Source organism: uncultured Massilia sp., assembly GCF_913773735.1.
In the GTDB taxonomy this organism is placed as follows: domain Bacteria; phylum Pseudomonadota; class Gammaproteobacteria; order Burkholderiales; family Burkholderiaceae_D; genus Telluria.
The window spans coordinates 113777-171447 of the sequence record NZ_CAJYEB010000010.1 but is presented as its reverse complement, the minus strand read 5'-3'; the positions used below and the strand labels follow the sequence as shown (position 1 = coordinate 171447).

General features: G+C 68.8%; 41 protein-coding genes (2 of these 41 running past the window's edge). 7 read left to right on the top strand and 34 right to left on the bottom strand.

Going from position 1 to position 57671, the window contains the following annotated elements; all coding sequences use genetic code 11:
* The 9 genes from QZ749_RS04175 to QZ749_RS04135 all read right to left on the bottom strand — a co-directional run.
* A protein-coding gene (locus tag QZ749_RS04175; protein WP_296943603.1) for an EAL domain-containing protein crosses the window boundary here: on the bottom strand, nt 1-2114 show its 5' portion. It extends 751 nt beyond the left edge of the window; only the first 2114 of its 2865 coding nucleotides appear in the window; the start codon lies at nt 2112-2114; the stop codon falls past the left edge of the window.
* A gap of 109 nt (nt 2115-2223) precedes the next feature.
* Nucleotides 2224-3411: a 2-methylaconitate cis-trans isomerase PrpF gene (prpF, locus tag QZ749_RS04170; RefSeq protein WP_296943600.1), complete on the bottom strand. Its 1188-nt coding sequence runs from the start codon at nt 3409-3411 to the stop codon at nt 2224-2226.
* Nucleotides 3412-3548: 137 nt separating this feature from the next.
* The gene (acnD, locus tag QZ749_RS04165; protein ID WP_296943597.1) at nt 3549-6149 is read right to left on the bottom strand and encodes a Fe/S-dependent 2-methylisocitrate dehydratase AcnD; all 2601 of its coding nucleotides are present in this window, start codon (nt 6147-6149) and stop codon (nt 3549-3551) included.
* Between the two features lie 124 nt (nt 6150-6273).
* On the bottom strand, nt 6274-7446 hold the full coding sequence (prpC, locus tag QZ749_RS04160; protein WP_296943595.1) for a 2-methylcitrate synthase: 1173 nt from the start codon (nt 7444-7446) through the stop codon (nt 6274-6276).
* 19 nt (nt 7447-7465) lie between these two features.
* Nucleotides 7466-8356, bottom strand: a complete 891-nt coding sequence (gene prpB / locus QZ749_RS04155) for a methylisocitrate lyase (RefSeq protein WP_296943592.1) — start codon at nt 8354-8356, stop codon at nt 7466-7468.
* 211 nt (nt 8357-8567) lie between these two features.
* Complete coding sequence (locus QZ749_RS04150) at nt 8568-16010, bottom strand: Ig-like domain-containing protein (RefSeq protein ID WP_296943590.1); 7443 nt, start codon at nt 16008-16010, stop codon at nt 8568-8570.
* Nucleotides 16011-16114: 104 nt separating this feature from the next.
* A complete protein-coding gene (locus QZ749_RS04145; protein WP_296943587.1) occupies nt 16115-16771 on the bottom strand; it encodes a phage tail protein in 657 nt (218 codons plus the stop codon).
* Between the two features lie 215 nt (nt 16772-16986).
* The gene (locus QZ749_RS04140; protein ID WP_296943585.1) at nt 16987-18648 is read right to left on the bottom strand and encodes a cation acetate symporter; all 1662 of its coding nucleotides are present in this window, start codon (nt 18646-18648) and stop codon (nt 16987-16989) included.
* Nucleotides 18645-18995, bottom strand: a complete 351-nt coding sequence (locus QZ749_RS04135; protein WP_296943583.1) for a DUF485 domain-containing protein — start codon at nt 18993-18995, stop codon at nt 18645-18647. Before QZ749_RS04135 ends, QZ749_RS04140 begins: the two co-directional genes overlap by 4 nt.
* 169 nt (nt 18996-19164) lie before the next feature.
* On the opposite strand from QZ749_RS04135, the gene prpR reads away from it, so the two are divergent.
* The 3 genes from prpR (at nt 19165) to QZ749_RS04120 (ending at nt 23568) form a co-directional block, all read left to right on the top strand.
* The gene (gene prpR, locus QZ749_RS04130; RefSeq protein WP_296943581.1) at nt 19165-20805 is read left to right on the top strand and encodes a propionate catabolism operon regulatory protein PrpR; all 1641 of its coding nucleotides are present in this window, start codon (nt 19165-19167) and stop codon (nt 20803-20805) included.
* Between the two features lie 199 nt (nt 20806-21004).
* Nucleotides 21005-22381, top strand: a complete 1377-nt coding sequence (locus tag QZ749_RS04125) for a cystathionine beta-synthase (RefSeq protein WP_296943579.1) — start codon at nt 21005-21007, stop codon at nt 22379-22381.
* Nucleotides 22378-23568 carry a PLP-dependent aspartate aminotransferase family protein gene (locus tag QZ749_RS04120; protein WP_296943576.1) on the top strand — a complete coding sequence of 397 codons (1191 nt, stop codon included), beginning with the start codon at nt 22378-22380 and terminating at the stop codon, nt 23566-23568. Before QZ749_RS04125 ends, QZ749_RS04120 begins: the two co-directional genes overlap by 4 nt.
* A gap of 40 nt (nt 23569-23608) precedes the next feature.
* Here QZ749_RS04120 and QZ749_RS04115 read toward each other — a convergent pair whose 3' ends face one another.
* The 3 genes from QZ749_RS04115 to clpS form a co-directional block, all read right to left on the bottom strand.
* On the bottom strand, nt 23609-25255 hold the full coding sequence (locus QZ749_RS04115) for a methyl-accepting chemotaxis protein (protein ID WP_296943574.1): 1647 nt from the start codon (nt 25253-25255) through the stop codon (nt 23609-23611).
* Between the two features lie 179 nt (nt 25256-25434).
* On the bottom strand, nt 25435-27735 hold the full coding sequence (gene clpA, locus QZ749_RS04110) for an ATP-dependent Clp protease ATP-binding subunit ClpA (RefSeq protein ID WP_296943572.1): 2301 nt from the start codon (nt 27733-27735) through the stop codon (nt 25435-25437).
* A complete protein-coding gene (gene clpS, locus QZ749_RS04105) occupies nt 27732-28034 on the bottom strand; it encodes an ATP-dependent Clp protease adapter ClpS (protein WP_027864722.1) in 303 nt (100 codons plus the stop codon). The genes clpA and clpS overlap by 4 nt, the downstream gene beginning before the upstream one ends.
* A gap of 357 nt (nt 28035-28391) precedes the next feature.
* Here clpS and QZ749_RS04100 point away from each other — a divergent pair, with 357 nt between their 5' ends.
* Nucleotides 28392-28595 carry a cold-shock protein gene (locus QZ749_RS04100; RefSeq protein ID WP_135191704.1) on the top strand — a complete coding sequence of 68 codons (204 nt, stop codon included), beginning with the start codon at nt 28392-28394 and terminating at the stop codon, nt 28593-28595.
* A 79-nt stretch (nt 28596-28674) separates the two neighbouring features.
* Here the strand turns inward: QZ749_RS04100 and QZ749_RS04095 are convergent, their stop codons facing one another.
* Complete coding sequence (locus tag QZ749_RS04095; RefSeq protein WP_296943559.1) at nt 28675-28935, bottom strand: hypothetical protein; 261 nt, start codon at nt 28933-28935, stop codon at nt 28675-28677.
* A gap of 23 nt (nt 28936-28958) precedes the next feature.
* Entirely contained in the window at nt 28959-30212 is a 1254-nt protein-coding gene (gene icd, locus QZ749_RS04090; RefSeq protein ID WP_296943859.1) for an NADP-dependent isocitrate dehydrogenase, read from the bottom strand.
* 205 nt (nt 30213-30417) lie between these two features.
* Between icd and QZ749_RS04085 the strand changes: the two genes are divergently transcribed.
* On the top strand, nt 30418-30990 hold the full coding sequence (locus QZ749_RS04085; RefSeq protein WP_296943555.1) for a pseudouridine synthase: 573 nt from the start codon (nt 30418-30420) through the stop codon (nt 30988-30990).
* 150 nt (nt 30991-31140) lie between these two features.
* On the opposite strand, the gene rpsT is transcribed toward QZ749_RS04085, so the two are convergent.
* Nucleotides 31141-31407, bottom strand: coding sequence for a 30S ribosomal protein S20 (rpsT, locus tag QZ749_RS04080; protein ID WP_296943552.1), 267 nt, complete (start codon nt 31405-31407; stop codon nt 31141-31143).
* A 268-nt stretch (nt 31408-31675) separates the two neighbouring features.
* On the opposite strand from rpsT, the gene murJ reads away from it, so the two are divergent.
* Nucleotides 31676-33226 (top strand): murein biosynthesis integral membrane protein MurJ, encoded by a 1551-nt coding sequence (murJ, locus tag QZ749_RS04075; RefSeq protein WP_296943549.1) that lies wholly within the window; start codon nt 31676-31678, stop codon nt 33224-33226.
* Between the two features lie 355 nt (nt 33227-33581).
* A complete protein-coding gene (locus QZ749_RS04070) occupies nt 33582-33833 on the top strand; it encodes a hypothetical protein (RefSeq protein WP_296943548.1) in 252 nt (83 codons plus the stop codon).
* 42 nt (nt 33834-33875) lie between these two features.
* Here QZ749_RS04070 and QZ749_RS04065 read toward each other — a convergent pair whose 3' ends face one another.
* The 19 genes from QZ749_RS04065 to xrtB all read right to left on the bottom strand — a co-directional run.
* The gene (locus QZ749_RS04065; protein WP_307726648.1) at nt 33876-34913 is read right to left on the bottom strand and encodes a TIGR03790 family protein; all 1038 of its coding nucleotides are present in this window, start codon (nt 34911-34913) and stop codon (nt 33876-33878) included.
* A gap of 89 nt (nt 34914-35002) precedes the next feature.
* Complete coding sequence (locus QZ749_RS04060; protein ID WP_296943546.1) at nt 35003-35716, bottom strand: PEP_CTERM-anchored TLD domain-containing protein; 714 nt, start codon at nt 35714-35716, stop codon at nt 35003-35005.
* 149 nt (nt 35717-35865) lie between these two features.
* A complete protein-coding gene (locus tag QZ749_RS04055; RefSeq protein ID WP_296943544.1) occupies nt 35866-37284 on the bottom strand; it encodes a mannose-1-phosphate guanylyltransferase/mannose-6-phosphate isomerase in 1419 nt (472 codons plus the stop codon).
* Nucleotides 37281-38447, bottom strand: a complete 1167-nt coding sequence (locus QZ749_RS04050; protein WP_296943543.1) for an NDP-sugar synthase — start codon at nt 38445-38447, stop codon at nt 37281-37283. Before QZ749_RS04050 ends, QZ749_RS04055 begins: the two co-directional genes overlap by 4 nt.
* 14 nt (nt 38448-38461) lie before the next feature.
* A complete protein-coding gene (gene galE / locus QZ749_RS04045) occupies nt 38462-39460 on the bottom strand; it encodes a UDP-glucose 4-epimerase GalE (protein ID WP_296943539.1) in 999 nt (332 codons plus the stop codon).
* A 123-nt stretch (nt 39461-39583) separates the two neighbouring features.
* Nucleotides 39584-40348 carry a WecB/TagA/CpsF family glycosyltransferase gene (locus QZ749_RS04040; protein WP_296943536.1) on the bottom strand — a complete coding sequence of 255 codons (765 nt, stop codon included), beginning with the start codon at nt 40346-40348 and terminating at the stop codon, nt 39584-39586.
* The gene (gene wecB / locus QZ749_RS04035; protein WP_296943533.1) at nt 40345-41451 is read right to left on the bottom strand and encodes a non-hydrolyzing UDP-N-acetylglucosamine 2-epimerase; all 1107 of its coding nucleotides are present in this window, start codon (nt 41449-41451) and stop codon (nt 40345-40347) included. The genes QZ749_RS04040 and wecB overlap by 4 nt, the downstream gene beginning before the upstream one ends.
* A 120-nt stretch (nt 41452-41571) precedes the next feature.
* Entirely contained in the window at nt 41572-43533 is a 1962-nt protein-coding gene (locus tag QZ749_RS04030) for an alginate lyase family protein (protein WP_296943531.1), read from the bottom strand.
* A complete protein-coding gene (locus tag QZ749_RS04025) occupies nt 43530-44651 on the bottom strand; it encodes a glycosyltransferase family 4 protein (protein ID WP_296943529.1) in 1122 nt (373 codons plus the stop codon). Before QZ749_RS04025 ends, QZ749_RS04030 begins: the two co-directional genes overlap by 4 nt.
* 79 nt (nt 44652-44730) lie before the next feature.
* Nucleotides 44731-46047 carry a phenylacetate--CoA ligase family protein gene (locus tag QZ749_RS04020; RefSeq protein WP_296943527.1) on the bottom strand — a complete coding sequence of 439 codons (1317 nt, stop codon included), beginning with the start codon at nt 46045-46047 and terminating at the stop codon, nt 44731-44733.
* An 8-nt stretch (nt 46048-46055) separates the two neighbouring features.
* A complete protein-coding gene (locus QZ749_RS04015; protein ID WP_296943525.1) occupies nt 46056-47306 on the bottom strand; it encodes a glycosyltransferase in 1251 nt (416 codons plus the stop codon).
* Nucleotides 47307-47488: 182 nt separating this feature from the next.
* The gene (locus QZ749_RS04010; protein WP_296943523.1) at nt 47489-48364 is read right to left on the bottom strand and encodes a beta-1,6-N-acetylglucosaminyltransferase; all 876 of its coding nucleotides are present in this window, start codon (nt 48362-48364) and stop codon (nt 47489-47491) included.
* A 131-nt stretch (nt 48365-48495) separates the two neighbouring features.
* The gene (locus QZ749_RS04005; RefSeq protein ID WP_296943521.1) at nt 48496-50688 is read right to left on the bottom strand and encodes a heparinase II/III family protein; all 2193 of its coding nucleotides are present in this window, start codon (nt 50686-50688) and stop codon (nt 48496-48498) included.
* 446 nt (nt 50689-51134) lie between these two features.
* Nucleotides 51135-51923: a glycosyltransferase family 2 protein gene (locus QZ749_RS04000; RefSeq protein ID WP_296943519.1), complete on the bottom strand. Its 789-nt coding sequence runs from the start codon at nt 51921-51923 to the stop codon at nt 51135-51137.
* Nucleotides 51913-53112 (bottom strand): glycosyltransferase family 4 protein, encoded by a 1200-nt coding sequence (locus QZ749_RS03995; RefSeq protein ID WP_296943517.1) that lies wholly within the window; start codon nt 53110-53112, stop codon nt 51913-51915. Before QZ749_RS03995 ends, QZ749_RS04000 begins: the two co-directional genes overlap by 11 nt.
* An 8-nt stretch (nt 53113-53120) precedes the next feature.
* Nucleotides 53121-54638, bottom strand: a complete 1518-nt coding sequence (locus QZ749_RS03990) for an oligosaccharide flippase family protein (protein ID WP_296943514.1) — start codon at nt 54636-54638, stop codon at nt 53121-53123.
* A gap of 10 nt (nt 54639-54648) precedes the next feature.
* A complete protein-coding gene (locus QZ749_RS03985) occupies nt 54649-56127 on the bottom strand; it encodes an O-antigen ligase (protein ID WP_296943511.1) in 1479 nt (492 codons plus the stop codon).
* 27 nt (nt 56128-56154) lie between these two features.
* Nucleotides 56155-56847, bottom strand: coding sequence for an exosortase-associated protein EpsI, B-type (epsI, locus tag QZ749_RS03980; RefSeq protein ID WP_296943506.1), 693 nt, complete (start codon nt 56845-56847; stop codon nt 56155-56157).
* On the bottom strand, nt 56844-57671 hold the 3' portion of the coding sequence (gene xrtB / locus QZ749_RS03975) for an exosortase B (RefSeq protein WP_296943503.1). 129 nt of this gene lie beyond the right edge of the window; the window shows 828 of its 957 coding nt (coding positions 130-957); its start codon lies beyond the right edge, outside the window; the stop codon is at nt 56844-56846. Before xrtB ends, epsI begins: the two co-directional genes overlap by 4 nt.

The following is a 57671-nucleotide window of genomic DNA, read 5'->3' as shown; positions in this document are numbered from 1 at the left end:
TCCAGTTCGAAATGGCGCGCCGCCGCGACCTCGGTGCGTTCGGCGTGGAACTGGTAGTTGTTGCGGCCCGCCGCCTTGGCCTGGTACATCGCGGCGTCGGCCTTGCGCATCAGGCCCGCCACGTCGGCGCCGTCGTCCGGGTACAGGCAGATGCCGATCGACGGCGAGATGTGCAGTCCTCGCCCCTCGAACTGCACCGGCTCGGCCAGCGCCGCGATGATCTTCTCGGCCACGGCGCCGCATTCCTCGCGCGTGTGCACGCCGGGGGCCAGCACCACGAACTCGTCGCCGCCCAGGCGCGCCACGGTGTCGCCGGCGCGCACCACGCGGCACAGGCGCTGCGCCACCTCGCGCAGCAGGTGGTCGCCGGCCAGGTGGCCGAGCGAATCGTTGATGGTCTTGAAGCGGTCCAGGTCGATGAACAGCAGCGCCAGCTTGCGCGCGTCGCGGCGCGCGCCGTGCAGCGCGCGGTCGAGGCGCTCGGCCAGCAGCGCGCGGTTGGGCAGGCCGGTCAGGGCGTCGTGGTAGGCCATGTGGTGCACGCGCGCCTCGGCCTGGCGCCGCTCGACGATCTCGGCCTGCAGCTCGGCGGTGCGTTCCTGCACGCGCACCTCGAGTTCGTCGCGCGCGCGGCGCAGCGCGTCGGCGGCTTCGCGCTGGGCGGTGACGTCGTCGATCAGCCAGACGCTGCGCCCGCCCTGCCGCTCCATCTCGAACGGCCGGCCCGACAGGCGCGCCCAGAAGCGCGTGCCGTCGCGCCGCACCAGCTGGTGCTCGGCCATGTGCACGCGTCCCGCCTCGAAGTCGCAGCGGGTCTGGGCGCGCGCGGCCTCCCAGCCGGCGGCGTCCGGATACAGGTCGCGCACGGCGATGCCCTCGATGCTGCCGCCCAGGTGGCCGAACAGCTCCTCCATCTTGCGGTTGCAGTGCAGCGTGCGCCCGTGCTCGACCACGGCGATGCCCAGCACCGCGTTGTCGAGGATGGCGCAGTTCTCCAGCAGCGCGTTGCGCAGCGATTCCTCGGCGCGCTTGTGCGCCGTGCGGTCCTCGACCATCCAGACCGTGCTGCCGCGGCCGCGGTCGCAGGGATTGACCGCGTAGCCGATCAGGCTGATCCACATCGGCGTGCCGTCGCTGCGCACCATCGTGGTCTCGGTCTTGAACGAACGCCCCTCCCCCAGCACGCCGTAGGCCTGCGCGCCGATGGCCTCGAAGGCGGCCGCGTCGGGATACAGCACGCGCGTGGACATGCCCTCGACCGCGCCGGGATCGTAGCCGAACATCTCGCCGAAGCAGCGGTTGTGGCGGCCGATGGTGCGCTCGCGCGTGAAGAAGATGGCGATCGAGGCATTGGTCATGATGGCCTGGATCTCGATCGTCGCCTGGCGCGCCTCGGTGACGTCTTCCAGGATCCACACGATGCCGGCGGTGCGCGCATCGACGTCGACCGCCTTGGCGCGGATGCGGCACCAGATCGTGCTGCCGTCGCGGCGGCGCAGCTGGACCTCGGCCTTCTCGTACAGCCGGCCCTCCGCCAGCACGGGCAGCGCCTCGGCCTTGAAGGCCTCGTAGTCGGCGCGCGAGGCGAACACCTCGCCCGGGCTGCGGCCGTTCATCTCGCCGGGCGCCAGGCCCAGCATCTCGGCCATGCGCGGATTGAAGGACTTGACCAGGTCCGGCAGCGTGACGACGATGCCGACCGGCGCATGTTCCAGCACGGCGGCATGCTCGCGCATCGTCGCGCGCTCGAAGCCGCGCAGCGGCGCCGGCCCCGGGCCGATCTCGTGGAGCACGAAGGTCGCCCCCGGGCCGCTCGCCGGCGGCAGCGGCTGGGCGCGCACCTCGACCTGCTGGCGCTCGTCGCCCCGGCGCAGCAGCGCATGCCAGCGGCGCCGGCCCGACATGGCGAGCCGGATCTCGGCGGCCGAGCCTTCGGCGCTGCGTCCGCAGAACAGCGCCAGCAACGGCAACCCCTCGACCGGGCCGCCGGCCAGCTCGACCAGAGCGGCATTCGCCGCCCATACCACGCCCTGCGCATCGCAGGCGCAGGCGGGCGCCGCGATCAGCGCCAGTGCCTCGGCCGCCTGGGCCGCCTTGCTCGTTACCCGATCCATCCCTCGTTCCATCCCCGGACTGTGCGCAGCCCTTATCGTAGGAGCCGATCATAGCTTACATTGGGTTAAATTTACCAAATGAAACGAGGATCGTGGCGGCGCCGCCCTCCTAGAAGGCGTCGCCGGGGACGCGCACCCAGCCTTCCATCAGCACGCGCGCGCTGCGGCTCATCGACGCCTTGGTGACGACCCAGTCGCCGTCGCGCTGGCACGCCTCGGCGCCCACGCGCAGGGTGCCGGACGGATGGCCGAAGCGCACGGACGCGCGCGCCTGCCCGCCGGCGGCCAGGTTGACGAGGGTGCCGGGAATCGCGGCGGCCGTGCCGATCGCCACCGCCGCCGTGCCCATCATCGCGTGGTGCAGCTTGCCCATCGACAGCGCCCGCACCAGCAGGTCGATGTCGCCGGCCTCGACCCGCTTGCCGCTGGACGCCGTGTAGCCGGCCGGCGGCGCCACGAAGGCGACTTTCGGCGTGTGCTGGCGCAGGGCCGCCTCCTCCACGCTGGCGATCAGGCCCATGCGCACGGCGCCGTGGGCGCGGATGGCCTCGAAGCGCGCCAGCGCCTGCGGGTCGCCGTTGATGGCGTCCTGCAGCTCGGTGCCGCTATAACCGATATCGGCCGCGTTCACGAAGATGGTCGGGATGCCGGCATCGATCAGCGTGGCCCGCAAGGTGCCCACGCCCGGGACCGCGAGCACGTCGACCAGGTTCCCGGTCGGGAACATGGCGCCACCCTCGCCCTCCTCGGCCGCCGGATCCATGAATTCCAGCGGCACCTCGGCCGCCGGGAAGGTCACGCCGTCCAGCGCGAAATCGCCGGTCTCCTGCACCTGGCCGTCCACGATGGGCACGTGGGCGACGATGGTCTTGCCGATGTTCGCCTGCCAGATGCGGATGACGGCGACGCCGTCGCGCGGGATGCGGGCCGGATCGATGAAGCCGGCGCCGATGGCGAACGGGCCGACCGCGGCCGACAGGTTGCCGCAGTTGCCGCTCCAGTCGACGAAGGGCTTGTCGATGGCGACCTGGCCGAACAGGTAGTCGACGTCGTGGCCGGGACGCGTGGCGGGCGCCACGATCACGGCCTTGCTGGTGCTGGAGGTGGCGCCGCCCATGCCGTCGATCTGCTTGGCGTAGGGGTCGGGGCTGCCGATCACGCGCAGCAGCAGGCGGTCGCGCGCGGCGCCGGGCACTTGCGCGGCCGGCGGCAGGTCCTGCAGGCGGAAGAACACGCCCTTGCTTGTGCCGCCGCGCATGTAGGTGGCGGGGATCCTGATTTGTGATTGATGCGTCATTTTCCTTATCCCTTGGACGTCGCCCCCGCGCAGGCCGGGGGCCCAGTGTGCACGCGCCACGGCGGCGCACAGGCATTGGGTCCCGGCCTGCGCCGGGACGACGGATCGAATGTTATCGGTGCATGCGTGCGGCGTCTTCAGGCCGCGACCTTGGTCGACGCGAGGAAATCCTGCGCGAAGCGCTGCAGCACCCCGCCGGCCTCGTAGATCGACACTTCCTCGGCGGTGTCGAGGCGGCAGGTCACCGGTACCTCGACGCGCGCGCCGTCGCGCCGGTGCATCACCAGCGTGAGCGTCGCGCCCGGCGTGCGCTCGCCGAGCACGTCGAAGGTCTCGCTGCCGTCGATGCCCAGCGTCAGGCGCGTGGTGCCGGGCTGGAATTCCAGCGGCAGCACGCCCATGCCGACCAGGTTGGTGCGGTGGATGCGCTCGAAGCCCTCGGCCACGATCGCTTCCACGCCCGCCAGGCGCACGCCCTTCGCCGCCCAGTCGCGCGAGGAGCCCTGGCCGTAGTCGGCGCCGGCGACCACGATCAGCGGCTGCTTGCGCGCCATGTAGGTCTCGATCGCCTCCCACATGCGCGTCACCCGGCCCTCCGGCTCGATGCGCGCCAGCGAACCGGCCTTCACCTTGCCCTCGTGGTCGCGCACCATCTCGTTCTTCAGCGTCGGGTTGGCGAACGTCGCGCGCTGCGCCGTCAGGTGGTCGCCGCGGTGCGTGGCGTAGGAATTGAAGTCCTCTTCCGGCAGGCCCATCTTCGCCAGGTATTCGCCCGCCGCGCTGTCCCGCAGGATGGCGTTGGACGGCGACAGGTGGTCGGTCGTGATGTTGTCGCCCAGGACCGCCAGCGGGCGCATGCCGGCAAGCGTGCGCGCACCCGCCAGCGCGCCTTCCCAGTACGGCGGACGGCGGATGTAGGTGCTGGCCGGGCGCCAGTCGTACAGCGGCGCGGCGGCGGCTTCTGCGGTCTCGCGGCGCGCGAACATGATGTCGTAGACCTTGCGGAACTGTTCCGGCTTGACGGCACGCTCGACCACGGCGTCGATCTCGGCGTCGCTCGGCCAGATGTCGGCGAGAACCACCGGGCGGCCGTCGCGGTCCACGCCCAGCACGTCCTTCTCGATGTCGAAGCGGATCGTGCCGGCGATCGCATAGGCGACCACCAGCGCCGGCGAGGCCAGGAACGCCTGCCTGGCGTACGGGTGGATGCGGCCGTCGAAGTTGCGGTTGCCGGACAGGACGGCCGTCGCGTACAGGTCGCGCTCGACGATCTCGCGCTGGATGACGGGGTCGAGCGCGCCCGACATGCCGTTGCAGGTGGTGCAGGCGAAGGCGACGATGCCGAAGCCCAGCCGCTCCAGTTCGGCCAGCAGGCCCGCCTCTTCCATGTACAGCGCCACCGCCTTCGAGCCGGGCGCCAGCGAACTCTTGACCCAGGGCTTGCGCAGCAGGCCGCGTTCGTTGGCCTTCTGTGCCAGCAGGCCCGCCGCGACCATGTTGCGCGGATTGTTGGTATTGGTGCAGCTGGTGATGGCCGCGATGATGACGGCGCCGTCCGGCATCAGCCCCGGCGCGTTTTCCACCGTGCCGGCGATGCCCTGCTGCGCCAGCTCCGAGGTGGGCACGCGCCTGTGCGGATTCGACGGCCCGGCGATGTTGCGCACCACGGTCGACAGGTCGAAGCGCAGCACGCGCTCGTACTCGACGGCGGCGAGCGTGTCGGCCCACAGCCCGGTTTCCTTCGCATACAGCTCGACCAGCCTGACCAGGTCGTCGTCGCGCCCGGTCAGGCGCAGGTACTTGATGGTCTGCTCGTCGATGGCGAACATCGCCGCGGTGGCGCCGTATTCCGGCGCCATGTTGGAGATGGTCGCGCGGTCGCCCAGCGTCAGGCTGGCGGCGCCGGCGCCGTGGAATTCCAGGTAGCTCGACACGACCTTCGACTTGCGCAGGAATTCGGTCAGCGCCAGCACGATGTCGGTGGCGGTGATGCCCTCGGCCGGACGGCCCGACAGTTCCACGCCGACGATGTCCGGCAGGCGCATGTAGGAGGCGCGGCCCAGCATCACGCTCTCGGCCTCCAGGCCGCCGACGCCGATCGCGATCACGCCCAGCGCGTCGACCATCGGCGTGTGCGAATCGGTGCCGACCAGGGTGTCCGGGAAGGCGACGCCGTCGCGCACCTGCACGACGGGGCTCATGCGTTCCAGGTTGATCTGGTGCAGGATGCCGTTCCCCGGCGGGATCACGTCGACGTTCTGGAAGGCCGTGCGGGTCCACTCGATGAAGTCGAAGCGGTCCTCGTTGCGGCGGTCCTCGATGGCGCGGTTCTTGGCGAACGCGTCCGGGTCGAAGCCGCCGCACTCGACGGCCAGCGAGTGGTCGACCACGAGCTGCGTGGGCACCACCGGATTGACCAGGCGCGGGTCGCCGCCCTGGGCCGCGATGGCGTCGCGCAGGCCGGCCAGGTCGACCAGCGCGGTCTGGCCGAGGATGTCGTGGCAGACGACGCGCGCCGGGAACCAGGGGAAGTCGAGGTCGCGCCGGCGCTCGACGAGCTGGCGCAGCGACGGCACCAGCGCGGCCGGCTCGCAGCGGCGCACCAGGTTCTCGGCCAGCACGCGCGAGGTGTAGGGAAGCCTGTCCCAGGCGCCGGCCTGGAGCTCCTCGACCGCCGCGCGGGCGTCGAAGTAGTGCAGGTTGGTGCCGTGCAGGGGTTTGCGGTATGCGTTGTTCATGATGTCGACGATAAGGTACTGCTTGAACCGTCGCCCCCGCGAAGGCGGGGGGCCAATCTGCGCGCATTGCGACGGCGCATGCGAAATTGGGTCCCCGCCTGCGCGGGGACGACGGCGGGGTGGTTTATTTGCGTTCCGCCAGCGGCACGAACGCCAGGTCTTCCGGCCCCACGTAGTTGGCGCTCGGACGGATGATCTTGTTGTCGATGCGCTGCTCGATGACGTGCGCGGCCCAGCCCGAGGTGCGCGCGATCACGAACAGCGGCGTGAACATGGCGGTCGGCACGCCCATCATGTGGTACGACACGGCCGAGAACCAGTCCAGGTTCGGGAACATCTTCTTGACTTCCCACATCACCGATTCCAGGCGCTCGGCGATGTCGAACATCTTCATCGAACCGGCTTCCTGCGAGAGCTGGCGCGCCACTTCCTTGATCACCTTGTTGCGCGGGTCGGAGATCGTGTAGACCGGGTGGCCGAAGCCGATCACGACTTCCTTGTTGGCCACGCGGTTGCGGATGTCGGCCTCGGCCTCGTCGGCGTTCTCGTAGCGCTGCTGGATGTCCAGCGCGACTTCGTTGGCGCCGCCGTGCTTCGGGCCGCGCAGCGCGCCGATCGCGCCGGTGATGGCCGAGTGGATGTCGGAGCCGGTGCCGGCGATCACGCGCGCGGTGAAGGTCGAGGCGTTGAACTCGTGCTCGGCGTACAGGATCAGCGAGGTGTGCATCGCCTTGACCCAGGCGTCCGCCGGCCTGCTGCCATGCAGAAGGTGCAGGAAGTGGCCGCCGATCGAGTCGTCGTCCGTTTCCACCTCGATGCGCCGGCCGTTGTGGCTGAAGTGGTACCAGTACAGCAGCATCGAGCCGAACGAGGCCATCAGGCGGTCGGCGATGTCGCGCGCGCCGGCGATGTTGTGGTCGTCCTTTTCCGGCAGCGCGCAGCCCAGCGCCGAGACGCCGGTACGCATCACGTCCATCGGGTGGGCGCCGGCCGGCAGCGCCTCGAGCGCCGCCTTCACCGCGTGCGGCAGGCCGCGCAGCGAGCGCAGCTTGGCCTTGTAGCCTTTCAGCTCGGCGACGTTGGGCAGCTTGCCGTGCACCAGCAGGTAGGCGATCTCCTCGAACTCGCAGGCGTCGGCCACGTCCAGGATGTCGTAGCCGCGGTAGTGCAGGTCGTTGCCGGAACGGCCTACCGAGCACAGCGCGGTATTGCCGGCGGCGACGCCGGACAGGGCGACGGATTTCTTCGGCTTGAAGGTGGCGCCTTCGGTCTTGTTGTCGGTCCTGGTATCGCTCATCGTGATGTCTCCTCGTGGGTCATTTGGCCTTGTTCTGGGCGAACAGGGCGTCGAGCTTGCGCTCGTAGCTGTGGTAGTCGATGCGCTCGTACAGCTCGTTGCGCGTCTGCATGGTATCGAGCACGTTCTGCTGGGTGCCGTCGCGGCGGATCGCCTGGTAGACGTTCTCGGCGGCCTTGTTCATCGCGCGGAACGCCGACAGCGGGTACAGCACGATGTCGACGTCGGCGCCGCGCAATTCCTCCACGGTGAACAGCGGGGTGGCGCCGAATTCCGTGATGTTGGCCAGGATCGGCACCTTGACCGCCTCCTTGAAGCGCTTGTACATCTCCAGCGTCGTGATGGCTTCCGGGAAGATCATGTCGGCGCCCGCCTCGACGCAGGCGACGGCGCGCTCGACGGCCCGGTCCAGGCCCTCGACGGCCAGCGCGTCGGTGCGCGCCATGATCACGAAGTCCTCGTCGGTACGCGCGTCCGCCGCCGCCTTGACGCGGTCGACCATCTCGTCCTGGCTGACGATTTCCTTGCCCGGACGATGGCCGCAGCGCTTGGCGCCGACCTGGTCCTCGATGTGGCAGGCGCCGGCGCCGGCCTTGATCAGCGAGCGCACGGTGCGCGCGACGTTGAAGGCGGAGGCGCCGAAGCCGGTGTCGACGTCGACGAGCAGCGGCAGCGGGCACACGTCGGTGATGCGGCGCACGTCGACCAGCACGTCTTCCAGTCCCGAGATGCCCAGGTCCGGCAGGCCCAGCGAACCGGCGGCCACGCCGCCGCCCGACAGGTAGATGGCGCGGTAGCCGGCGCGCTGCGCCAGCAGCGCATGGTTGGCGTTGATGGCGCCCACCACCTGCAACGGGGATTCTTCCTGGACCGCCTTGCGGAACGCGGCGCCCGCGGAGTATTGGCTCATGCTTGTACCTTTCGATAAATGCGGATGGATGACCAGGCATCCTAAGCAAGGGGCGTGCCACCACGGCAGGCGACACGTCCGGACGCGCGTGGCGCCCGTGGGGACGGGAGATCGGGGAGAACGACCCGGACGCCGCCGTACTGGCGTCCGGAATCGGGTGTTTCAGAATTGTTTCACAATGAAACGCTGCGATACAGCATGGAACGCCGCGTTACACCAGCCACAGCCCCTGTGTGCCGAACTGGGCCTGCTGCACGGCGTCCTGCGCGATCCAGCTGCCCACCAGTTCGGCGCGGGTATGCTCGTGCAGCATGGCGACCCAGGCGGCGCTGCCGCCGGCCGCGTTCGCGTCCAGGCCGGAATTGGCGTACAGCGTGGCGACGAAGTCGGCATCGGACAGGCTGCCGTAGCGCGCCGCGAACTCCGCCGAGCCGGTGAAGGCCGCGACCAGGGCGCCGGCATCCAGGTACAGGCCCGACCACCAGCCGAAGCCGCCGGCGTCGCCGGTGCGGTCCAGCACGGCCTGGTACAGCAGGCCCAGCGTCGTGAGCGTGGCGGTACCGACCTCGGTGAACGCCAGGTCGACGGTGCCGTCGCTGAACTCGCCCAGCTCGATGCCGGACAGCGTGTCGACGTCCGCGTTCGCCTTGTCGGCCACCCGCACCATGCCATCCGCGCCGAGCACCAGGCGGTAGTCGGCCAGCCTGCCGGCGTAGACGACCGTGTCGACGCCGTCGCCGCCCACCAGCAGGTCGCTGCCCGCCCCGCCCTCCAGGCGGTCGTCGCCGCTGCCGGCGATCCAGCCGTTCTCGCGCTCCACGGTCGTGGCGGCGACCACGATGCCGTCCGCGTAGTGCCCGCGGTGCTCGTCGCTCAGCGCCAGCGCCAGCAGCACGTCGGCGCGCGACACGGCGCCCTCGCCCAGCTTGCCGGTCCAGAACGCCATGCCGGCGCTGTCGCCGGCACGGTCCAGCACGTCGCCGTACAGCCGTTGCACGAAGTCGGCATCGGACAGCGTGCCCAGGCCGGCGGCGGACCACTCGGCGGAGGCCGCGAACGCGCGCGCCAGGTCGGCGGCGCCCACGCCATGCGCAAGGAAGTCATTCAGGCCGCCGACGTCGGGCGCGCGTCCGAACGCGGCCTGGTACAGCAGGGCGATGTCGGTCAGCGCGCCCTGCCCCGCGGCCAGGAAGGCCAGTTCGGCGGCGCTGCCGTCCAGCGCCGTCGCCGCCAGCGTCTCGTGCGCATCGGGCGCGAAGGTGGCGGTCTGGTGCACCGCCTGCAGCACGCCGGCCCCGAGCACGAACTGCCAGTCACCGGTGGCGCTGCGGCCGCCCTGCAGCACGTCGTTGCCGGCGCCGCCGTGCAGGTCGTCGTTGCCGATGCCGCCGGCCAGCGTGTCGTTGCCGTCGTCGCCGTACAGGCTGTCGTTGCCGCCGGTGCTGCCGATCACGTCGTCGCCGCCGCCGCCGTACAGGGTGTCGTCGCCCTCGCCCAGCAGGATGTTCTGGCTGGCGCCGTCGCCGGTCACGAAGTTGTCGCCGGCGCCGCCGCGCAGCGTGACCGCGCCCGCGACCGCGGCGAGCTGCACGTCGTTCAATTGCAGCGTGGTGCCCGCCGGCAGGCCGCCGGCATCGATCACCAGGGCCAGTGCAACGCTGGCGCCGGCATCGGTGCCGCCGGTGATGGCGATGTCCGGCCTGGCGGGTGCGGCGGCCGCCGCGACGCGGGCCAATGCGGCGCCGGTCAGTTCCGGCGCGATCGTCAGCGTATGCACCAGCACGTCCGGCCCCAGCGCCCGCAGGAAGTCGGCGCCGTGCTGCGCCATGGCGCGGCCGTCGGCGTCGCTCGCGGTGTTCGAACCGATGCGGTTGGCCAGGTCCTGCTGCGCCATGGCATTGTCCAGCAGGGACGCCGGGCCGCTGGCCTGCAGGCCTGCGCCGCCGGGCAGGCCGATCGTCAGCGTGGAGGTCACGCCGTTGGCGCTCGCCGCCAGCGGGATGTTCGCCAGCCCTTCGTGCGTGGCGGGCACGGTCGGCACCGCGAGCGTGTTGTTGACCAGGCCCGTCAGCGGATCGACCAGCGTGCCGGTCAGGACCGGGATGCCGTCGACGGTGCCGTTGCCCGGGCCGTCGTCCGGAGGCAGCGTGTCCACCGTGTACGGATTCGACTGCACCGTGCCGCTGCCCGCGTTGCCGGCCGCGTTGCGCACGCCGGCCAGGTCGAGGCGTACCGTGCTGGCGCCGGCGAACACGTTCGCGGCCGGGGTCAGGGTGGCCGTCCAGGTGATGCCGTCCAGGCTCGCCAGGTCCGACAGCGTGCCGTTGGCCAGCGCCAGGTCGGCCGTGGTGAAGCCGCTGACGGCTTCCGAGAACACGATCGTCACCTTGGCCTTGTCGCCGGCCGTCAGCACGGTATCGTCGATGGCCACCGTCGCCGTCGGCCTGACCGTGTTCACGGTGTACGCGGGACCGCTGGCCGTGCCGCTGCCGGCCAGGCCGCCGGCGTCGCGCACGCCGCCCAGGTCCAGCACGACCTGCTGCGGCCCCTGGACCAGGTCGGCGCCCGGGGTGAAGGTCGCGCTCCAGGTGCGGCCGCCGTCGCTGCTGGCCAGCGTGCCCAGCGTGCCGCCCGGCAGCGTCAGCGCACCCGCGCCCAGGCCGGTGACGGCCTCGCTGAAGGTCACCGTGAGCACGGCCGTCTCGCCCGCCGCCAGTGCCGTATCGGACAGGGCGATCGTCGCCGTGGGCGCCACCGGCGCCGTCGTCACGACCGTCGCGTCGTTGCTGGCCGAGGCGCTGCCGTCGCTCGCGGCCAGCGTGAACACGGTGGCGACGGTGCCGGTGGCGACCTGGTTCGCGGTCGGGACGAACACCAGCGCGCGCAGCGCCGCCTGCACCTCGGCCGCGCTGCCGCTCAGCGTGTAGCTGCCGGCGGCGCCTGCAAGGCCGGCGCCGGACAGCGTGCCGTTCGCGGCCGGGTAGCCGATCGTCAGCGTGACGCTATCGCCGTCGGCATCCGCGACCGTGACGCCGGCGAACGGCGTGGCGCTCGCATCGTCGGCGATCCGTGGCGTCGCGAACGTGCCGGCCAGCACCGGCGCGCTGTTGACGCCGACCGTGAAGGCATGGGCGGCGGCGTTCGCCGCCACCGTGTTGCCCGCCAGGTCCTTCACCGAGGCGTTGATGGCGATCGTGTAGCTGCCGGCGTCGAGCGGATCCCAGCCGCCGCCGGGCGCCGCGACCGTGTAGGTGACGGTATTGCCCGCCGCCGCGGCGCCGATGACCGCCAGGGCGCCGCCCGGCCCCGTGACGCCGACGTTGCCGGTGCCGATGGTGGCCGGGTCGATGCCGGCCCCGCCGTCCGCGTAGGTGACGGTGAACGTGAAGCTGGCGCCGGCCGGATCGAGCAGGTCGGCGCGCACCGGCGTGCCGGCCGTCGGCGCCGTGGTGTCGAGCAGGTAGGCGTGCTGCCACGGCGTGCCCTGGTTGCCGGCGGCGTCCGCCACGCGCACCTGCAGCGTGCCGCTGCCGGACAGCGTGATGCCGGCCAGCGACCAGTCGCTGCCGCTGGCCGACGCCTCGGTCCAGTGGGCGCCGCCGTCGATCGACACCTCGACGAATTCGCCCGCGCCCAGCGGCGCCCCCAGCTTGCCGCCCAGCGCCTGCGCGGCGACGTTGGTGACGAAGTCGCCGTCCGCGCCGCTGTCCACCGAGAACGCCACGTCCGTGATGGCCTGCGCGGGCGCGGCCGTGTCAAGCGTATAGGCATGGCTGGCCGTCGTGCCCACGATGCCATTGGCGCCGGTCACCTTGATGACGATGGTGCCGCTGCCGGACAGGGTGACGCCGTCCCAGGCCACGGTCGTGCCGGCGACCTTGTCGGTGATGACGGTCCAGCTGCCGCCATTGTCGAGCGAGCCTTCGACGACGTCGCCGGCGGCCAGCGGCTTCGACAGCGTCGCGTGCACCGTCTGCGCGGCGACACGGGTCAGGAAGTCGGTGTCGCTGCCGCCCGTGTCGGCGGACAGCGCCAGGCCGGCAACGCCCGGCGCCGGCGTGAACGCCACGTCGAACGCGTGCGCGGCGGCGTTCGCCGCCACCGTGTTGCCGGCCAGGTCCTTCACCGAGGCGTTGATGGCGATCGTGTAGCTGCCGGCATCCAGCGGATCCCAGCCGCCGCCCGGCGCGGCGACCGTGTACGTCACCGTATTGCCCGCCAGGACGGCGCCGATGACGGCGAGGCCGCCGACGCTGATATTGTCCGTGCCGACCGTGGCCGGATCGATGCCGGCACCATCGTCGTCGTAGGTCACCGTCAGGGTGAAGCTGGCGCCGGCCGGATCGAGCAGGTCGGCGCGTACCGGCGTGCCGGCCGTCGGCGCCGTGGTGTCGAGCAGGTAGGCGTGCTGCCACGGCGTGCCCTGGTTGCCGGCGGCGTCCGCCACGCGCACCTGCAGCGTGCCGCTGCCGGCCAGCGTGATGCCGGCCAGCGACCAGTCGCTGCCGCTGGCCGATGCCTCGGTCCAGTGGGCGCCGCCGTCGATCGACACCTCGACGAATTCGCCGGCGCCCAGCGGCGCGCCCAGCTTGCCGCCCAGCGCCTGCGCGGCGACGTTGGTGACGAAGTCGCCGGCCGCGCCGCTGTCCACCGAGAACGCCACGTCCGTGATGGCCTGGGTGGGCGCCGAGGTGTCGAGCGTGTACGCATGGCTGGCCGCCGTGCCCGGCAGGCCGTTGCCGTCGGTGACCCGGAGCAGGATGGTGCCGCTGCCGGACAGCGCCACGTCCCAGGCCAGCGTGGTGCCGTCGACGCTGGCGTTGAGGATGGTCCAGCTGCCGCCGTTGTCGAGCGAGCCTTCGACGACGTCGCCGGCGGCCAGCGGCTTCGACAGCGTCGCGTGGATCGTCTGCGCGGCGACCCGGGTCAGGAAGTCGGTGTCGCTGCTGCCCGTGTCGGCGGACAGCGCCAGGCCGCCGACGTCGGGGGCGGTGCTGAACAGCACGTCGATCGTGCCCGCCGCGCCGTTCGCCGCCACCGCGTTGCCGGCCCCGTCGCGCACGCCATTGGCCTTGATGGCGACCGTGTACGTGCCCGCGTCCAGCGGATCCCAGCTGCCGCCCGGCGCCTGCACCGTGTAGGTCACCTCGTTGCCGTTGGCCACGAAGCCGGTCACCTGCAGGCTGGCGCCGCCCGGCGCGGTGACGCCGATGTTGCCGGTGCCGAACCGGCTCGCGTCGATGCCCGAGCCGGCATCGGCATAGGTGACGACGACGGTGAAACTGTCTCCGCCAGGCGCCGCCAGTTGCGCGCTGGCCGCCACCGACGCCGTCGGCGCGACCTGGTCGAGGACGTAGGCCTGGCGGAACTCGGTGCCGTGATTGCCAGCCTTGTCGGCCACGCGCGCCACCAGGGTGCCGCTGCCCGCCAGCTCGGTGATGTCGAGCGTCCAGTCGGTGCCATTCACGAAGGCGGTGGTCCACGAGTTGCCGTCGTTCAGCGACACCTCGACGAATTCGTCGGCGCCGAGCGACTGGGTCAGGCGGCCGGCCACGATCTGCCAGGGATCGTTCACGACATGGTTGCCGTCGCCGTCGCCGGAGAATGCCGCGAACGCGACCCCGGCGACGGGCGCCGTCAGGTCGAGCGTGTACGCGCGCGCCGTGGCGTCGCCCGCGTTGCCGTGCTGGTCCAGCACGCGCAGCAGGATCGTGCCGCCGGCCACCAGCGTGGCGCCGGTCCAGGTCAGCGCCGTGCCCTGGACCATCGCCGTGATGTCGTCCCAGTGCGCGCCGTTGTCGACCGAGCCCTGCACGCGGTCTCCGGCCTGCAGCGCGGCGGACAGCGTGGCGCTGATCGTCTGCGCCGCGACGTTGGTGGTGAAGTCGGCGGCGCCGGTCGCGGGGACGTTCGACAGCGCGAAGGCGGCGAACGTCGTGGACGGCGGCGTGTGGTCGATCTCGATGCGCAGCGGGGCGCTCAGGCTGCTGCTCTGCGCGCCGATGGCCGAGGTGACGTAGGCATACACGTCGTAGACGCCGTTCAGGCCGACCGTGGAAAGATTTTCCACGACCCAGGTGCCGTCGGCGCGGACGATCGCCTCCACGTAGTTCTCGCCGGCGTTGTAGCTGCCGTTGCCGTTCTGGTCGATGAACACCCTGACCTTGCTGGTGCTGTCGCCGACGCCGCTGGTGCCGCCGAGCTTCAGGCCGTCGGCGGCGGTGATGCCGTCGGTCTGGGAAGTGCCGGTATCGGAACCGGCGTCCAGCACCGGCTTGCCGGGCTGGACCGGGTCGACGTAGATGGTGATCGTCTTGGCGATGAACGTCGTGCCGTCGTACACTTGGACGGTGATGCTGTCGGTGCCGGCATAGCCCGGGTCGGGCCGGTAGGTGAGCGTGCCCGGCTTGACCGGGTAGCCGGCGCCCGCCGCCGCCGTGGCGCCGGCGAGCGTGTAGTCGCCGTGCTCCGGTTCGCCGATCACGGTCCACGTCAGGGTCTCGCCGACGTCCGGGTCGTTGACGAGGAACTGGTCGGCCAGGCTGCCGGCCGGGGCGTTCTGCGTGGTGCCGTAATAACCGGACGGGGCGTCGAACTCGGGCGGCGTGCTGGAGTGGATGTTGGACATCGCGATGTCGTCGAGTCCGAGCATCAGCGGGTCGCCGTCCGGGTCCGACAGTTCGACCCAGGTCACGCCCTTGGCCTTCGGCTCGAACGACAGGTCGACGCGCTGCCCCACGTTCACCGTGTCGATGTTGACCTGGAAGCTGCCCTGGTCGGTCCTGACCGTCAGCGTCCCCTGGTAGCCGGCGAGGTCGACGACCGAGAAGGCGTCCAGGTCGAAGCGCTTGCCGCCGTCCAGCGTCAGCGTGATGGTCTTGGGCATGGGCACGCTGGTGCCGATCGCATCGACGACGAACATCCGGCCGTGCATCTGGGCGTCGTTGCCCAGTACCTCGCTCTCGTCGACGGCCACCACCCTGCCGGCGTCGACTTCCAGCGTCAGGAAGTCGCTGCCGACCTGCTGCGTGACGGACCGCGAACTGACGCCGGGATCGCCCGGCACGGTCAACTGGGTCGCCCCCGTGACCTGGGCGGTGAAATCGAAGTTCGCCGAGGTCGCCAGCGTGTCGTTCCAGCCCGCGAGGCCGGCGCCCAGCGCCTGCGCCTCGATCTGGCCGCTGCTGCGTTCCAGCACCCAGTTGCCGCCCAGCGCCGCGGCGCCGGTCATGTCGGTCGAGGCGGCGACGTCCGCGCCGGTGAGCCGCGCCATCGTCTCCACCAGCGCCGCGCCGGCGCTGCCCGCGCCGGCGTCGCAACCGTACAGCAGGATGTCGCCGTCCGGGCCGAGGGCGGCGCCGATGGCGGCCAGGTCGGCCGCGTGCGCGCCCAGCGTGGCGGCGGTCAGCACGGCGTCGCCCAGCTGCACGCTGCCGGCCGCGCCGTGCGACAGGATGTGCACGGCCCCGACGCCGTGCTGGCCGGCCAGCGCTTGCGCGACCTGGGCCAGGCCGTCGGCGCCGGCATCGATGAGGCGCCAGGTACTGCCGGGCGGGAGCGCATCGACCAGCGCCTGCCAGTCGGGCACGCGGCTGTCGATGAAGATGAAGGCGGCGCTGGCGCCGGCGGTGGTCGGGGTCGGGATCGTGGTCATGGCGGGCGCGGCGAACGGGTGGTATTCGGCGATCGGGAAAACGGCAAGCGGCAAACGGGAAAGGCGGGGAAGGCGGGCCGCCGCGCAGGCGGCCCGCGCGGCGTTCAGGGACGCGAGGGATAGACGCCCTGGAGCGCGATGATGAAGTTGAGGGTCAGGTACGGCGGCACCGTGCCGACGTTACCGCCCAGGCTGACCTGTACCGGCAGCGGCTGGCCGCCGCCGGCGCTCGCCACGGCGACGCTGCCGCCGCTGGCCGGCACCGCGACGTCGAACGGCTTGAGCGTGGTGGTCGCCGCGTCGGTGCTGTAGACGCGCGCGGCCAGCGTCCCGGCCGAGATATTGCCCAGCACCGTGGTCGGCCCCGGGGAATTGTTGCTGCTGGCACCGGTCGCATCGGCCGGCACGGAGACGCTGGCCGTGGTGGCCGCGCCCGGCGTGAACGTCGCTTCGTGGCTGTGCGGCGGCAGGTTGTCCAGGCCGATCGTCACGCTGCCCACGCCAGTGGCGCCGCTCAGGTTGGCGCTCGTCGCGCCGCCCTGCATGGCTACCTGGTTCATGACATCCGTTCCCATCGGGAACTTGTTGCGCAGGTCAGGCAGGCGGAAATTGGTGACACCGTCCCCGCCGTAATACGTGCCGAGCAGCGAGAACAGCGCCTGGTTCTGGTTGATCGAAAGCGTGCTGCCGTCGCACAGGGCCCAACCGTACGGTACCCATGGCACGGGCCACAGGATGATCTGTCCTAGAATCGGATCCATGATGACCTCCCCAGATAAAATGGATTCCAAAAATTAAACTTTTCCCGAGGAAATAATGGCACGAAATGACAACAAATTAAAGTTTCCACAAAAAAAAATCGCCAAAATGTTGGCGATTATTAAAGGGAGTACATAAATTCATTTGATTTGCATTAACTCCCATGCGCAGCGCATGGGAGTCAATGCCGGCCCGCATGCGCGGGCCATGGGTCGGCTCAGTGCGCCGACGCGGCGGCGGCGCCGATGCCGGTCTCCGAGCGCACTTCCTGCGCCTCGAAGCCGGCCTTGTCGATGGCGGCGCGCGGGCTCTTGTCGGTGACCGAGAACAGCCACACGCCCACGAAACCGACGGTCATCGAGAACAGTGCCGGCGACGTGTACGGGAAGATCGCGCTGGCATTGTGGAACACGTCCACCCACACCGACTTCGACAGCACCGTCAGGATGACGGCGGTGGCCAGGCCCAGGAAGCCGCCGACGGTGGCGCCGCGGGTGGTGCACTTGCTCCACAGGACCGACATGAACAGCACCGGGAAGTTGGCCGAGGCGGCGATCGCGAAGGCCAGCGACACCATGAAGGCGACGTTCTGCTTCTCGAACACGATGCCCAGCAGCACGGCGATCACGCCCAGCACCAGCGTGGTCATCTTCGACACGCGCAGTTCGCTGCCCGGGGCCGGCTGGCCCTTCTTGAGCACGGTGGCATACAGGTCGTGCGACACGGCCGAGGCGCCCGACAGGGTCAGGCCGGCCACGACGGCCAGGATGGTGGCGAAGGCCACGGCCGAGATGAAGCCGAGGAAGATGTCGCCGCCGACGGCTTTGGCCAGGTGCACGGCCGCCATGTTGTCGCCGCCCAGCAGCTTGCCTGCGGCATCCTTGAAGCCGGCGTTGGTGCCGACCAGCACGATGGCGCCGAAGCCGATGATGAACACCAGCATGTAGAAGTAGCCGATCCAGGTGGTGGCCCACAGCACCGACTTGCGCGCTTCCTTGGCGCTCGGGACGGTGAAGAAGCGCATCAGGATGTGCGGCAGGCCGGCGGTACCGAACATCAGCGCCATGCCGAACGAGATGCCGGAGATCGGGTCCTTGATGAAGCCGCCCGGGCCCATGATGGCATCGCCCTTGCTATGCACTTCGACGGCCTTCGCGAACAGCGCTTCCGGGCTGAAGTTGTACATGGCCAGCACCGAGAAGGCCATGAAGGTGGTGCCGGCCAGCAGCATGACGGCCTTGATGATCTGCACCCAGGTGGTGGCGGTCATGCCGCCGAACAGCACGTAGACCATCATCAGCACGCCGACCAGCACGACGGCGATCCAGTAGTCCAGGCCGAACAGCAGCTTGATCAGCTGGCCGGCGCCGACCATCTGCGCGATCAGGTAGAACAGCACGGTGACCAGCGTGCCCGAGGCGGCGAACATGCGCACCGGCTTCTGGGCGAAGCGGTAGGCGGCCACGTCGGCGAAGGTGAAGCGGCCCAGGTTGCGCAGGCGCTCGGCCATCAGGAAGGTCAGCACGGGCCAGCCGACCAGGAAGCCGATCGCGTAGATCAGGCCGTCGAAGCCGTTGGCGAACACGGCGGCGGAAATGCCCAGGAAGGACGCGGCCGACATGAAGTCGCCGGCGATCGCCAGGCCGTTCTGGAAACCGGTGATGCCGCCGCCGGCCGTGTAGAAGTCGGACGCGGAGCGGGTCTTGGCGGCCGCCCACTTGGTGATGAACAGGGTCAGCACCACGAACAGCGCGAACATGACGATCGCGGTCCAGTTGGTGGCCTGCTTGGTGGACTGGCCCAGGTCGGGCGCGGCCAGGGCGAGGTTGCTGGCGGCCAGCAGGGCCAGCGCGGTGGTGTTGCGCAGCGCGGCCATCATGCCTGCCTCCGGATCGGCTGGGCGACGCCGGCGTGGGTGCCTGCTGCCGCGTTCTTCTGGATGGCGTCGGTGAGCGCGTCGAACTCGTTGTTGGCGCGGCGCACGTAGATGCCGGTGACGACGACCGTGAACACGATCACGAACAGGCCCAGGGGCACGCCCCAGGACATGACGCCGGCGCCGATCTTCGACGCCATGAACTGCTTGTCGAAGGCATTGAGCAGCGTGAAGCCGTAGTACACGATCATCACGCTCCAGGTCAGCATCCAGCCGTAGCGGGAGCGCGTTTCCTTGAGTTTGCGGTAGTTGGGGTCGTTCTTGACCCTCTGGACAATGTCTTGATCCACTTTTGTCTCCAATTTTCTAATATTGACCCTGCTAACATGGACAGGTTGGTGTCGATCCTAAGTGCGCCCCCTTACCCGATTCTTACGGCCCCATGGAAAAAAGGGCAATTCGCTGTTTCACGCTGAAACGTCGTGAAACACCGGTGCCGCAATGGTTTACACTGGCGCCATGAGCCATTCCCCCCGCCCTCCCGCCGCGGGCGCCCCGGACGACGCCGGCAAGCCGGTGATCTGGACCGTGTCGGTCTCGCGCCTGTCCGAGCTGTTCCGCCACATCACGCCCGCCTACGACCACCTGGCCCGCATCGAGCCGCTGCACCTGGGCTTCGACGAGGCCGCGCGCCACATCCGCGAACGCCTGGCCGCCGAGCACTGCGACGTGGTGATCGCGGCCGGCTCGAATGCCGCCTACCTTAAGGGACGCGTCGCCGTGCCGGTGGTGGTGGCCCAGGCCAGCGGCTTCGACGTGATGCAGGCGCTGGCGCGGGCGCGCCGGCTGTCGCAGCGCGTCGGCCTGATCCACTACCAGAAGCCGATGGCGGAGCTGGCCGAGTTCGCCGCCACCTTCGGCCTCGTGATCGAGCAGCGCACCTACGTCACCGAACAGGACGCGCGCGCCGCCGTGGCCGAGCTGAAGGCGGCCGGCATCGAGGTCGTCGTCGGCGCCGGCCTGATCACCGACCTGGCCGAGGAAGCGGGCCTGCAGGCGGTGTTCGTGTACTCGGCCGAATCGATCCGGCGCGCGTTCGACGACGCCCTCGAGATGGCGCGCCAGACCCGGCTCGAAGCCGGGCGCGGCCGGCGCGCCGGCGCCCGCGACGCGGATGCGCGCCGCGCCCGGCGCGGCTTGAACGACCTGCGCGGCGAGTCGGCGGCGATGGAGCGGCTGCGCCAGGCCGTGATGCTGTACGCGCGCTCGCCGGCCACGGTGCTGATCCAGGGCGAGACCGGCACCGGCAAGGAACTGGTGGCCCAGGCCATCCACCGCGAGAGTCCGAAACGCGCTGCCAGCCGTCCTTTCGTCGCCGTGAACTGCGGCGCGATCGCGGAATCGCTGCTGGAATCGGAACTGTTCGGCCACGAGGAAGGTGCGTTCACGGGCGCGCGCCGCGGCGGCCATGCCGGCCTGTTCGAGGCGGCCGACGGCGGCACGCTGTTCCTCGACGAGATCGGCGAGATGCCGCTGGCCCTGCAGACCCGCCTGCTGCGCGTGCTCGAGGAGCGCGAGGTGATGCGCGTCGGCGGCACGCGACCGGTGCCGATCGACGTGCGCGTGGTCAGCGCCACCCACTGCGACCTCGAGGCGCGCGTGCGCGAAGGCCGTTTCCGCGCCGACTTGTTCTACCGCCTGGCCGTGCTGCGCCTGGCGCTGCCGCCGCTGCGCGAGCGCGTCGAGGACATTCCCGAGCTGGCCGAATGGGCGCTGAAGAACGCGCTGGCGGCGCTGGGCGCCCGTCCCCACCCGAACCTGGCCGCCGAGGTCCGGGCCTGCGCGCCGCTGCTGGCCGGCCACCGCTGGCCCGGCAACGTGCGCGAGCTGCGCAACCTGATGGAGCGCCTGGCCCTGTTCCTGGCCGCCGAGCCGCTGCAGGCGCTGACGCCCGCGTTCGTGCTGGGCGTGGCGCCGGAACTCGCGGCCGGCGGACCGCCGCCGTCCGCCGCCGTCCCCGCTGCCGCCGTGGCCGCGGCGCCGCCCGAGAGCCTGGCCGACGTGCTGGCGCGCTTCGGCGGACAGCGCGACGCGGCGGCGCGGCACCTGGGGATCAGCCGGACGACCTTGTGGCGGCGCATGAAGGCCGGCGAGGCGTGAGCGCATGGGGGCCGCCACGGCTTAACACCGCCCAAACGCATCGCGCCGAAAAGCCGTATCATGGTTTTTTACCATGGCCCGGCGCCCATCCGGCACCGGCGTTCGCCAGCGGCGCCCATGAGGTGTCCATGAAGTGCCCATGAAGTGCCCACGAAGTGCCCATGAGGTGCCGATGCGGCGCCGCATCAACGGAGGCATCATGCAAGACTTGTCGCAAGCTGCGCTGTTTTCCCTGATCGGCAATACCCCCCTGGTCGAAGTCACGCGCATGGACACCGGCCCCTGCCGGCTGTTCCTCAAGCTCGAATCGCAGAATCCCGGCGGCTCCATCAAGGACCGCGTCGGCCGCGCCATGATCGAGGCGGCCGAGCGCGACGGCCGCCTGCGCCCCGGCGGCACCGTGGTCGAGGCCACGGCCGGGAATACCGGCCTGGGCCTGGCGCTGGTGGCGCGCATCAAGGGCTACCGCGTCGTGCTCGTGGTGCCCGACAAGATGGCGTCCGAGAAGGTGCTGCACCTGAAGGCGCTCGGCGCCGAGATCCACCTGACCCGCTCCGACGTCGGCAAGGGCCACCCCGCGTACTACCAGGACGTCGCGGCGCGCCTGGCGCGGGACATTCCCGGCGCCTGGTTCGCCGACCAGTTCAACAACCCGGCCAATCCGGACGCCCACGAGACCACCACCGCGCCCGAGATCTGGGACCAGATGCGCCACGAGCTGGACGCCATCGTCGTCGGCGTCGGCTCGTCCGGCACCCTCACGGGCCTGTCGCGCTTCTTCGCGCGCGTGCAGCCCGACGTGGAATTCGTGCTGGCCGACCCGCAGGGCTCGATCCTGGCCGACTACGTCGCCACCGGCAGGGTGGCCGAGGTCTCCGGCTCCTGGGCCGTCGAAGGCATCGGCGAGGATTTCATTCCCGCCATCGCCGACCTGTCGCGCGTGAAGACCGCGTATGCCATCAGCGACGCGGACAGCTTCAACACGGCGCGCGCGCTGCTGCGCCAGGAAGGCATCCTGGCCGGCTCGTCCACCGGCACGCTGCTGGCGGCGGCGCTGGCGTGGTGCCGCGCGCAGACCAGCCCGAAGCGCGTCGTCACCTTCGTGTGCGACACGGGCACGCGCTACCTCACCAAGGTCTACAGCGACGGCTGGATGGTCGACCAGGGCCTGCTGCAGCGCCCGCGGACGGGCGACCTGCGCGACCTGGTCGGGCGCCGCTTCGACGCCGGCGAGGTCGTCACCGTGGCGCCGTCCGACACCCTGCTGACCGCCTTCAACCGCATGCGCGCGGCCGACCTGGCCCAGCTGCCCGTGATCGACCAGGGCCGCCTGGTCGGCCTGATCGACGAATCCGACCTGCTGCTGCACGTGACCACGGAACGCGAGCGCTTCGGCGCGCCGGTGTCCGGCACGATGACGTCCGAGCTGCAGACACTGGCACCGGGCGCCGGCATGCAGCAGCTGCGCGACATCCTCGACCGCGGCCTGACCGCCGTGATCGCCGACGGCGACCGTTTCTACGGCCTGATCACCCGTTTCGACCTCCTCAACCACCTGCGCAGGACCCTCACGTGACCCGACCAGACGACAAGCACGACCCCAAGCGCCACATCGCCACCCGCGTGATCCACGGCGGCCAGGCCCCCGACCCGAGCACCGGCGCCGTGATGCCGCCGATCTACGCCACCTCGACCTTCGTCCAGGACAGCCCCGGCGTGCACAAGGGCCTCGACTACGGCCGCTCGCACAACCCGACGCGCTGGGCGCTGGAACGCTGCGTGGCCGACATCGAGGGCGGCAGCGGCGCCTTCGCCTTCGCCTCCGGCCTGGCCGCCATCGCCGCCGTGCTCGAACTGCTGCCGGCCGGCAGCCACGTGGTGGCCGGCGACGACATGTACGGCGGCACCTACCGCCTGTTCGAGCGCGTGCGCCGCGCCAGCAGCGGCCACGCGTTCGCCTACGTCGACCTGGCCGACCCGCAGGCCCTGGCCGCGGCGCTGCGGCCCGAGACCAGGCTGGTCTGGATCGAGACGCCGACCAACCCGATGCTCAAGCTGGCCGACCTGCGCGCGATCGCGGACGCATGCCGCGCGCGCGGCATCCTCACCGTGTGCGACAACACCTTCGCCAGCCCGATCAACCAGCGCCCGCTGGAACTGGGCATCGACATCGTCGTGCACTCGACCACCAAGTACATGAACGGCCACTCGGACGTGATCGGTGGCGTCGCCGTCGTCGGCACCGACGCGCATCACCAGGCGCTGCGCGAGCGCCTCGGCTTCATCCAGAATGCCGTCGGCGCCATCCAGGGTCCGTTCGACAGCTTCCTGGTGCTGCGCGGGATCAAGACCCTGGCCCTGCGCGTCGAGCGCAGCAATGCCAACGCCCTCGACCTCGCGCACTGGCTGCAGGGGCAGCCGCAGGTGAAGCAGGTGCACTACCCCGGCCTGGCCACGCATCCGCAGCACGCGCTGGCGCGGCGCCAGATGCACGGCTACGGCGGCATCGTGTCGATCGACCTCGACACCGACCTGGCCGGCGCGCGCCGCTTCCTGGAACGGTGCGAGGTGTTCACGCTGGCCGAGAGCCTGGGCGGGGTGGAAAGCCTGATCGAGCACCCGGCCATCATGACGCATGCGACCATTCCGCCCGAGCAGCGCGCGCGGCTGGGGATCGGCGACGGCCTGATCCGGCTGTCGGTCGGGATCGAGCATGTCGAGGACCAGCGCGCCGACCTGGCGCGGGCGCTGGCGGCCATCTGACGACGGCGCCGTGCCCGTTCGCGGGGCGGCGCCGTCCGGCTCAGGCGTAGCCCAGCGCCGGCAGCGCGCGCCGGGTCCCGGCCGCGGCGTCGGCCGCGGCGTCCTCGGCCACCCGCGCGTGGCGCACGGCCTCCTCCACGTCGCTGCGCACCTTGAAGGTGGCCACCACGTCGGTCAGGTGCTCGGCCTGGGTGCGCATCGTTTCCGCCGACGCCGCCGCCTCTTCGACCATGGCGGCGTTGCGCTGGGTGGCGTGGTCCATCGCGTCGATCACCCGGCGCACCTGGGCGATGCCGGTCGACTGTTCGGCGCTGGCCGCGTCGATCTTCTGCAGCAGCTGCGCCACGTGCTGCACGCGTTCCAGGATCTGGCGCATCGTGCCGCCGGCCGCGCTGGCGATGCCGGCGCCCGATTCGATGGCCCCGGTCGATTCGCCGATCAGCGCCTTGATTTCCTTGGCCGCCGATGCCGAATGCTGGGCCAGGCTGCGCACCTCGGCCGCGACGACCGCGAAGCCGCGCCCTTCGGCGCCGGCGCGCGCCGCCTCCACCGCCGCGTTCAGCGCCAGGATATTGGTCTGGAAGGCGATCCCGTCGATCATCGACGTGATGTCGTTGATGCGCGCGGCCGACTGGCGGATCGTGTCCATGCGCTCGACCATCTGGGCCACGGCCTGGGCGCCCTGCTGCGCCACCGTCGACGCGGCCAGCGCCTGGCGGCTGGCTGCGTTGGCGTTGACGTGGTTCTGCTCCACCGCGTCGGTCAGTTCGACCATCGCGCGCACCGTCTCGTGCAGGCTGCTGGCCTGTTCCTCGGTGCGGTGCGCCAGGTCGCGGTTGCCGTCGGCCATCTCGGCCGAGGCCTGGTCGATCATGCGCGCGCTGTCGAGCACGCGCACCACCGTCGCCGACATCCCGTGCGTCATGTGGTTCAGGGCGTCGAACATGCGCCCGATCTCGTCGCCGCGCCGGTGCGCGATGCGCGCGCCCAGGTCGCCCTCGGCCACGCGCTCGGCCAGGCGCACCGCTTCCCGCAGCGGCGTGACGATGCTGCGCGTGAGCAGCCAGGCGGCGCCCGCGCCGACCAGCAGCGCGGCGGCGCCGAACGCCAGCAGCAGCACGCGCCCGGTGTCGAAGGCGCGCGCGGACGCGTCGGCCATCGCGTGCGCCTGGCTGGCCTGGGACGCCAGCAGCGCTTCCAGCGCGCCGGTATAGGCGTCGAACGTGGTGGCGAGCTGGTTGCCGGCCAGTTGCTCGACTTCCTGGGTCTTGCCGAACTCCTTGGCCTGGAACACCTGCTTGCGCACGGCGAGCCAGGCGGCCCTGGCACGCGCCGCGCGTTCGGTCAATTGCGCCTCGCCGGGACCGGCCGGCAAGCGGGCCAGGCGCGCCTCGATCGCCGCGGCTTCCTGTTCGCCCTTGGCCAGCTGGGCCTGGAAGTAGTCGGACAGTTCCAGGCTGTCGCTGCGGGCGATGCTGACCGTGCGCACGCCGTTCAGGCGCGCCACGCCGAGCAGTTCGGACGTGGCCTGCTGGCGCGCCAGCTTGTTGTCGACCAGGTCGCGCGTGGTGACGGCGGCGGCTTCCATGCGCCACAGCGACACCAGGGAAATCAGGACGATGGCGAGGGAGACGATGGCGAAGGCGCCGAGGATCCTGGTGCCGGTACGGAGGTGATCGATGCGCATGTCGAATGGGGGCCGGGTTCAAGGGATGTCGGCAGTATAGGAAGGCATTGTGACGGCCTCGTGACCCGCGCCGGTGCGCGCGCGATGCACCGGACAGGCGTGCGCCCGTGCCGAACGAAAAAAAAGCCCGCACGGGGCGGGCTTCTTGCGGCCTTGCGGCCGGGCGACGGGAACGTCGCTTATTCGATCTCGACCGTCTCGACCGGCTCCGGCGGCGGCGGTACGTCGCCTTCCGGGAACTCGAGGAACACCTCGTCCTTCTCGTTCAGGTCCACCGTCACGCGCCCGCCGCTGACCAGGCGGCCGAACAGCAGCTCGTCGGCCAGCGCCTTGCGGATCATGTCCTGGATCAGGCGCGACATCGGACGGGCGCCCATCAGCGGATCGAAGCCCTTCTTGGCGAGGAACTTGCGCAGCTTCTCGGTAAAGACGGCTTCCACCTTCTTCTCGTGCAGCTGCTCTTCCAGCTGCATCAGGAACTTGTCCACGACGCGCAGGATGATGTCCTCGTCCAGCGCGCGGAAGCTGATGATGGCATCCAGGCGGTTGCGGAACTCCGGCGTGAACATGCGCTTGATGTCCGCCATCTCGTCGCCGGCCGCCTTCGAATCCACGAAGCCCACCGAACGCTTGGTCAGGCTTTCGGCGCCCGCGTTCGTGGTCATGATGATGATCACGTTGCGGAAGTCCGCCTTGCGGCCGTTGTTGTCGGTCAGCGTGCCATGGTCCATCACCTGCAGCAGGATGTTGAAGATGTCCGGGTGGGCCTTCTCGATCTCGTCCAGCAGCAGCACGGCGTGCGGCTTCTTGGTGATGGCCTCGGTCAAGAGGCCGCCCTGGTCGAAGCCGACATAGCCCGGCGGCGCGCCGATCAGGCGCGACACGGCATGGCGCTCCATGTATTCCGACATGTCGAAGCGCACCAGCTCGATGCCCAGGATGAACGCCAGCTGCTTGGCCACCTCGGTCTTGCCGACGCCGGTGGGACCGGAGAACAGGAACGAGCCGATCGGCTTGTCCTGCTTGCCCAGGCCGGCGCGCGCCATCTTGATGGCGGAGGCCAGCGCGTCGATCGCCGGGTCCTGGCCGAACACCACGTTGCGCAGGTCGCGGTCGATGGTCTGCAGCTTGCTGCGGTCGTCCTGGTTGACCGTTTGCGGCGGAATCCGCGCGATCTTCGCGATGATGTCCTCGATCTCGGTCTTGCCGATGGTCTTCTTCTGCTTCGACTTCGGCAGGATGCGCTGGGCGGCGCCGGCCTCGTCGATCACGTCGATGGCCTTGTCCGGCAGGTGGCGGTCGTTGATGAAGCGGGCCGCCAGCTCGGCCGCCGTCGACAGCGCCGACGACGAGTACTTCACGCCGTGGTGCTCCTCGAAGCGCGACTTCAGGCCGCGCAGGATCTGCACGGTCTGCTCGACCGAGGGCTCGTTGACGTCGACCTTCTGGAAACGGCGGCTCAGGGCATGGTCCTTCTCGAACACGCCGCGGAATTCCGTGAACGTGGTCGCGCCGATGCACTTGAGCTGGCCGTTGGCCAGGGCCGGCTTGAGCAGGTTCGAGGCGTCGAGCGTGCCGCCCGATGCGGAACCGGCGCCGATGATCGTGTGGATCTCGTCGATGAACAGGATGCCGTTCGGCGTGTCCTTGAGCTGCTTGAGCACCGCCTTCAGGCGCTGCTCGAAGTCGCCGCGGTACTTGGTGCCGGCCAGCAGCGCGCCCATGTCCAGCGAATACACGACGGCATTCTGCAGGATCTCGGGCACGTCTTCCTGGACGATGCGCCAGGCCAGGCCCTCGGCGATCGCGGTCTTGCCGACACCGGCCTCGCCGACCAGCAGCGGGTTGTTCTTGCGGCGGCGGCACAGGATCTGGATCACGCGGTCGACTTCTTCCTCGCGCCCGATCAGCGGATCGATGCGGCCATCGGCGGCGGCCTTGTTCAGGTTCTGGGTGAACTGGTCCAGCGGGCTTTCCTTGGCCTGGCCCTCGACCTGCGCTTCTTCGACGCCCTCGGACGCCTTCTGGCTGTCGATCTGCTGGTCCTTGCGCACGCCGTGCGAAATGAAATTCACCACGTCCAGGCGCGTCACGCCCTGCTGGTGCAGGTAGTAGACGGCGTGCGAATCCTTCTCGCCGAAGATCGCCACCAGCACGTTGGCGCCGGTGACTTCCTTCTTGCCGTTCGACGCCGACTGCACGTGCATGATCGCGCGCTGGATCACGCGCTGGAAACCGAGGGTGGGCTGGGTGTCGACCTCGCCGGTGCCGGGCACCGTCGGCGTGTTATCGCCGATGAAATTCGTCAAGGTCTTGCGCAGGTCTTCGATATTGACCGCGCACGCACGCAGGACTTCGGCGGCCGACGGGTTGTCGAGGAGCGCCAGCAGCAGATGTTCGACCGTGATGAACTCGTGCCGAGCCTGCCGCGCTTCGACAAAGGCCATGTGTAGGGATACTTCCAATTCCTGCGCAATCATACTTCCTCCATCACGCACTGCAGGGGATGGCCTGCCTTGCGCGCATGCGTTAATACAAACTCCACTTTGGTACACGCTATATCTTTGGAAAACACGCCACACACACCCTTGCCATGGCGGTGGACGGAAAGCATGATCTGCGTCGCCGTCTCGCGATCCTTGTTGAAATACTCCTGGATGATGGCGACCACGAACTCCATCGGCGTGTAGTCGTCATTGAGCAACGCCACCTGGTATAACGGGGGTGGCTTGACGGTCTGCCGCTCCAGCAGCTGTTCGGTATCGTGCTTGGTTGCCATAGGGGTATTCTAGAATGCTTTCAATCTTCGTGTGTGCGGAAACTAACGCTCAGGTCAATCCCATATGTTTTCCATCTTACGCGTTTTCCGTTCCGTGCGCAGATGGCGGTGCGGTTGCAAAAATCAAGAGTTTGTTTAAGGACACAAGTCGCCGCTTTCCCGGCCCGCCGGCGGGCGCCGTGAAAATTTTTACAACCGGCATCCAAAACCGCTTGACTTACAGGATTATTGCACCAACAATGCAGTTATTGACATGTACTTATGTATTTGTTGATAAGAAGTGAGCAGGCTGAGGAGGGGGCAAAAGCTTCTTGCTTTTATGGCTCGTGTGATTTGTTTTCATTTGAAAGTTCTTTTATGGCAACAGGTACTGTTAAGTGGTTCAATGATTCCAAAGGTTTTGGTTTCATCACCCCGGACGACGGTGGCGAAGATTTGTTCGCACACTTCTCGGCTATCAATATGGCCGGTTTCAAGACCCTCAAAGAAGGTCAGAAAGTCCAGTTCGAAGTCACGCAGGGCCCGAAAGGCAAGCAAGCTTCCAACATCCAGGGCATGTAAGCCGCCCCTCCGGACGCTAGAAGCCCCGCTGCGGCGGGGTTTTTTTATGCGCGGCGCACTCGCCCGCCCCCCCCCTTCCTCAGTCCGGCCCGCCGGGAAACGCCAGCGCATGGGCCTGCGCCAGCACCTCCTCGATTTCCTCGTCCGCCACCGCCTCGCGGCGCATCAGCCGCGCCAGGATGTCGGCATGGCGCGCCGCCAGGGCGCGGACATGCCGGGCCGGTTCGTCGGCCAGCGTGCCGCCGTCCGCCAGGGCCAGCAGGCGCTCCGGCCCGCCGGTGAGGCGCTGGAAACCGTAGATGAAGCGTCCGATGCGCTCGTAGTCGTCCAGCGTTGCCATGGGCGTCCTCCGCGCGCCCGGCGCTACATGTGCTCGATCATGGCCGCGCCGAAGCCGGAGCACGATACCTGGGTCGCCCCTTCCATCAGGCGCGCGAAATCGTAGGTGACCGTCTTGGCCTGGATCGCCGCTTCCATCGCGCGGATCACCAGGTCGGCCGCCTCGGTCCAGCCCATGTGGCGCAGCATCATCTCGGCCGACAGGATCATCGAGCCCGGATTGACGTAGTCCTTGCCCGCGTACTTGGGCGCGGTGCCGTGGGTCGCCTCGAACATCGCCACCGAATCCGACATGTTCGCGCCCGGCGCGATGCCGATGCCGCCGACCTGGGCCGCCAGCGCGTCGGAGATATAGTCGCCGTTCAGGTTCAGCGTGGCGATCACGCTGTACTCGGCCGGGCGCAGCAGGATCTGCTGCAGGAACGCGTCGGCGATCGAATCCTTGATGACGATGTCCTTGCCCGTGCGCGGGTTCTTGAACTTGCACCACGGGCCGCCGTCGACCAGCTCGGCGCCGAATTCCTTCTGCGCCAGCGCATAGCCCCAGTCGCGGAAGCCGCCTTCGGTGTACTTCATGATGTTGCCCTTGTGGACCAGGGTCACCGAGGGCTTGTCGTGGTCGATCGCGTACTGGATCGCCTTGCGCACCAGGCGCTCGGTGCCTTCGCGCGAGACCGGCTTGATGCCGACGGCGGACGTTTCCGGGAAGCGGATCTTGCGGCTGCCCATGTCCCTGGTGAGGAATTCGATCACCTTGCGCGCCTCGGGCGTGCCGCCGGCCCATTCGATGCCGGCGTAGATGTCCTCGGAATTCTCGCGGAAGATGACCATGTCGGTCTTGTGCGGCTCGCGCAGCGGCGACGGCACGCCCTTGAAGTAGCGCACCGGGCGCAGGCAGACGTACAGGTCGAGTTCCTGGCGCAGCGTGACGTTGAGCGAGCGGATGCCGCCGCCGACCGGCGTCGTCAGCGGGCCCTTGATCGAGACCACGTAGTCGCGCACGGCGGCCAGCGTCTCGTCGGGCAGCCAGACGTCCGGGCCGTAGACGCGGGTCGATTTTTCGCCGGCATAGATTTCCATCCAGTGGATCCTGCGCCGGCCTTCGTAGGCCTTGTCCACCGCCGCATCCACCACCTTGCGCATCACCGGCGTGATGTCGATCCCGGTGCCGTCGCCCTCGATGAAGGGGATCACCGGCTGGTCGGGCACGTTCAGCGCGCCGTCGGCATTGACGGTGATTTTTTGACCGTCGGAAGGGACTTTGATATGTTCGTACATCATGTTCTCCGAAGTGGACACCGGCTGCCTGGCGGCGGCGCCTGCGATCTCCATTACAATAGATGGCCTGTTGCCGTCGGTCTTCTATAAGATATAAGACGCAATGTTTTCCATTATGCACCAGTATAGCGGGCCGCGCCATAGTCTGCCGGCCCGCGTGGCGACTGGGCGGATGGCTCGCTATTTTGCTCCAAATTCAACCTTCATGTCCCTCATCCTGTTCAACAAGCCATTCCAGGTGCTGTGCCAGTTCTCCGCCGAGGACGACCGCGCGACGCTGGCCGACTACCTGTCCATCCCGAACATCTATCCCGCCGGCCGCCTCGACGCCGACAGCGAAGGCCTGATGCTGCTGACCGACGACGGCCGCCTGCAGCACCAGATCGCCCATCCCGACCACAAGGAAGCCAAGACCTACCTGGTGCAGGTGGACGGCATGCCCGACGCCGCCGTCCTCGCCCGCCTGCAGGCGCCGCTGGACCTGGGCGACTTCGTCACCCGGCCGTGCCATGCGGTGCGCATCGCCGAGCCCGACTGGCTGTGGCCGCGCAACCCGCCGATCCGGGTCCGCCAGGACAAGCCGACCAGCTGGATCGCGATCACGCTGGAAGAAGGCAAGAACCGCCAGGTGCGGCGCATGACCGCGGCGGTCGGCCTGCCGACGCTACGCCTGGTGCGCTCGCGCATCGGCCCGTTCTCGCTGGCGACCCATCCGCTGATGCCGGGCGAATGGATGGAAGTGCCGGCAACCGAGGTCAACGGCAAGCGCAGGCCATGACCGCTTGAGGAACAACAAACCGGGGTCAGAGCCGGGCTCTGACCCCGGTTTGAGGCAGGTTAACGAAAAAACCCGCTGGACTTGCGTCGAGCGGGTTTTCATCCTTGCGCCGGCGCGGCCTGGGCCGCGCTTGCCGGGGACCTACGGAAATTAAGCCGACAGGGCCTTGATGGCGGCCGACAGGCGGCTCTTGTGGCGAGCGGCCTTGTTCTTGTGGATGATTTTCTTGTCAGCGATGCTGTCGATGGTCGAAACCGATTTCTGGAAGATTTCGGTTGCGGCGGCTTTGTCGCCAGCCTGGATGGCCTTGCGAACGGCCTTGATTGCGGTACGCAGGGTCGAGCGTTGAGCCGAGTTGTGTGCGTTTTGCTTAACTGCTTGACGAGCGCGCTTGCGTGCCTGTGCGGTATTTGCCATGGAAGTTCCTAATCTGGGTCAAGTTGCGTTTGCAAACAACATTGTCAGTCAAACCGGCCCATTCCAGTGCCTGCTAAACATTTGTGTCTGCTAACTGAATTCAATACAGCCCTCGATTATAGCGAAGGTTTCATCGCTGGGCAATCAAAAGTGCAGCCCATCGACCGGCCGTGCCGAAAAAAACGGCAACGGTGTTGCATCCCGGTCAAGCCGCACCGGATGGTTTACATGCGGAACGAAAGCAGTTGCCCAGCTATAATCCCGGGCTATGAACCTACTCCGCACCCTGGCAGCCATCTCGAGCATGACGATGCTGTCCCGCATCACCGGCCTGCTGCGCGACACGCTGTTCGCGCGCGCCTTCGGCGCCAACGACTACACCGACGCCTTCAACATCGCCTTCCGCCTGCCCAACCTGCTGCGCCGCCTGTTCGGCGAGGGCGCGTTCTCGCAGGCCTTCGTGCCGATCCTGGCCGAGTACAAGACCAAGCAGGGCGAGGCCGCCACGAAGACCCTCGTCGACCACGTCGCCACCACGCTGGTCTGGGCCACGCTGGTCACCAGCATCGTGGGCATCGCCGGCGCCCCGCTGATCCTGCTCGTCATCGCCGGCGGCCTGGAAGGCCATGCCTTCGATGCCGGCGTGGTCATGACGCGCCTGATGTTCCCTTATATCCTGTGCATGTCCTTCGTCGTGCTGGCCGGGGCCATCCTGAATGCCTGGCGCGAATTCAAGATTCCGGCGTTCACGCCGGTGCTGTGGAACCTCTCGTCGATCTTCTTCTCGCTGTTCCTGGTGCAGTATTTCGACGTGCCGATCTATTCGATGGCCGTGGCCGTGATGGTCGGCGGCCTGCTGCAGGTGGGCCTGCAGATCCCGGCCCTGAAGCGCATCGGCATGCTGCCGCGCCTGTCCTTCAATCCGCTGGCCGGCCTGCGCGACCCCGGCGTGCGCCGCATCCTCAAGAAGATGGGGCCGGCCGTGTTTGCCGTCTCGGCCGCCCAGATCAGCCTGCTCATCAATACCAGCATCGCCTCGCGCCTGGGCGCCGGCAGCGTCTCCGTGCTGCAGTATGCCGACCGCCTGATGGAATTCCCGACCGGCATGCTGGGCGTGGCGCTGGGAACCATCTTGCTGCCCAGCCTGTCCAAGGCCAATGCCGAGGGCGATACCGCCGAGTATTCGGCCCTGCTCGACTGGGGCCTGCGCCTGACCTTCCTGCTGGCCCTGCCCGCCGCCGTCGGCCTGGCGGCGCTGGCCCAGCCGCTGATCGCCGCGCTGTTCAACTACGGCGCATTCAGCGCCGACAACGTGGCCTCCGCGACGGCGCCGCTGATGGCCTACGCGGCCGGCCTGCTGGGCATCATCCTGGTCAAGATCCTGGCCCCGGCCTTCTATGCGCGCCAGGATATCCGCACGCCGGTGCGCATCGCCGTCGGCGTGCTGTTCGCCACCCAGGCGATGAATGGCGTGTTCGTGTTCCTGCTGGGCATGGGCGTGGCCGGCCTGGCGCTGTCGATCGGCCTGGGCGCCTGCATCAACGCCGCCTTCCTGTACAAGGGGCTGCGCCGCCGCGGCATCTATGCGCCGTACGCCGGCTGGCTGCCGTTCCTGCTCAAAGTCGTCGTCGCCGTGGCCGCGATGGGCGCGGCCGCCTGGTTTGCCCAGGCGCAGTTCGACTGGGCCGCGCTGCGCAGCCACCCGATCCTGCGCCTGGCCACGCTCGTCGCCATCATCGGCGCCAGCGCGGCCGTGTACTTCGCCGTGCTGCTCGCCCTGGGCTTCCGGCCGCGCCACTTCATGCGCCGCGCCAAATAGACAAGCCACTTCCTTGCGGAAGCGGCGCCGCCATGCTGATTCCGCAAGGAAATAATGTCAACTGACTTGGATGCATTGCAACTGTAGGACTAGCACAAGTCAGCCCGCACGAGAAATAAAATCATCAAATTCAGCGTTCATGATGTAAAAGCACGTCGTTTTTAAACGACGTTGCTCATATACATCAAAAATTTCCAAGGGGAATTTTCGTAGATCTACCGTGATCTTCACCGATCTGCGTGCAAATGTATTTTCTTAATTCAATATTTGCACGAAAATAACTAAAAAAAAGTTGAGCATAGGAAAAATCGATGCCTACAATAGCTCATCCGTGAACGCAGTATCGCCCCAGATCATGAAACAATTTGCCTTCCGCACCGCCTTCGCCGCCAGCCTCGCCGTCCTCCTCGCCGCCTGCGGCGCCAACGACGTCGACGACCTGTCCACCCGCACCGCCGCCATGTCGGCCAGCTCGGTCGTGGCCGTCAACAGCCCGGCGCCGGACTGCGCCGCCGAAGGCTGCAGCAGCCTGCGCATCATCGACGCCAACGCCGAAACCTACCGCTACGACGCGCTGCGCCGCGCCGCCGCCGACCCGCAGTCCTGATGTCTCCCGTGGCGGCCGCGCACGCCGCCGCTGGCGCCGCCGCTAACGCCGCCCATAGGGCGCCGCCAGCGGCTCGCCGATGAACACCCCCTGCGTCGGCCACGCCACGCTCTTCCAGTAGGCTTCGATCGCGCTATTGCCTTGGACATAGTGCTTTAGCAACACACTGGGATTGGGGAATTTCTGCCAATAATTGCACGGCTCGCTGACGGTGCCGTAGCTGGCGGTGGCGCCCGCCTCCAGCCAGCGCAGGCTGCTCATCTGCGCATCGCCCAGCAAGTCGCCGCCCAGCGATGTCAGGTGGTCGGCCAGCGCGCCCGGCAGGAAGCCCAGCGTCTCGAGCTTGGCGACCTGGGCCATGCCCGTCTCGTAGATCATGATGTCCTTCACGCCCTCGAGCACGTCCGCCTGCATGGTCTTCGTGGCCAGCTTGCGCGCGGCGATGCGGCCCGGCGGCGGGAAGAAGGCGGCGCGCGAGTTGCGCGCCTTTTCCGAGGTCTGCAGGAAGTAGGCCGTGGCCGGCACCACCTGGAAGCCGGCGCCGGCGCCGCGGTCGATCAATGCCTTCGCCGCCTCCACCGACTCGGTCGGCAGCAGCATCGACAGGCGGATCCCCAGATCGGTGTACGGACGCGGCGTCGTCGCATTGAAATAGGGGCTGGGGCGCCCGGCGGCGCAGGTCTTCGCGCACTGGTCGCGGTCGAACCCCAGGCTGTAGGCGCCGGTGATCGCATTGCATTCGACCTTGTACGGCGCCGTCCAGACCATCAGCACGGCCTGCACCTCCGGCTTCAGCTGCCCGTCGATCTCTTCCTTGAGCGCCTGGAAGCGCGATTCGCTGATCGCGTGCGGCTTGCCGGGGATGCGCACATGCACGACGTTGGCCGCCGGGATGCCGCGCCGCTGGCGATAGTACGCACCGATCCTGACGCTGTTCGGCTCGGCGTCGTTGATGACGATGGCCAGTTGCTCGGGTTGCAGTCGGGGAACGCTCGTGAACTGGGCGCGGGCGGGGAGCGAACAGGACAGCATAAGGGCCAGCAACAGGCCGGCGCAGGCGGACAGGAAGTGTTTCGGCATCGATGTCGTCGTCTCGTGGTCGAAGGAACGGGAGCTCCGTGCTCCCGTCCATCATGCCACAATTGCAACGACTGCAACTTACGCGAGGCTTATCCTCGCCGCCTCCTGCGCACGGCCAGGCCGACGACGCCCATGCCGGCCAGCAGCATCGCCGTCGACGCCGGCTCCGGTACCGGCGAGATCGAGAACACTTCCAGCCCATTGACGTGCAGCGCCTGGCCGCCGACGCTGCGGTCGACGATGCTCTTGCCTTCGTCCAGCGGGTCGCCGTAGCTCAGTTGCCAGGACAGCGCGCTCTCGAGGTTCTGCGTCACGACCAGGTCGGGGCCGACGCCGAACATCGGGCCGGTGCCCAGCGAATTGAAGGTCTGGAACTGGCCCTGGCTGGGCAGCACGTAGCTGGACAGGATCTGGCGGTAGACGGCCGGCTCGGTGAAGTTGAACAGGAAGGCGGTGCGCTGCCAGTCGCGTTCGGTCTGGTGCCAGCCGCCGCTCGACGCCCAGCTCTGCGGGTTGTAGCCGCCGACCAGGAAGCTCTCGCCGCTGTCGTTGGACAGCTCGATCAGGGTGAAGGTGGCGCCCTTGCCGTCCGCGCCCGCGTGGAAGTCGGCCGAGGTATCGCCGTCCTGGCGCGTGTACACGTTGTTGAGGTTGAACTCGCCGGCACCGAGCCAGCGTTCGAGCTGGGCGTGCCGGCCCGCGTCCAGCAGGTCCGAACCGCCGATGATGTCGCCGGCCGCCGCCGGTCCGGCGATGCCGGCCAGGGCCAGCGCCAGGCTGCCCGCCGCAATGATCGTCTTCATGATGTCTCCCCGAGGGTAATCGACGAGTCATTGTATGACGCGCATCAGGACGGCTACGCACTGTAGACCTCGGGAAATTCACCCGCCGCACGGCAAAAAAAAACGCCGCCTCCGCGCGGACGCGGGGCGGCGGGGTCATGCGAAGGCAGTCAGGCGCGCTTGTAGATGTCCTCGAACCGCACGATGTCGTCCTCGCCCAGGTAGCTGCCCGACTGCACCTCGATCAGGTGCAGCGGCAGCTTGCCCGGGTTTTCCAGGCGGTGGGTCATGCCGATCGGGATGTAGGTCGACTCGTTCTCGGCCAGCAGCGTGACCTTGTCGCCGCAGGTGACGCGCGCGGTGCCCGACACCACGATCCAGTGCTCGGCGCGGTGGTGGTGCATCTGCAGCGACAGCTTCTCGCCAGGCTTGACGGTGATGCGCTTGACCTGGAAGCGGTCGCCCGCATCGATGCCCTCGTAGTAGCCCCAGGGACGGTAGACGCGGGTGTGGTGCAGGTGCTCGGTGCGCTCCTGGCCCTTCAGGTGCTCGACCACGTTCTTCACGCGCTGCACCTGGTCCTTGTGGGCCACCAGCACGGCGTCCGGGGTTTCCACGACCACCAGGTCCTGCACGCCGACCACGGCGACGATGCGGCTCTCGGCGCGCACCAGCGTATTGGTGGTGTTGTCGAGGTAGACGTCGCCGCGCTGCACGTTGCCGTTGGCGTCGCGCTGCTGCACGTCGGCCAGCGCCGACCACGAGCCGACGTCGCTCCAGCCGATGTCGGCCGAGACGACGACGCCGTCGCGCGTGTGTTCCATCACCGCGTAGTCGATCGAGTCGGACGGGCTGGCGCTGAACGCCGCTTCGTCCAGGCGGCAGAAGTCGAGGTCGCGGTAGGCGTCGTTCACGGCCGCGCTCGCCGATTTGGCGATCTCGGGCGCGTGCTTCTCGATCTCGGCCAGGAAGCGGTCGGCACGGAACATGAACATGCCGCTGTTCCAGTAGAAGCCGCCGTCGGCCACGAAGCCCTCGGCGGTGTCGCGGTCGGGCTTTTCGACGAAGCGCTCGATCTTGAAGCAATCGTCGCAGCCCGGCAGCGGCTCGCCGCGGCGGATGTAGCCGTAGCCGGTTTCCGGCGCGTCCGGCACGATGCCGAAGGTGGCCAGCGAACCGTCTTCCACCAGCCTGGCCGCCCGTTCGACGGCCAGGCGGAAGGCCTCGTTCTTCTCGATGACGTGGTCGGCCGGCAGCACCAGCATGACCGCCTCGGGATCCTGGGCCTGGAGGAATTGGGCGGCGGCGGCCACGGCCGGGGCCGTGTTGCGGCCGGCCGGCTCCAGCAGGATGCCGTGCGGCGTGATGCCGATGTCACGCAATTGCTCGGCCACCAGGAAACGGTGCTCATTGCCGCAGACGATCAGCGGCGCCATCACCCCCGGCCAGCCCCGGACCCGCAAGGCGGTTTCCTGCAGCATGGTCTTGTCGGTCACCAGCGGCAGCAACTGCTTGGGCATCACAGCGCGCGACAGCGGCCACAGGCGGGTACCGGCGCCGCCGGAGAGGATGACTGGATAAATTTTCATGCGCTAACTTTCTCTAACGTGGATTCTGTCTCTTCGTCGACTTCCTTGCGACGGCTACGACGGCGGTCGCGCGCATTGAGCCATTCGTCGGACTTGTATTCCGACGCGTGCTTCATCTGGCCGGCGCGGTCGATGCCGTACTCCTTGAAGACGATCATTTCATGCAGGGTGACATCGTTCAGCACGCGAGTATATTCGAAAAGCACGCTGCGAACGATTTCGGCGCCCTCGCAGATATGGCTGCCATGGCCGATCCAGGTCGGGCCGATGATGGTGCTGCCGGCCTCGATCTTGACGCCCGAGCCGATATAGACGGGACCCTTGATCGTGGTGCCGTTCCAGTCGATGCTGGTGTTCAGGCCGGTCCACAGGCCGGGTTCGATCTGGATGCCCGGCACGTCCATGTGGTTGACCTCGCCGGTCAGCACGTTCTGCAGCACTTCCCAGTAGTCGCTCACGCTGCCGATGTCGAGCCAGTTGAACGGGCGGCCCTGGGCGTAGAACGGCATGCCCTTCTCGGCCAGCAGCGGGAACAGCTGGGAGCCGATGTCGAACTCGACGCCCGACGGGATCAGGTCGATGACTTCCGGTTCGAAGATGTAGATGCCGGTGCTGATGAAGTTCGACAGCGCCTCTTCCTGCTTCGGTTTTTCCTGGAACTGGGTGATGCGGCCTTCCTGGTCGGTGACGACGACGCCGTAGCTCGACACCTTGTCCCACGGGACTTCCTTGGTGATGACGGTCGCCATCGCGCCCTTGCGGCGGTGCTCCAGCAGCGCCGCCTTCAGGTCGAGGTCGATCAGCGCGTCGCCGCACAGGACGATGGTGGTGTCGTCGAAGAAGCCGCCGAATTCCTGGATCTTCTTCATGCCGCCGGCCGAGCCGATCGGCACCGCCACGACTTCGCCGTCTTCCTTCGTGTAGCCCTCGAAGGAATAGCCGATCTGGACGCCGAACTGCTCGCCCTCGCCGAAATACTCCTCGATCTTTTCGTGCAGGTGGCTGACGTTGACCATGATCTCGGTCACGCCATGCTTGCGCAGGTGTTCGATCAGGTAGGCCATCACGGGTTTGCCCAGTACGGGAATCATGGGTTTCGGCAGGTCATAGGTCAGTGGACGAACACGGGTGCCTTTGCCTGCTGCGAGAATCATCGCTTTCATGGGTATGTCCTTGGTTATTTTGACGTAGTCTGGTAGCGCCAGGAATCTGCACACATTTGTGCGATGTCACGCTGCGCCGTCCAACCGAGTTCCTCGCGGGCGCGGGTCGGGTCGGCGTAGCACTTGGCGATGTCGCCGGGACGCCGGTCGACGATCTGGTAGGGAATCGGTTTGCCGCATGCCTGCTCGAAGGCATGGATCATTTCCAGCACACTGTTGCCGTTGCCGGTACCGAGGTTGTAGGTCAGGAGGCCGGCGCCCTGCCCCAGCTTGTCCAGGGTCTTGACGTGGCCGATGGCGAGGTCCACCACGTGGATGTAGTCGCGCATGCCGGTGCCGTCCGGGGTCGGATAGTCGCCGCCGAACACGGACAGCTTCTCGCGCTGCCCGTTGGCGACCTGGGCGATGTAGGGCACCAGGTTGTTGGGGATGCCGTTCGGCTCCTCGCCGATCAGGCCGCTTTCGTGGGCGCCGACCGGGTTGAAATAGCGCAGCAGTGCGATGCGCCAGTCCGGCTCGGCCTTGAACAGGTCGCGCAGGATGTCTTCGATCATCAGCTTGCTGCGGCCATACGGATTCGTGGCCGACAGCGGGAAGTCCTCGCGGATCGGCACCGAGGCCGGATCGCCGTACACGGTGGCCGAGGACGAGAACACCAGGGTCTTGCAGCCGTATTTCGCCATCGTCTCGAACAGCGCCACGCTGCCGTAGACGTTGTTGTCGTAGTAGCGCAGCGGCTGCGCCACCGATTCGCCGACCGCCTTCAGGCCGGCGAAGTGGATCACCGCGCCGATCTCGTGGGCCTGGAACACCGCCTCCATCGCCGCGCGGTCGCGGATGTCGCCCTCGACGAACGCGAAGGGCTTGCCGGTGATGCGGGTCACGCGCTCCTGCACCGAGCGGCTGGCGTTGGACAGGTTATCGTACGCGACCACGTCGTGGCCGGCGTTCTGCAGCTCCACGACCGTGTGCGAGCCGATGTAGCCCATGCCGCCAGTAACCAGAATTTTCATAGTGCTTTCTTTCTACATGTAAGTGTTGGCAGGCGCCATGCCGTGGCTGGCGCGTTTTTTATTGTGCTCGGCGGCCACGCGGGCCGCCATCCCTGTTTTGTCCTAACTTTGTCGCAGCGGCGTCTAGCGCCGCGTCGCTTCCTTGACGAACAGCCAGACGAAGGCCATGTCGTCGATGAAGTAACGCCGGAACATGCGGCGCGGCTCCTGCAGGAAGCGGTAGAACCATTCCAGCCCGGACTTCTGCATCCAGACCGGCGCGCGCTTGACGTGGCCGATCGCCACGTCGAACGTGCCGCCCACGCCCATCGCGAACGGGATCTTCATCTCGGCCTGGTAGCGGCCGAGGAACTGTTCCTTCTTCGGCGAGCTGATCGCCACGAACAGCAGGTCGGGCCGCGCGTCGCGGATCTGCGCGACCACCTGCGCCTCTTCCTGTTCGCCCTTCCAGTAGCCGTTGCGGTAGCCCGCCAGCACCAGCTCGGGGTACTTGCGCTGGTAGGTGCTGGCGACCTTGCTGACGACCTCTTCCTTCGCGCCCAGCAGGAACACGCGCCAGCCCTTCTCGCCGGCGCGGCGCATCAGCGCCTCGAACAGGTCGACGCCCGCCACGCGCTCCTTGAGCGGCTTGCCCAGCAGGCGCGAGGCCCAGACGACCGGCATGCCGTCGACGTTGACCAGCGCGCAGTCGTTGATAATCTGGCGCAATTCCGGATCGCGGCTGGCCTTGACCAGCTTGTCGACGTTGACGACGACGTGCTGGTGCGGGCGGCCGCTCTGGATGAAGCCCTCGACGGTCTGCAGCGTCTCCTCCATCGACAGGTTGTCGATCGCGCAGCCCATCATCGTGACGCGCTCCGCGGGGCGCTGCGGCGTGTGCGTGTTCATGCGACCTCCCTGGCCAGGACCTCGACGATGCGCTCGGCGGCGCGGCCGTCCCACAGGTGCGGACGGCGGCCCTGCTTGCCCTCGCCCTGCAGGATGCGGCGCGCCTCGCGCACGATGGTGGCCGGATCGGTGCCGGCCAGCACGTTCGACCCTTCGTCGACGGTGACGGGGCGCTCGGTGTTCTCGCGGATCGTCACGCAGGGCACGCCCAGCGCCGTCGTCTCTTCCTGCAGGCCGCCGCTGTCGGTCAGCACCACGGCGGCGTCCTTCCACAGGTTCAGGAACGCCATGTAGGCCTGCGGCCCGGCCAGCGCGATGTTCGGCCCGAGGTCGATGCCGAACCTGTCCAGGTTGGCGCGCGTGCGCGGGTGCACCGGGAACATCAGCGGCAGGTCGGCCGCGATGTCCTTGAGCGCGCCGGCGATGCGGGTGAACGTGTCCTTGTCGTCGACGTTGCTGGGGCGGTGCAGCGTGACCACGCCGTAGCGCCCGCCCGCTTCCTGGCGCGCCGCCTTCCAGGCGCTCGTCTCGAAGCCGGACGTGTCCGCCGTTTCCAGCTTGTGCGCCTGGTACAGCACGTTATCGACCATCACGTGGCCGACGTAGTGGATCGCGGCGTCGCGCTTGCCCTCGCGGCGCAGGTGTTCCACGGCGGAGGGCTCGGTCACGAAGAACCAGTCGGCAATGCTGTCGGTGACGAGGCGGTTGATTTCCTCGGGCATCGCCATGTCGAAGCTGCGCAGTCCCGCCTCGACGTGGGCGACCGGGATGTTCAGCTTCTTGGCCACGATCGAGCAGGCCAGCGTGGAGTTCACGTCGCCGACCACCAGCACGGCGCCGGGACGTTCGGCCATGCACAGTTCCTCGAAGCCGAGCATGATCTTGGCGGTCTGCTGGGCATGGCTGCCGCCGCCCGCCGCCATGAACACGTCCGGTTGCGGAATGCCGAGTTCCTCGAAGAACACGTCGTTCATCTCGCGGTCGTAGTGCTGCCCCGTGTGGACGATCTTCCAGGTCAACGCCTGCTGTTGCTGGAGTGCACGCACGATCGGTGCGATCTTCATGAAGTTGGGCCGCGCGCCCGCCACCAGATATATCAGCATGCATTCCCTTTCCAGTTGGGTCCCGGCCCGCAGCGGACGGCCGGCGCGTCATGGCGCCAGGCGATGTCCTGCTCGAAACATGCTGACGGCGTGCTCAGCAACGGATCGCGACGAGGACTGTTAAAAAAACGTTATTGTAAACCTGCACTCCACGGGCACGGCGGACGATACGGTACTGATCTTGAGCACGTCGCACGGCTGCCTGGCCTCGTAGCAGCGCGAATACCAGCCCAGCGGCGGATTCTCGTGCCCGCGCACCAGTTCCAGCTTCAGGTCGGCCCCGTGCGCGTGCATCTGCAGCGCGAAGCGCTCGCCGCGCACGTGCAGGCCGGCGCTGTTCAGGCGCACGTCCAGGCCCGGCGCGAAGTGCCAGAAGATCTCGGCCTGGTGGTGCTTCTTGGCCGCCACCTCGTCGCGCACGACCAGCGTCGAGGTGGCCGCGTCGAAACGCACGCTGCGCATATGGCGCACCGGGTCGGCCAGGCGCTCGTAGCCGTCGTGCGAACCGCGGAAATCGAATTCCTGGGGCGACTGCGGCATGCGCTCGATCGCCGCCTTCGCCTTCTTCAGCCACATGAAGCGCCCGCCCGAGACCGACTGGTCGAGGCCGTCGATGCGCAGCGTGTTGTGGGCCGACGTGCCGCGGAAATAGTCGCGCCACTTGGATTCCTGCCAGTACGAATAGGTGCCGGGATCGACCAGGCACTCCTCGCCGCCCACCGACAGGGTGACGGCGAGCGCGTCGGCATGGCCGTGCGCGGCGATGCCGAGGTAGCCCAGCGGGCCGCAGTCGACCATGCCCTTGATCTCGTTCGCCTCGCCGAAATGGGCGCCGAACAGCAGGTAGCCGCCGTCCGGGAAGGCCCAGCCGGTCTCGGACTCGTGCGGATCGGCCTCGGGCCGCTTGCCCGGCAGCGCGTGCAGCAGCCAGCGCACGCCCGGATGCGCGGGCTGGCCCTTGCGCAGCACGGCGTCGCCCAGCGCCAGCAGTTGCGCGGCGCGGTCGCTGCCGGCCTCGTCGAGGCGGAACACGATGCCGTCGTCGGCGTCGCCGACCATCGGCACGTTGCCGCCGACGTCGCGCACGGAGCGCAGGAAGCGCAGCGCGCGCTGCAGGCTGGTCCAGTAGGCGCGCGAGAACGGGTGGTCGCAGGCCTGGCCGACGAGGCCGGCGACGAACAGGAATTCGCTGGAAAACACGTGGTAGGCGAACGCCTGCTCGCGGTTCACGCCGTCGCGCGAGAACTGGGCCTGGGCCTCGTGCTCGAGCTCGCGGCGCGCCTGTTCCAGCCAGGCGCCGGACGACTTCCAGCACGGCCAGATCGAGGCGCCCACGTACAGGCCGGCCAGTTCGCCGATCAGGTGGTTGTTGGCCGACGAGTGGCGCGACAGGTGGCGCGCGATGGCGCTGCAGTGGGCATGGATGGCGTCGAGCCAGTCGGCGCGCAGGCGCTGGCCGTCCTCGCCGGCGAACAGGCCGCTGCCCTCGCCGCCGATCAGCTGCCACGCCAGCGCCCAGTTGATCAGGCGGATGCCCAGTTCCAGCGAGCTGGTCCAGTTGGGACCGACCAGCGGCGGGCACTGGTCGAGCCAGCTGCGCAGCTGGTGGTGCAGCGCATGCAGCCAGGCCACGTCGTTGGTCGCGGCCCAGGCCTGGGCCAGGCGCACGAGGTGCAGGTGGCGGTTGAGTTCCCACACGTGCTTGATGTCGCCCACCAGCTCGCGGTTGGTGATGGCGATGTCGCCGGCGAAGATGGACGGGCCGACGACGCCGCTGTCCGGGTCGCGGTTCCACACCGGCGGCATGCCGACGTCGAAGCGGCGGTTGGCGAACAGCACGACGTGGCCCGCGCAAATGCTGTCGGCGTCGGCCAGCAGGCGCTCGCGCTCGCCCGGCGCCAGCTGCGGCGCGCCGTGGACGGCGAAGGTGCGGGCGCGCGGCAGCGGCGGCGCGGTGCGCAGGCGCACGCGCTTGGCCATGCCCTTCGCCGCCGCCTGCTGGATGCGGTAGCCGACCTCGGCCACCGACATGCAACGCAAGCGGTTGACCAGCCACACCATGCCCGTTGCTTCGCTCATCATCTCGTCCCCGCCAGTTCACGGTAGAGGGCGGACAGCTGCCCGCACACCACCTCGGTTGAATAGTGCTGCTCGATCGTGGCGCGCGCCCGCTGCGCCAGCCGCGCGCGCAGGGCGGCGTCGTCCAGCACCCGCGCCAGCGCCGCGGCCAGCGCCGGGGCGTCGCGCGGCGGCACCAGCAGGCCGTTGTCGCCATCGCTCACCGTCTCCGGGATGCCGCCCACGCCGGTCGCGACGACCGCCTTGCCCGCCGCCATCGCTTCCAGCATCGACATCGGCAGCCCTTCCGCATGCGACGGCAGGCAGAACGCGCTGGCGCGCGCCAGTTCGGCGTCGCGCCGCTGCGGGCCGACCCAGCCCAGCAGCTCCAGTCGGTCGCCGATGCCCAGCTGCTCGGCGCGGCGCCGCAGCGCCTGCACGTCGGCGTCGCTGCCCTCGCCGCCGAGCGCCAGGCGCAGGCGCGGATGGGCGCCCGCCAGCAGCGCGGCCGCGTCGAGCAGGTCGAACACGCCCTTGGCCGCCTCCAGCCGCCCCAGGAACAGGATGCGCCCCGGCTCTTCGCGGCCCGGCGCGGGCGGCGCCGGCAGGGGCACCGAATTCGGCACCACGGCCACCCTGGCGCGCGGCGCGAAGCCGTGCACGAAACCGGCCCAGCCCTCGGACAGCGCGATCACGATGGAACTGCTTTCCAGCGTGTGGCGGATCCAGCGGCGCATCAACGGCCCGCTCTCCTGCGTGGCGAAGGTCCGGAAGCCGCCGCCGTGCAGGTGGAAAATGGTCTTGCTGCCGGCCAGGCGCGCGATCAGCAGCACGATCGACTTGCGCAGGAAGCTCGCGTGCGATGCGGCGTGCACGTGCACGACGGCCGGATGCTGCGCGACGCAGGCGCGCGCCAGTTGCCAGAACCCGGCCAGCGCGCCGCGCGCCTTGGCCAGGCGCGAGCCGTCGGCATGGGTGGCCACGTAGCGCACCGCCTCGCGTTCGAACAGGCCGTGGCGGCGCAAGACGGACACCACCGCGGCCACGCCGCCGCGCCCTTCCAGTGCGGTACCGACCATGAGGACGCGCGGCGCCGGCGCCTTCACGCGCGCGCTCCCGTCCGCATCGTCACCGGCATCCACGCTTGGCACAAGGCATCCACCCTTAGTAATCGGGCAATGTTTCGATCATACATCAGCCGTTTCCCGATGCGCGCACGCTTCATCGTCCGGCTCCGCCGTCGGCGATGGCGATGAACTCGAACTTGCCGTTCGGCCCGCGCGGGATCGCGTCGACGCGCTCCACGCGCACCTGCACGCCGGGCACGCGCAGCAGGAACTTGTCCACCAGCGCGCGCGCGTCGGCATCCGTGAAGCCGTCGGTGGCGACGACGCGCAGCACGAACTCGCCGGCGCCGCGGTACAGCACCTGGCCCTCGACCAGGTGGCGGTCGTGCCCCTGGAAGATGCGGTCCAGGCGCGCGACGAGGCGGCCGTCCGGCAGCGTGACGATCTTTTCCTGGCGCCCGACCACGGCGCGCACGGTCGGGAACGCCCGGCCGCAGGGACAGGGCGGCTCGTCCGGTCCGTGCGGGATGACGGTGTCGCCCGTGCGGTAGCGCTGCAGGGGCATGGCGGCGTTGTTCAGCGTGGTGCCGACCAGCTCGCAGGCCCCGTCCTCCCGTTCCGTCGGCAGCAGCGCGACGCCGCTGTAGTCGGTCAGCACGTGGTAGCTGCCGCGCTCGCACGTGCCGATGGCGGCCACGCGCTCGGCCTGGCCGTACCAGTCGTAGACGCGGGTGCCGAAGGCCTTCTCGACCGCCGCGCGCACGTCCGGCTCCAGGGTTTCCGACGACGTCATCACGCCGCGCAGCGCCGTGCCGCGGTAGCGGCGCCCGGCCGCGTTGAGCCAGGCGGCCAGCGCCGCGATCGAGGACGGATAGGCGTGGATGACGACGGGGTCGAAGCGTTCCAGGGCATCGATGTAGCGGCCGATCGTGTCGCCGGACAGGTGGTAGGACGACATCATGAGCATGTTGCCGATCCAGTCGCGGCACCAGTACCTGCCGTCGCGCGGGTGGTCGGCGCAGACGATGTCGCCGCGGATCCAGGCGCGGCGCTGGCCGAAGCGCCAGCCGATCCAGCGCAGCTGGCGGTAGACGAAGCCTTCCTCGCGCACCAGGTTGCCGACCGATTGCACGATGGTCAGCGGCGAGCCGGACGTGCCGCTGGTCTTGATGGTGGTGCGCAGCCACGACCCGGGACCGCGCGGGCGCACCAGCCGCTGCGGGTCGCGGCGCACGTCGGCCTTGGTCAGCACCGGGGTGCCGGGCGCCAGGCGCGCCAGCGCGCCGGCGTCGCCGTCCAGCGCCACGCCCAGCTTGCGGGCACGGCGCGCGGCGTAGTCGGCCAGGCGCGAAGGCGCGCGTTCGTTGGCCGCCAGCGCCGGGTAGACGAAGGCGCGTCCCCAGATGTTGCGGACCAGTTCGCGCGCGAGCGAACGCAGCGAAAACTTCAGCGAATAGGTCCAGGTCGACATGCTTGCCCTTACTCCATCAGGATTTTTTTGTAAATTTTTGCAACATTCTGGCCCAGAATAGCATACGTCCGATGCTGTCTTACGTACGCTGGGCCACGTAACGCGAACGCTGCCGCGAGCGCCCGGTCGTGCAGCAGGCGCAGCGTGGCGGTGGCGAACGGCTCGGCTTCCATCGGCACGCACAGGCCGGCGCCGCTCTCGTCGACGACCAGCTGCTGGTCGGGAATGTCGTTGGCCACGCTGGGGATGCCCAGCGCCAGGTATTCCACCAGCTTGGTGGGCGAGGACACGTCGAACAGCGTGCCGCGCGGGATCGGCGACAGCCCGACCTCGGCGCGCACGGCATAGCCCAGCGCCGTGCGCTGCGGCAGCCAGCCGGTCAGCAGGACGTGGTCTTCCAGGCCGCGCGCGGCGATGGCGCCGCGCATCCAGGCCATTTCGTCGTCGGAGGGCGCGTCGCCGGCGATGACCAGCAGCGTTTCCGGCAGCGCGCGCCGCAGTTCGTCGGCGACGTCCAGCAGGAAGTCGGAGCGGCGCGACTGGGCGATGCGGCCCAGGTAGAGCACGACGCGGCGCCCGTCCAGGCGCGCATCCTGCACCGGCTCGATGCCCGCGCGGTCGAACAGCGCGGCGTCGACGCCCATCGGCACGGCCGTCATGCGCGCGCGCGAAAAGCCCTTGGCGGCCAGCCAGTCGGCCATGGCGTCGCTCTGCACGAAGATGTGGCGCGCGCCGGGCAGCACCAGCCTGTAGATGGCCAGGCGCGAGGCCGCCGCGCGCAGCGCGTGCGCGGCCCAGCGGAGGCGGTTGGCCAGGCCCGTGCGGCGTCCGATCTCGTCGCGGCGCACCTCGAAGCCCTCGACGATGGGAAACGACATCCAGTACACGAACGGCACGCCGCGCACGGCCGCGACCAGGCGCCCGAGCACGCCGCTGGCGATCTTGTCGCGCACCTGGATGCAGGCCGGACGGCGGCCGCGCAGCGCGCGCAGCACGCCCAGCAGGTCCCACAGCGGCGAGCAGACGCTGGCGAAGCGGCTCCTGAGCGAACCCACCACGTGCATGCCGCCGGCCGGCCAGGGAGAGCCGCCGGCGCCGTCGCCGCCGCCCTGCCCCACCAGTTCCGTCGCCACGCCATAGCGCGGCATCTCGGTGCCGAACAGCGTGAGCACGTCGGCCCGGATCGGCGGCAGGGGGTCGCGGACGACGAAGACGATGGGACGGACGCCGGCAGGCGCCGTGGAGGGATGACTGCGCATGGATTCCTTGCCGTAAAAACAAGAGACAGGGCCGATTCTAGCGCATCTGCCGCGCCGCACAATTGCGGGCCGTCGCGCCGGCCGGGCGAACGCCGGCCGGCGATTCCGTTCAATTCCTGAAAGAAATTTTCATTTCATGGCCCCGGATGACATTTTCTTTCACCCAGGCAAGCCAACCACGCTCAGGCGCCGACGGCGCCGGCGCGCAGCGCGAGCAGGCGCGGCAGGAGCGCCGCGCTGGCCCGGCTGTCGAGCTTGCGGCAGAAATGGGCGCGCGAGGCGACGATGCGCTCGAAGTCGCCCTCGTCCAGCACCTTGGGGTTGCGCGCTCCGTGCTCGGGCCACTGGACGTAGCGGAAGTTGCTGCCCAGGACGCGCTCGCGGAACGGCGAGTCCATCACGAGGGTCTGGAAGAACATCTCGTCCGGGCAGGCGGCGCGGCGGAAGAAGCGCGCCAGGCCGGGCTCGCGCGCGACGCGCCCGAGCAGCATGCGCACGCAGTCGCGCGACAGCGCCCACCAGGACGAGCCGCCGTACGGCCGCAGGCCGCCCGGCAGGCGGCGCGTGGCGCCGGCGGCGCGCAGCAGGCGGTTGGCCAGCGCGCAGGCGACGCGCTGCAGCCGCGACGCGCGCGCCGGATAGAAATACTGGTAGCGGTAGTCGGCCGCCCATTGCCCGGGCGCAGGGCCGATCGCCACGGTGTCGAGCAGTTCGCGCCCCGCCAGCGCGGCCAGCGCCTCCTTCAGGGCGGCGTTGGACAGCAGCGGGAAGTCCTGGGCGCTGAGGAACAGCACCTTGTCGAACGCGGGCACCTCGGCGACGATCTGGGCGAGCGAATTGAGCACGGCCTGGACCTGGCTGAAGGTGCCCCAGTGGACGTCGACGCGGTCGGCGACGAGCCGCGCGCCCGGATGCACGGCGGCCGGGTCGAGCGCGCACTTGCGGTCGAGGTTGACGTAGACGACGAAGTCCTCGTCCTGCAGCTGTTCGACCAGCGCATTGAGCTGGGCGATGTCCTTGTGGGCCTGGATCAGGAACACCTGTGTCGTCATGGGCATCGTTCGGTCGTTGAACATGACGGGGACGAAAAAAAATCCCCCGCGGGCGCAAGCCCGCGAGGGACATGGCCAGCGCGCCGAGTGTAGCACGGCGTGCCGGCCGACCAGGAAACGGTTGGCGTAGGGCCGCCTCAGTTCAGCGTGACGCTCTGGCCGCCGACGGTGACGGTGCGGGTCGAGCCCGAGGTCGCCACCTTGACCGTCGGCTTCTTGCAGCCCACGTCGATCAGCACCAGGAATTCGCCGATCGACTTGCCGTCGTTCTTCAGGTAGAACGCGCCGTGCGACTCGGTCACGCCCGACTTCGGCGCCGGCCCGCTCCACTTGGCGAACGGCGCATTGCCGTTCAGGTCGCGCAGGCAGACCGACTGGCCGCCGGCGGCGATCTTGACGGCCGACGTGCTCTCGACCGTGATGGCGGCGGGCGCGTGCATGTTCCACTCGTAGGTGTGGGGCACGGTCGCCTGCAGCTTGTCGCGCACGACCATCGCGTTCTCGCCGTGCAGGTACCAGATCTGGCGCTTGGCCATCGTCAGCTGGCCGCCGTAGGACGGGGTCGCGTCGCCCTCGGCGTAGTCGTAGGTCGACTGGGCCGAGAAGCCGGTGATGCGGCCGTTGCGCTGCAGCTGCTCGCGGTAGCCGTCGACCAGCTGGCCCTTGCCGCCGTCGAAGGTGATCGCGTTCTGCGACTTGGTCTGGTGGTACCAGTCGGTCCACAACGGCGAGCCGTACCAGTCGTACCAGCCGGCCTTGACCAGCAGCGGCTGGCCGGCGACCGACAGCAGCAGGCCGTTCTGGTCGCCGTGGCTGTGGTTGAACGAGCCGTAGGGGCTGGACTTGAAGTAGAACGAGGTGCGGTTCTGGTTGCCGATGTCGCTGTGCATCGCCACCCAGCCGGTGCTCGGGTAGTAGGCCGAGCTCGACGGCGGGATCTTGAGCTGGGTGCCGGCCACCGGCATCGGGTACGGCGCCTGCAGCACCGACATCGAGTCTTCCAGGCCGCCCAGGTTGGCCACGTACCAGGCCGCGCGCGGCGACACCATGCGGTTTGCGAAGGCGCGGAACACGCGCTGGTCCGGCTTGGTCTCGGAACCGTCGCCGAAGGCGTGGATCTTCGAGCCCGGCGGGATGAACTGGGTCGCGAAGTCGAGGAAGCCCAGGGTCCACGGCTTGGCGTACAGGTTCAGGCCGGTCGCCTGGACCATCGGGTCCCACAGCGCGACCATGTAGCCGGCCGCGTACTCGGCGTAGGCGGTGCCGTTGGCGTAGCCGCCTTCCGGGCCGGCCCACGGCGACGGCGTGTTGACGTAGGCGCGGAACGAGAAATCGAACCACTTCTGCGCATCCGGCACGTCGCCCAGCGCCAGCGTCGAGATCAGCGCCATGAAGATCATGCTGGTGTTGCCGTGCGAATCGAACGGATACTGGTCGAGGCGGCCGTTGTCGCCGGCCAGGTTGCCGAAGATTTCATTGCCGCGCACGGTGACGACGTTCAGCCAGCGGGCCTTGCGCGTCGCGTCGACGCCGCTGCCCAGCAGGTCGACGCCCTTGACCAGCGCGAGCGCGATCTGGCGCGTGGCCTGGTCCTGGTTGGCGTAGCTGGTCGGCCCCTTCGGGTTCAGCGACGCCAGCTGGTCGCCGCGCTTCAGGGCTTCGGTCAGGTATTGCTGGTCGCCCTTCAGGCGCCACATCAGGGCGGCCGCCTCGAGCTGGCGCGACGCTTCGTTGATGCGGTTGCGCACGTCGGTCTGCTGCGAGGCCATCGAAGCGGTCAGCGGCGAGGCGATGGCGATCGGCCAGCGCCCGTCGTTCAGGTCGGGCAGCGCGCCCATCTGCAGCTTGACTTCGTTGGCCAGGCGGCTCAGGTAGGGCTCGAGGTCGCCCTTCTTGGCCGAGTTCCAGGTCGAGAACGCGGTGAACGACGACGGCAGCGAGCGCGGGCGCGCCTTGGCCGCGATGCGCGCACGCAGGGTGGCGTTGTCGGGCACTTCGAACACGGTCGACTTGCTGGTGATCGCGAAGGCGCGCGGGCTCGACCAGTCGCTGGCGCCGGCCGGGCGCACGCGCCAGGTGTAGTTACCCAGCGCCAGCGCCTTGGTCGGCAGGTACCAGTTGCGCTCCACGGTGGCCTTCACCGGCGAGCCGCCCGCCGGCGTGATCTCGATCTCGTAGCTGGCCGGCCCGGTCGGGTGGCGCGCCCAGAAGAAACCTGGCGGATTCTGCGCCTGCACGGCGCCGTTGGCGGGATTCGGCTGCACGACCAGGGGATCGGTCGACTGGGCCCAGTCGGCGTGCGCGTTGAACGAGCACAGCAGCGCAGACATGGCAGCTGCGACGGCAAGCGCCTTCCGGTGAACTTTCATGATGATGCTCCGAGAAAATGTAACAGAACTGCTGGGATGGCCCGGCGGCGTGGCGCTCGGGCACGGTAACTTCAGGAAGATCGCCCCAGTAACCGAAAAGCGTTCTTCATCTCGGATTTATAGTACCCCAAATCAATTGACGTGCGGCAAAATTCCCTTAGAAATCAAAGATTTTTCACCCCCATCGCACAAAACCAACGCTTGTAAGGACACCCTGTCAAGCGCAATCTTTCCAGCTTGTCCAGGACCGTTTTTTAACTGAAAAGATTGTCTGGAAACTGTGCGGACAAAATGGCAACCGTGTCGGAAATGCCATGCGGGCCGCCGTGTCTGCGCGCGGGAACGGGGCGCCGCCGCCGCGCGGCCCGTCCTGCCGCGCGCCGCGGCGCCCGTCCCGCTGGCGCGCCTCAGTGCGCGGCCTGCGCGCGCAGGTCGCGCATCCGCTTCATGTAGCGCAGGCAGTAGATGCCGAAGGCCAGCGGCGCCCGGTTCATGTAGCGCTTGCGCACCTGGAATTCTTCCTGGCGCGCCTTGATCTTGTTGGCCGACGAGACGCTGCCGGCATGGTCGCGGAACACCGTCAGCGGCCGGTCCACGGTGGCCGGGCGCGCCACGCGGCCCAGGCGCAGCCACAGGTCGATGTCCATCGCGTACTTCAGCTTCTCGTCGAACATGCCGACGCGGCCGAAGGCGCTGCGGCGGATGAACACGGCCGGATGCGGCACCGAGGCGCGGCCCGCGGCGAACGAGCCGTAGCTGAACGGCAGCATCGGATACGGCGGCACCAGTTCGCCGTCCTTGAGCACCTGGACGGTGCCGTAGACCCAGTCGACGCGCTCGTCGGCGAAGCGCCGGGCTACCGTTTCCAGCACGTCGTCGCTGGCGTAGTAGTCGTCCGAATGCAGGTGCGCCACGAATTCGCCGGTGGCGGCCTCGATGCCCTGGTTCATCGCGCGGCTGATGCCGCCGCCGACGTCGCGCAACACCCGCTTCCTGCCCGGGTAGGCGGCGATCATCTCGAGGGTGCCGTCGGTGGAGCCGCCGTCGACGAAGATGTGCTCGACGTCCTGGCAGGTCTGGCGCTGGACCGAGGCGAGCGTGTCGGCCAGCGTGGCGGCGCTGTTCCAGGTGCAGGTCACGATGGAGAACGTGGGCTTGTGGCTCGCGCCGTGGGTGTCGTTCAGGTCATTCTGCATAAAAGTCCAGTATCCGTGGAATGGCGTTGAAAACGTCCATGGGGAAGGAATCGGGCAGCGGCACCGTCACGGGCGGCCGCCCGAGCTGCTCGACCAGCTGCTGCACGAGGCGCGGCATGGTCTCGGCCAGGCGCAGCTGGCCGTCGTAGTACTGGTAGGCGGCCAGCTCCGGCGTGCCGCCGCGCGCCAGCGCCAGGCATTGCCTGCCCAGCGCCAGCGCTTCCAGGATCGTGGTCCCGCACGGCTCTTCCCAGACCGACGGGATCACCAGCAGGTGGCTGCGCGCCGACATGCGGATCACCTCGTCGTAGGGCTTCCAGCCCAGGAAGCGCACCTGCGGCCCCGCATGGCGCCGTTCCAGCTCGGCGCGCAGCGGGCCGTCGCCGATGATCGACACGCGCGCGTGCGCCGGCAGCCAGCCCTGGATCTGGGCCAGGAATTCGCCGAAGCCCTTGCCGGCATCGATGCGCCCGACCAGCAGGATCTCGCCCGCCGCCACCTCCGCCGGCGCCGCCGCGCGCTCGCGCAGGTAGGGATAGCGGATGAAGTTGTGGATCACGCGCGCGCGCGACAGGTCGGCGTCCGGCACCGCGCGCAGGAAGGCGCGGCGCAGGAAGTCCGAGACGAAGATCGTCTTGTGGCGCGAGAACGCGTCGGCCGTCTCGGAGCGGTAGCGGCGCACGGCCATCCCCGACATCGAGCGGCGCAGCGTGTTCGGCGCCGGGTGGATGCAGGTGGCGCAGTCGCGCGCGTCGAGCGCCGTGCAAACGTGCTCGCCCTTGAAGCGCAAATGGATCACGCATTCGCTGCCCTGGTCGTGGCGGGTCTGCACGAAGTTCACGCCCCGCGGCACGTAGCGTCCCGCCATCGGCAGGTGGCCGTGGTAGTGCACGACGTCGTAGCGGGCCGCCTCGCGCAGCAGCGCGCGGGCGATCGTGCGCGCGAACCAGGGGCGCTTGACCGGGTTGAAGAAGCCGAGCTGCGATTCCTTCCAGCCCGGGCGGGAAAAATCGAAGCCCGGCAGCAGCCGCCCGCGAAAGCCGATCTCGGCCGCGCTGCCGGCATGGAAGCGGTCGCTGCGCCCCATGATGTCGACCGCGTGCCCCTGCTCCAGCAACGCGTTCGACAGCGTCACCACGTGCTTGCCCAGGCCGCCGATCTGCGTGCCCGGCAAGTCTTCGGAAACCATCAGGATCTTCAAACCGTCTTCCTTACCGATAACAGCCCCTTCACCCGGGTCCAGGCCAGGTCCTTGTCCGACTTCTCGATGACGAACAGGCTGCCGTAGGCCAGCAGCAGGCCGCCCGTCAGCAGCACCAGCAGCGCCAGGTCGACGGGCCCGCCGTCGAAGGCGCGGTTGGCGGCGTGCGCGGCCAGCGCCACCAGCGCCACGCCCAGGCTGCTGGGCAGGTAGGCCTTGCGCGCCAGCTCGCCCAGGCGCGTGGGCACCGTGCGGCCGTGGACGGCGACGAGGAAGGCGCAGGTCAGCAGCACCGAGGCGATCAGGTGGCCCCAGGCCGCGCCGTCGATGCCCCAGCCGGCCACGCCGAGCCAGACCACCAGCAGGCCGAAGCCGGCGCGCGCCAGCGCGAACAGGCCGGAATAGCGCGGATGCCCCATGCCGTCGTTCACCAGGGACGGCAGGCTCGTCAGCGAGTCGATGAATTGCGACAGGGCCATCACCGCCAGCACCACCTGCCCGGCGCGGGCGAACTGCGGGTCCATCCAGTAGTACAGGATCTGGTAGGAGAACACCGCCACCAGCACCAGTACCGAGGCATTGATGAACACGACGTAGCGGCTGGCCTTCAGGTACAGCCGGTTCAGGCGCTCCAGCTCGCCGCGCGCGGCCAGCGCGCTGGCGGCCGGGAAGAACACGCCGGACAGGCGGTAGGTCAGGCCCAGGATGCGGTTGGCCAGCGTCGAGGCGACCGTGAAGTATGCCAGGCCGGTCACGCCGACCAGGGCGCCGATGATCAGCTTGTCGGCATAGGCGTAGGACAGCGTGGCGAAGCGGCTCAGGAAGGAGTACGCCGAAAAGCCCAGCAGCTCGCGCCTGAGCGCCGCCGTCGGCCGCCGCCACGCCAGGCCGGGCAGCAGGCGGCGGATCCAGAACGCCAGCACGCAGCAGTGGATCGTGCTGGTGACCACGCGCAGCAGGATCACCTCGAACAGGCCGTAGCCCAGCATCAGCACGCCGACCGTCAGCAGCGGCACGCCGGTGCCGAACAGCATCTCGATGCGGCTGGCGATGTCGTAGCGCATCAGCGACTGCGGGATGCTCTGCAGGTAGCTCTGCAGCTGGCCGATGAAGAAGCCCAGCGCGGCCAGCTTGAGCGTCGCCACCGCCTCGGCCTCCAGCGCCGGCGGCACCGAGAACACGCGCGTGACGAGGAGATGGGCGCCGACGTAGATCCCGAGTCCGCCGACCAGGCCCAGCAGCGAATACACGGACAGGCCGAAGCACACGGTCTCGTTGATGCGCTCGCGGTCCTTGTGCGCATTGAACTCGGCGATGTACTTGACGGACCCGGCGGTGACGTTGATGTCGATGACGGCGAAATAGCCGACGATGGCCGTCACCAGCGAATACACGCCGTAGCTGGCGTCGCCCAGGCCCTTGACCACGAGCGGCACGGTGCCGAGCGCGACCAGCGCGGGAATCGCGGCGCCGAGCAGGTTGGAGACGGCATTGCGGAGCAGGCTCAGGTTCATGGACGCCCCGTCATGCCGTCACCGGATAGCGGCGCGGCGCCGGCGCCATGCCGTAGGCGCGGCGCGCCGCCTGGGCCGGCTCGGCCACGGCCGCCGCGCGCAGGCCGGCCATCGCCACGTACGGCAGGGCCAGGCAGACGGCCAGCATCTGCGTCGTGCGCACCTGCGGGAACGGCGTGCCGATCAGCAGGTCGGGCAGCATGAAGGCCAGCCCGGCGGCGCCGGCCGTCGCCAGGCCCAGCAATTCGGGCGGCAGCGTGCGCAGCGCGCGGCGGGTGAAGGCCATGAACGCCCAGATCGTGCCGCACAGCAGCACCAGCCCGGGAATGCCGGCCTTGAGCGCGATGTGCAGCACGCCGCTGTGCAGGAACAGGCCGCCGTCGTGGCCGGCCTGCCAGGAAATCTGCTGGTAGCCGGCATAGCGGCCCCAGCTGCCGATGCCGGTGAACAGGTGGTTGACGAAGTCGGCCATGGCGAACTTGAGTTCCAGCACGCGCTCGCTCTCGGCGCCGAAGCGCTTCGATTCCATGTCGTAGAACAGGCTCGACAGGCCGCCGCTGGCGCCCTTGGTCTGCCCCAGGCGCTTGACGGCCGCGTACAGCAGGCCGGCGCCGACCACGGGCAGGCCCAGCACCGCCATCTGCACGCGGCGCTGCAGCGGGAAGCGCATCATGATCACCAGGAAGGCCAGCAGGAAGCCGATCCAGGCGCTGCGGCGGTAGGACAGCACGATGCAGGCGGCCGTCATGCCCAGCGTGGCCCAGTCGACCATGGTCCAGAACTGCGAGCGCTTGTGCTTGACCACCTGGAACAGGTTGACGGCCGCGATCGCGAAGGCGACCGTGCACAGCAGGCTGTCGTTGATGTCGAAGAAGGTCAGCTTGATCTTGATCGCGTTCATGTTCGCGTAGACATTGTTCGGGTCGCCGCCCAGCACGGCCCAGCGCGCCAGGCCGAAGCCGGCGCGCACGAGGCCCGCCAGCAGGATGAAGCGCGACAGTTCGATCACGTGCTCGCGGGTACGGAACGACAGCAGCATCAGCGAAACCAGCGGGGCCATCCAGACGATGTTCGAGAAGCCGGACGGGGCCAGCGCCTCGGCCAGCGTGACGTTGGAGAACAGCGCCACGGCGACGTGGCCGCCCAGCAGCAGGAACCAGGCCAGGAACCAGGCGCGCAGGTTGCACGGCGGCGCCTGGTAGCGCTGGAAGCCCGCCGAGACGCGCGCGCAGATCCAGGCGCCGAACATGCACCACAGCAGCAGCGGGAACAGCAGCACGCCCGAGCCGCGGCTGTAGATGCCGGGCGCCGACGCGGCCAGCGCCCCGTAGCTGGTGGAATTCTTGAAGAAGAACACGGCCAGGTAGCCGTAGACCAGGAAGCGCGGCCACACCATGCCCACGCCGACGCCGACGATCGAGCCGATCGCCAGCGCCACGACGGCGATGAAGGGGAGCGAGGTGTAGAGGTAGAGGAGGACGGTCTGCATGCGGTATCCGGTCGGCGTTCGGTGGGGTCAGCCCTGCTTGGTGGCGGCGCCGATGAGCCGGCCGCGGTCGCGCGGCGCCAGCGCATCGAGCATCTGGACCACGAAGCGGTCCTGCACCTGGTAGGCGTGGGCGGCGTCGGCCTCGATGGTCGAGACCCGCACCAGCATGCCGTCCGGGATCTTGCCGGTCAGGCCGTAGACGAAGCGCTGGTACTTCTGGCCCAGGCCCGAGGACACCGCCTTGTCGCCCACCGTCACCCAGTATGTGATGGGTTCGTTGCGCGCGTTCTGGCGCGCCACCAGGCGCTTGATCGGGACCGTGCCGTAGTGCGTGGCGAGTTCGCCCTTGTTGGCGTCGACCATGTCGAAGCCCTGGGCCACGTAGCAGACTTCCGGCAGGTGCAGCTGCAGCTGCTTGCTCTGGTCGCCGCCGTAGGCGATCGACAGCATCACGCGCTGGCCGGCGTCGTTGACGTAGGTGCGCGCCAGCGTCTGGTCGTACAGCGTCTCGATCAGCTCCTTCTGCGTCTCGTCGGGGGTCAGCGGCACGATGGTGCGGTCGACCCGCCAGCTGCCGAAGCGTTCCGGGATCATCTGTTCCAGGCTGAACTTGTCCTGGACGGCGGCCACCTTGTGCCTGGGCGTGGCGAACGCCGTCAGGGCGGCCGTGCCGGCCATGGCCGCGCCCAGCACCACGCTGGCGAGGAGCTTGCGGTTCATGTGGCCTCCTTGGGGCGCAGCGCGCCGCCGGGCCTGCCCGGCCCGCCGTGGCCGCCGCCGCCGCCCTGGCGCCGGCGCACGAACCACTGCAGCGCCGAGTCGACCGACAGGATCAGCACCAGGGCCGTGATGAACAGCACCATGCCGGCGAAGCCGTGCAGGAAGCCCTGCCCCGCCGCGTCGCCATAGTAATAGGTGATCAGCGTCAGCACGATCACGCGGATGACGTTGGCCGAGAACGAGATCGGCACGATGAAGATCGCCAGCGCGATGTTGCGGAAGGCGGAGGGATGGCGCATCAGGTTCAGGTAGAACAGGCCCAGCGCTTCCAGCGTCAGCAGCGTCTGCAGGCCGGCGCAGGCATCGGCCACCAGCAGCTGGTACTGGCCGATCTGCAGGATCACGCCCGAGCGGCTGATCGGGTAGCCGAGGGCCCACAGGATGTGTTCGGTGGCCCAGGACACGGCCATCTTCATCGGCATCGTCACGGCGGCCACGAATTCGCTCGGCAGCGGCACCATGAACAGCATGAAGAAGAACGGGAACCACAGCACGCGCAGGGCCGTGGCGCCGCGCTTGACCAGGAGCACGGCGGCCATGACCAGGATGATCGAGACGATTTCCATCATCAGGATCTTCTGCGAGCGGCCCAGCAGGTAGGCCAGCAGGCCCAGCGCGAGGATCGGCCAGCCGGTCCAGCTGCTGCGCGGCGGCGTGGTGGCCGCGATGACGTCGGGCCATTTGCGGTAGATCAGCCAGATCGCCAGGCCGAAGATGATGGGCCCGTGTCCCTGCTCCTCGCCGATCCAGGGACCGGTGAACAG

Coding starts and splice junctions, on each gene's coding strand:
- prpF (WP_296943600.1), bottom strand. CDS start 3,411: ATGACGCATCAATCACAAATCAGGATCCCCGCCACCTACATGCGCGGC.
- acnD (WP_296943597.1), bottom strand. CDS start 6,149: ATGAACAACGCATACCGCAAACCCCTGCACGGCACCAACCTGCACTAC.
- prpC (WP_296943595.1), bottom strand. CDS start 7,446: ATGAGCGATACCAGGACCGACAACAAGACCGAAGGCGCCACCTTCAAG.
- prpB (WP_296943592.1), bottom strand. CDS start 8,356: ATGAGCCAATACTCCGCGGGCGCCGCGTTCCGCAAGGCGGTCCAGGAA.
- QZ749_RS04150 (WP_296943590.1), bottom strand. CDS start 16,010: ATGACCACGATCCCGACCCCGACCACCGCCGGCGCCAGCGCCGCCTTC.
- QZ749_RS04145 (WP_296943587.1), bottom strand. CDS start 16,771: ATGGATCCGATTCTAGGACAGATCATCCTGTGGCCCGTGCCATGGGTA.
- QZ749_RS04140 (WP_296943585.1), bottom strand. CDS start 18,648: ATGATGGCCGCGCTGCGCAACACCACCGCGCTGGCCCTGCTGGCCGCC.
- prpR (WP_296943581.1), top strand. CDS start 19,165: ATGAGCCATTCCCCCCGCCCTCCCGCCGCGGGCGCCCCGGACGACGCC.
- QZ749_RS04125 (WP_296943579.1), top strand. CDS start 21,005: ATGCAAGACTTGTCGCAAGCTGCGCTGTTTTCCCTGATCGGCAATACC.
- QZ749_RS04115 (WP_296943574.1), bottom strand. CDS start 25,255: ATGCGCATCGATCACCTCCGTACCGGCACCAGGATCCTCGGCGCCTTC.
- clpA (WP_296943572.1), bottom strand. CDS start 27,735: ATGATTGCGCAGGAATTGGAAGTATCCCTACACATGGCCTTTGTCGAA.
- clpS (WP_027864722.1), bottom strand. CDS start 28,034: ATGGCAACCAAGCACGATACCGAACAGCTGCTGGAGCGGCAGACCGTC.
- QZ749_RS04100 (WP_135191704.1), top strand. CDS start 28,392: ATGGCAACAGGTACTGTTAAGTGGTTCAATGATTCCAAAGGTTTTGGT.
- QZ749_RS04095 (WP_296943559.1), bottom strand. CDS start 28,935: ATGGCAACGCTGGACGACTACGAGCGCATCGGACGCTTCATCTACGGT.
- icd (WP_296943859.1), bottom strand. CDS start 30,212: ATGTACGAACATATCAAAGTCCCTTCCGACGGTCAAAAAATCACCGTC.
- QZ749_RS04085 (WP_296943555.1), top strand. CDS start 30,418: ATGTCCCTCATCCTGTTCAACAAGCCATTCCAGGTGCTGTGCCAGTTC.
- rpsT (WP_296943552.1), bottom strand. CDS start 31,407: ATGGCAAATACCGCACAGGCACGCAAGCGCGCTCGTCAAGCAGTTAAG.
- murJ (WP_296943549.1), top strand. CDS start 31,676: ATGAACCTACTCCGCACCCTGGCAGCCATCTCGAGCATGACGATGCTG.
- QZ749_RS04070 (WP_296943548.1), top strand. CDS start 33,582: ATGAAACAATTTGCCTTCCGCACCGCCTTCGCCGCCAGCCTCGCCGTC.
- QZ749_RS04065 (WP_307726648.1), bottom strand. CDS start 34,913: ATGCCGAAACACTTCCTGTCCGCCTGCGCCGGCCTGTTGCTGGCCCTT.
- QZ749_RS04060 (WP_296943546.1), bottom strand. CDS start 35,716: ATGAAGACGATCATTGCGGCGGGCAGCCTGGCGCTGGCCCTGGCCGGC.
- QZ749_RS04055 (WP_296943544.1), bottom strand. CDS start 37,284: ATGAAAATTTATCCAGTCATCCTCTCCGGCGGCGCCGGTACCCGCCTG.
- QZ749_RS04050 (WP_296943543.1), bottom strand. CDS start 38,447: ATGAAAGCGATGATTCTCGCAGCAGGCAAAGGCACCCGTGTTCGTCCA.
- galE (WP_296943539.1), bottom strand. CDS start 39,460: ATGAAAATTCTGGTTACTGGCGGCATGGGCTACATCGGCTCGCACACG.
- QZ749_RS04040 (WP_296943536.1), bottom strand. CDS start 40,348: ATGAACACGCACACGCCGCAGCGCCCCGCGGAGCGCGTCACGATGATG.
- wecB (WP_296943533.1), bottom strand. CDS start 41,451: ATGCTGATATATCTGGTGGCGGGCGCGCGGCCCAACTTCATGAAGATC.
- QZ749_RS04030 (WP_296943531.1), bottom strand. CDS start 43,533: ATGATGAGCGAAGCAACGGGCATGGTGTGGCTGGTCAACCGCTTGCGT.
- QZ749_RS04020 (WP_296943527.1), bottom strand. CDS start 46,047: ATGTCGACCTGGACCTATTCGCTGAAGTTTTCGCTGCGTTCGCTCGCG.
- QZ749_RS04015 (WP_296943525.1), bottom strand. CDS start 47,306: ATGCGCAGTCATCCCTCCACGGCGCCTGCCGGCGTCCGTCCCATCGTC.
- QZ749_RS04010 (WP_296943523.1), bottom strand. CDS start 48,364: ATGCCCATGACGACACAGGTGTTCCTGATCCAGGCCCACAAGGACATC.
- QZ749_RS04005 (WP_296943521.1), bottom strand. CDS start 50,688: ATGTCTGCGCTGCTGTGCTCGTTCAACGCGCACGCCGACTGGGCCCAG.
- QZ749_RS04000 (WP_296943519.1), bottom strand. CDS start 51,923: ATGCAGAATGACCTGAACGACACCCACGGCGCGAGCCACAAGCCCACG.
- QZ749_RS03995 (WP_296943517.1), bottom strand. CDS start 53,112: ATGGTTTCCGAAGACTTGCCGGGCACGCAGATCGGCGGCCTGGGCAAG.
- QZ749_RS03990 (WP_296943514.1), bottom strand. CDS start 54,638: ATGAACCTGAGCCTGCTCCGCAATGCCGTCTCCAACCTGCTCGGCGCC.
- QZ749_RS03985 (WP_296943511.1), bottom strand. CDS start 56,127: ATGCAGACCGTCCTCCTCTACCTCTACACCTCGCTCCCCTTCATCGCC.
- epsI (WP_296943506.1), bottom strand. CDS start 56,847: ATGAACCGCAAGCTCCTCGCCAGCGTGGTGCTGGGCGCGGCCATGGCC.